Source organism: Deltaproteobacteria bacterium HGW-Deltaproteobacteria-2, assembly GCA_002840505.1.
Lineage (GTDB): Bacteria > Desulfobacterota > Syntrophia > Syntrophales > Smithellaceae > Smithella.
Genome location: PHBC01000001.1, coordinates 548,914 through 606,584 on the forward strand (window position 1 = coordinate 548,914; position 57,671 = coordinate 606,584).

44 protein-coding genes and 1 pseudogene (2 of these 45 only partly in view) are annotated in these 57,671 nt (G+C 42.4%); 18 read left to right on the forward strand and 27 right to left on the reverse strand.

What is annotated here, in order from left to right; translation table 11 throughout:
• Nucleotides 1-352: the 5' end (the start) of a hypothetical protein gene (locus tag CVU62_02540; protein PKN39096.1), read on the reverse strand. 1,346 nt of this gene lie to the left of the window's left edge; only the first 352 of its 1,698 coding nucleotides appear in the window; it begins with the start codon at nt 350-352; its stop codon lies off the left edge, out of view.
• Entirely contained in the window at nt 349-1,608 is a 1,260-nt protein-coding gene (locus tag CVU62_02545) for a hypothetical protein (protein PKN39097.1), read from the reverse strand. Before CVU62_02545 ends, CVU62_02540 begins: the two co-directional genes overlap by 4 nt.
• Before the next feature lie 262 nt (nt 1,609-1,870).
• Here CVU62_02545 and CVU62_02550 point away from each other — a divergent pair, with 262 nt between their 5' ends.
• From CVU62_02550 to CVU62_02565, 4 genes are all read left to right on the forward strand, one after another.
• Nucleotides 1,871-2,998 (forward strand): hypothetical protein, encoded by a 1,128-nt coding sequence (locus CVU62_02550; protein PKN39098.1) that lies wholly within the window; start codon nt 1,871-1,873, stop codon nt 2,996-2,998.
• A gap of 7 nt (nt 2,999-3,005) precedes the next feature.
• Complete coding sequence (locus CVU62_02555; protein ID PKN39099.1) at nt 3,006-4,055, forward strand: hypothetical protein; 1,050 nt, start codon at nt 3,006-3,008, stop codon at nt 4,053-4,055.
• Nucleotides 4,056-5,582: a B12-binding domain-containing radical SAM protein gene (locus CVU62_02560; protein PKN39100.1), complete on the forward strand. Its 1,527-nt coding sequence runs from the start codon at nt 4,056-4,058 to the stop codon at nt 5,580-5,582.
• Nucleotides 5,583-5,764: 182 nt separating this feature from the next.
• Nucleotides 5,765-6,556: an oxidoreductase gene (locus CVU62_02565; protein PKN39101.1), complete on the forward strand. Its 792-nt coding sequence runs from the start codon at nt 5,765-5,767 to the stop codon at nt 6,554-6,556.
• 100 nt (nt 6,557-6,656) lie between these two features.
• Here the strand turns inward: CVU62_02565 and CVU62_02570 are convergent, their stop codons facing one another.
• From CVU62_02570 to CVU62_02635, 14 genes are all read right to left on the reverse strand, one after another.
• A complete protein-coding gene (locus CVU62_02570; protein ID PKN39102.1) occupies nt 6,657-8,444 on the reverse strand; it encodes a phosphoenolpyruvate carboxykinase (GTP) in 1,788 nt (595 codons plus the stop codon).
• A 70-nt stretch (nt 8,445-8,514) separates the two neighbouring features.
• Nucleotides 8,515-11,331 carry a pyruvate, phosphate dikinase gene (locus CVU62_02575; GenBank protein ID PKN39103.1) on the reverse strand — a complete coding sequence of 939 codons (2,817 nt, stop codon included), beginning with the start codon at nt 11,329-11,331 and terminating at the stop codon, nt 8,515-8,517.
• Nucleotides 11,332-11,594: 263 nt separating this feature from the next.
• On the reverse strand, nt 11,595-12,515 hold the full coding sequence (locus CVU62_02580; protein PKN39104.1) for an epimerase: 921 nt from the start codon (nt 12,513-12,515) through the stop codon (nt 11,595-11,597).
• Nucleotides 12,502-13,407 (reverse strand): dTDP-Rha--alpha-D-GlcNAc-pyrophosphate polyprenol alpha-3-L-rhamnosyltransferase, encoded by a 906-nt coding sequence (locus tag CVU62_02585; protein PKN39105.1) that lies wholly within the window; start codon nt 13,405-13,407, stop codon nt 12,502-12,504. Before CVU62_02585 ends, CVU62_02580 begins: the two co-directional genes overlap by 14 nt.
• Nucleotides 13,408-14,397 (reverse strand): glycosyltransferase family 2 protein, encoded by a 990-nt coding sequence (locus CVU62_02590; protein PKN39106.1) that lies wholly within the window; start codon nt 14,395-14,397, stop codon nt 13,408-13,410.
• Nucleotides 14,398-14,686: 289 nt separating this feature from the next.
• On the reverse strand, nt 14,687-15,424 hold the full coding sequence (locus CVU62_02595; protein ID PKN39107.1) for a glycosyl transferase: 738 nt from the start codon (nt 15,422-15,424) through the stop codon (nt 14,687-14,689).
• A 50-nt stretch (nt 15,425-15,474) separates the two neighbouring features.
• Entirely contained in the window at nt 15,475-16,185 is a 711-nt protein-coding gene (locus CVU62_02600) for a sugar ABC transporter ATP-binding protein (GenBank protein ID PKN39108.1), read from the reverse strand.
• 8 nt (nt 16,186-16,193) lie between these two features.
• Nucleotides 16,194-16,988, reverse strand: coding sequence for an ABC transporter permease (locus CVU62_02605; protein PKN39109.1), 795 nt, complete (start codon nt 16,986-16,988; stop codon nt 16,194-16,196).
• Nucleotides 16,989-17,011: 23 nt separating this feature from the next.
• On the reverse strand, nt 17,012-18,088 hold the full coding sequence (locus CVU62_02610; GenBank protein ID PKN39110.1) for a hypothetical protein: 1,077 nt from the start codon (nt 18,086-18,088) through the stop codon (nt 17,012-17,014).
• Nucleotides 18,089-18,120: 32 nt separating this feature from the next.
• Entirely contained in the window at nt 18,121-20,019 is a 1,899-nt protein-coding gene (locus tag CVU62_02615; GenBank protein PKN39111.1) for a polysaccharide biosynthesis protein, read from the reverse strand.
• A 1-nt stretch (nt 20,020) separates the two neighbouring features.
• The gene (locus CVU62_02620) at nt 20,021-20,581 is read right to left on the reverse strand and encodes a lipid carrier--UDP-N-acetylgalactosaminyltransferase (protein ID PKN39112.1); all 561 of its coding nucleotides are present in this window, start codon (nt 20,579-20,581) and stop codon (nt 20,021-20,023) included.
• 186 nt (nt 20,582-20,767) lie between these two features.
• Nucleotides 20,768-21,520, reverse strand: coding sequence for a hypothetical protein (locus tag CVU62_02625; GenBank protein PKN39113.1), 753 nt, complete (start codon nt 21,518-21,520; stop codon nt 20,768-20,770).
• A gap of 265 nt (nt 21,521-21,785) precedes the next feature.
• Nucleotides 21,786-22,733 carry a glycosyltransferase family 2 protein gene (locus tag CVU62_02630; protein PKN39114.1) on the reverse strand — a complete coding sequence of 316 codons (948 nt, stop codon included), beginning with the start codon at nt 22,731-22,733 and terminating at the stop codon, nt 21,786-21,788.
• Nucleotides 22,734-22,736: 3 nt separating this feature from the next.
• Nucleotides 22,737-23,534: a hypothetical protein gene (locus tag CVU62_02635; protein PKN39115.1), complete on the reverse strand. Its 798-nt coding sequence runs from the start codon at nt 23,532-23,534 to the stop codon at nt 22,737-22,739.
• A gap of 235 nt (nt 23,535-23,769) precedes the next feature.
• On the opposite strand from CVU62_02635, the gene CVU62_02640 reads away from it, so the two are divergent.
• From CVU62_02640 to CVU62_02655, 4 genes are read left to right on the forward strand one after another with little or no spacing between them, the layout of a single operon-like run.
• A complete protein-coding gene (locus CVU62_02640; protein PKN39116.1) occupies nt 23,770-25,398 on the forward strand; it encodes a hypothetical protein in 1,629 nt (542 codons plus the stop codon).
• Nucleotides 25,399-25,452: 54 nt separating this feature from the next.
• Complete coding sequence (locus CVU62_02645; protein PKN39117.1) at nt 25,453-26,394, forward strand: hypothetical protein; 942 nt, start codon at nt 25,453-25,455, stop codon at nt 26,392-26,394.
• Nucleotides 26,395-26,437: 43 nt separating this feature from the next.
• Complete coding sequence (locus tag CVU62_02650) at nt 26,438-27,613, forward strand: hypothetical protein (GenBank protein PKN39118.1); 1,176 nt, start codon at nt 26,438-26,440, stop codon at nt 27,611-27,613.
• A gap of 53 nt (nt 27,614-27,666) precedes the next feature.
• Nucleotides 27,667-28,722 (forward strand): hypothetical protein, encoded by a 1,056-nt coding sequence (locus tag CVU62_02655; GenBank protein ID PKN39119.1) that lies wholly within the window; start codon nt 27,667-27,669, stop codon nt 28,720-28,722.
• A gap of 10 nt (nt 28,723-28,732) precedes the next feature.
• Here the strand turns inward: CVU62_02655 and CVU62_02660 are convergent, their stop codons facing one another.
• The 3 genes from CVU62_02660 to CVU62_02670 form a co-directional block, all read right to left on the reverse strand.
• Entirely contained in the window at nt 28,733-29,617 is an 885-nt protein-coding gene (locus CVU62_02660) for a hypothetical protein (GenBank protein PKN39120.1), read from the reverse strand.
• 151 nt (nt 29,618-29,768) lie between these two features.
• Nucleotides 29,769-30,689 carry a hypothetical protein gene (locus CVU62_02665; GenBank protein ID PKN39121.1) on the reverse strand — a complete coding sequence of 307 codons (921 nt, stop codon included), beginning with the start codon at nt 30,687-30,689 and terminating at the stop codon, nt 29,769-29,771.
• Nucleotides 30,690-30,827: 138 nt separating this feature from the next.
• A complete protein-coding gene (locus CVU62_02670; GenBank protein PKN39122.1) occupies nt 30,828-31,673 on the reverse strand; it encodes a bifunctional methylenetetrahydrofolate dehydrogenase/methenyltetrahydrofolate cyclohydrolase FolD in 846 nt (281 codons plus the stop codon).
• Between the two features lie 414 nt (nt 31,674-32,087).
• Between CVU62_02670 and CVU62_02675 the strand changes: the two genes are divergently transcribed.
• From CVU62_02675 to CVU62_02710, 8 genes and pseudogenes are all read left to right on the forward strand, one after another.
• Complete coding sequence (locus CVU62_02675) at nt 32,088-32,963, forward strand: hypothetical protein (GenBank protein ID PKN39123.1); 876 nt, start codon at nt 32,088-32,090, stop codon at nt 32,961-32,963.
• 74 nt (nt 32,964-33,037) lie between these two features.
• Complete coding sequence (locus CVU62_02680) at nt 33,038-34,216, forward strand: hypothetical protein (GenBank protein PKN39124.1); 1,179 nt, start codon at nt 33,038-33,040, stop codon at nt 34,214-34,216.
• A 68-nt stretch (nt 34,217-34,284) separates the two neighbouring features.
• Nucleotides 34,285-36,101, forward strand: a pseudogene (locus tag CVU62_02685) (hypothetical protein).
• A gap of 4 nt (nt 36,102-36,105) precedes the next feature.
• Nucleotides 36,106-36,525: a hypothetical protein gene (locus tag CVU62_02690; GenBank protein ID PKN39125.1), complete on the forward strand. Its 420-nt coding sequence runs from the start codon at nt 36,106-36,108 to the stop codon at nt 36,523-36,525.
• Between the two features lie 216 nt (nt 36,526-36,741).
• On the forward strand, nt 36,742-37,899 hold the full coding sequence (locus CVU62_02695) for a hypothetical protein (GenBank protein ID PKN39126.1): 1,158 nt from the start codon (nt 36,742-36,744) through the stop codon (nt 37,897-37,899).
• A gap of 30 nt (nt 37,900-37,929) precedes the next feature.
• Nucleotides 37,930-39,219 carry an acetyl-CoA C-acyltransferase gene (locus CVU62_02700; protein ID PKN39127.1) on the forward strand — a complete coding sequence of 430 codons (1,290 nt, stop codon included), beginning with the start codon at nt 37,930-37,932 and terminating at the stop codon, nt 39,217-39,219.
• Nucleotides 39,220-39,304: 85 nt separating this feature from the next.
• Nucleotides 39,305-40,777 (forward strand): membrane-bound O-acyltransferase family protein, encoded by a 1,473-nt coding sequence (locus CVU62_02705; GenBank protein PKN39449.1) that lies wholly within the window; start codon nt 39,305-39,307, stop codon nt 40,775-40,777.
• Between the two features lie 10 nt (nt 40,778-40,787).
• The gene (locus CVU62_02710) at nt 40,788-41,885 is read left to right on the forward strand and encodes a hypothetical protein (protein ID PKN39128.1); all 1,098 of its coding nucleotides are present in this window, start codon (nt 40,788-40,790) and stop codon (nt 41,883-41,885) included.
• Between the two features lie 73 nt (nt 41,886-41,958).
• Here CVU62_02710 and CVU62_02715 read toward each other — a convergent pair whose 3' ends face one another.
• Complete coding sequence (locus tag CVU62_02715; protein PKN39129.1) at nt 41,959-42,993, reverse strand: hypothetical protein; 1,035 nt, start codon at nt 42,991-42,993, stop codon at nt 41,959-41,961.
• A 753-nt stretch (nt 42,994-43,746) separates the two neighbouring features.
• Between CVU62_02715 and CVU62_02720 the strand changes: the two genes are divergently transcribed.
• Together CVU62_02720 and CVU62_02725 are read left to right on the forward strand one after the other, a co-directional pair.
• The gene (locus CVU62_02720; protein PKN39130.1) at nt 43,747-45,387 is read left to right on the forward strand and encodes a 2,3-bisphosphoglycerate-independent phosphoglycerate mutase; all 1,641 of its coding nucleotides are present in this window, start codon (nt 43,747-43,749) and stop codon (nt 45,385-45,387) included.
• Between the two features lie 411 nt (nt 45,388-45,798).
• Nucleotides 45,799-47,610 (forward strand): long-chain fatty acid--CoA ligase, encoded by a 1,812-nt coding sequence (locus CVU62_02725; GenBank protein PKN39131.1) that lies wholly within the window; start codon nt 45,799-45,801, stop codon nt 47,608-47,610.
• A gap of 198 nt (nt 47,611-47,808) precedes the next feature.
• Here CVU62_02725 and CVU62_02730 read toward each other — a convergent pair whose 3' ends face one another.
• From CVU62_02730 to acs, 7 genes are all read right to left on the reverse strand, one after another.
• A complete protein-coding gene (locus tag CVU62_02730) occupies nt 47,809-48,645 on the reverse strand; it encodes an MBL fold metallo-hydrolase (protein PKN39132.1) in 837 nt (278 codons plus the stop codon).
• A gap of 147 nt (nt 48,646-48,792) precedes the next feature.
• Nucleotides 48,793-49,575, reverse strand: a complete 783-nt coding sequence (locus CVU62_02735) for a crotonase (protein ID PKN39133.1) — start codon at nt 49,573-49,575, stop codon at nt 48,793-48,795.
• 74 nt (nt 49,576-49,649) lie between these two features.
• Nucleotides 49,650-51,338: a long-chain fatty acid--CoA ligase gene (locus CVU62_02740; GenBank protein ID PKN39134.1), complete on the reverse strand. Its 1,689-nt coding sequence runs from the start codon at nt 51,336-51,338 to the stop codon at nt 49,650-49,652.
• 152 nt (nt 51,339-51,490) lie between these two features.
• Entirely contained in the window at nt 51,491-53,650 is a 2,160-nt protein-coding gene (locus tag CVU62_02745) for an iron-sulfur-binding reductase (protein PKN39135.1), read from the reverse strand.
• A gap of 164 nt (nt 53,651-53,814) precedes the next feature.
• The gene (locus tag CVU62_02750; protein PKN39136.1) at nt 53,815-54,786 is read right to left on the reverse strand and encodes an electron transfer flavoprotein subunit alpha; all 972 of its coding nucleotides are present in this window, start codon (nt 54,784-54,786) and stop codon (nt 53,815-53,817) included.
• 23 nt (nt 54,787-54,809) lie between these two features.
• On the reverse strand, nt 54,810-55,580 hold the full coding sequence (locus CVU62_02755) for an electron transfer flavoprotein subunit beta (GenBank protein ID PKN39137.1): 771 nt from the start codon (nt 55,578-55,580) through the stop codon (nt 54,810-54,812).
• Nucleotides 55,581-55,703: 123 nt separating this feature from the next.
• On the reverse strand, nt 55,704-57,671 hold the 3' portion of the coding sequence (gene acs, locus CVU62_02760; protein PKN39138.1) for an acetate--CoA ligase. It continues 6 nt past the right edge of the window; 1,968 of the gene's 1,974 nt are visible here — the last part of the coding sequence; its start codon lies off the right edge, out of view; it ends in the stop codon at nt 55,704-55,706.

The window sequence follows — 57,671 nt, forward strand, 5'->3', positions numbered from 1 at the left end:
TCTCCAGTTGGGGAATATCGTGTATATAAAAACTTTGCCGGTTTTTTTTCGGATTAACTGTTATCACCAGCATGGCCGATGAATCAAGAAAAGCCTCCGCAATTCCTGTAAGCATATTGGTCAGACCGGGGCCGGGGATAGCAATACACACACCCGGCTTTCCCGATACCCGGTAATAACCATCGGCCATAAATGCCGCAGAAAGTTCATTTGTGACAAGAGTAGTATCGATGCCAACACAATGTATCTCATTATAAAGAGAAAGGGTTCTGGCTCCGGGAATACCCCATATATTATTTACACCTAATTTTTTTAAAATGAGAGCGACGGCCTTTGCTCCATCAATTTTCATTTTAAGCCTTCTTTTATTGCTGAGTATTTGATATTGGAAAGGCAAAATCTTTCCATTTCCCCATTTTTATAATACGCGCTCGGACATTTGCTCATCTCCGTCAAATCAACATTGTACAAATTCGGCCAACATTTCAGGACGATATTGAGCATTTTTTTCTGAACAACAAATCTGGGTAAATGCAAGAGATAAAGAGCAATCTCCGCTAATAAAAACGGTCCGTAAGCTTTAATCAGATAATAAAATAAATACAGGGATTTGAATGAACTATTGTTAATCCTGTCTAAATCAATACGTGAACCGGGTGAAGAATATTTATCCTCGCTTTCTTTTTTAATATTAAAAACAAAACTGCATAATTTGGATCCGAATTTATCCCGGAAACCTTTCGGCAAAAGCCATCTGAAATTTTCTAAAAATATCTGCATAAAGCAGAACTCCCGGAGGATATCCGCTTTGTTGATATGCAGCTCATCTGCAAACAATTTTATTAATTCAGACATGCAGATTTGCTCCGCATTAAGATGTTTCCCTATGGGAGCCAGAGTTCTGGTTCTAAGTTCGACGATAAAAGACCGGTGTTCAAAGCAAAATTTGACTAAAGGAAGAATTTGATCTTCATTAATATTTTTTGCCAATGTAGCGGAAAGCAAGGTGTCGATTTTTTCACGCCCGATATTTTCAAGAGCTTTCAACTTTGCCTCAAGATAATTTCCTCCGTTCATTTTTAGATATATTTCATCATTGAGACCATTAAAAGAAAAGAAAATGTTTTTTAACCCATGCGCCTTCAATTTCTTCACATATTCAAGAGACTCAAGTTTTATTCCATTTGTATTAAGGCTGGCTCTATTTCCCGCCATTTCCACCAATTCAAAAATGTCCTCTCTGCACGTTGGTTCCATTCCCATCATCACAACCTTGCAGTCGGGGTATTTCTCTAATAACTCGTTTACTTCTTCACGCTCAATCTCGGTGTGATTGCTATATTTCTCATAACAAACCTGACAGTTCAAATTGCATTTTGCAGATGCATACGTATGGATGGTCTGCATTTTTGCAGAAGGCTCACCGTTCGATCTTGTCAAAAGCAAATACAGGTTCTTATCCTTTTCAATTAACGCTTTATATTCCTTTCCGTGTTCATCTTTTTTCACCATATAAATGTTTTGGCCATCGGAAATAACTTTTGCATCGATAGCTTGCAAAGACAAAGGAGAAAGACTTTTGGTATATTTAAGGAGTTCTTCTGTCATCTTCAACTATTTAATCTTTGGCATTATTTTGATATTTTTTGATAAACTATTGTTCTTGATAGCGGAAAGTATAGGAAGAACTATCTTGTAAGTCAATTAAATATTGCCCTTTATTAATACCTGTTCGCCTTTTACAAGGTGCTATTGAAGAGATAAACATAAGAGGAAAGGTTTTTGCTTGACATAAACGGTTTTTTTTTCATACATCTACTGCACTTCGAAGAATCTAATTCAAACCGTTTTCCTGGTAAAAAGAGACATTATGAGCCATTTCAAAAAAGAGGGATTTTATGCATTTCTGAACAGGGCAATGCGTTTATCCAATCTCTCCTATCTTATTAAGAAACCTCGTCTCTTACTTAGGATTGCCAGGGTCGCTTTTTACTATACTGTTCTTAAGAAAGACGTTCCCTGGAATGCAAACCTTGCACTTATCAGTAATTGCAACCTTAATTGTCAACATTGTTTCGCGCACACATTTAATATTACGGCAGGGGGGGAAAACAAGAAAGAGCTATCCACGCCGGAGATCATCGCTGTTATCAAAGAAAGCCTTGATTTAGGAATATTTGATTTTGATCTTCAGGGTGGAGAACTTCTATTGCATCCTGATTTAGAAAAAATAATCAAGGCTATTGAGCCCCATCGCTCATTTATAAATATTGTTACCAACGGAACACTATTTAACGAAGACTGGGCAATCAGACTTAAGCGCTGGGGAGTTGACGTAATTGCGTTCAGTGTTGATAGTTACATTTCCGATGAGCATGATAGTTTTCGCAATCGGCAAGGCGTTTTCTCCAAATTGATGCAGGCCATTCAAATCGCCAGGGAATATAAATTTAAAATAACAATTTTAACAACGGTGACACACCAAAATTTGCATTCGGAGGGAGTAAAACGGCTGCACGATTTTTGTCTCAAAAATAATTTTATCCATTATCTTCTGATTGGAATCCCCGCCGGCAAGTGGTTGGGAAGAACCGATATCCTGATCAATAGTGATGATCATATTTATATGGAAGAGATGGCGAAAAAAACTAAAAATAAGATTCGCCGTGATCTTTCTCCTCGTTTTTTTCGTTCAGGCTGCCCGGCGGTGAAAGAGAGTTATTACATGACTCCTTATGGCGATATATTACCTTGTCCCTTTATTCACATCTCCCTGGGTAATATTAGAGACCATTTGCTGGAAGATATTCTTAAAAGGGCCTTAACGCTTAAAGAATTCAGAAATTATTGTCCTGTATGTCTTATCGGGCAGGATAAAGATTTTATCAAGAAATACGGCCAAAGGTTATTCACCTCTGTTGAGTCACCCATAGACAGTGATGAAATTCTGGAATTCAAAACACGTTTGCCTCGTCGTTCAAAGTCTTTAGCTCGTTGATGGTCTTATGGAAAGAAACAAGTTTATAGAATTAAATAGTCATCATAAAGAACTTGATAAATTTAGAGTTCATTATGATACCAGATGTATAATTTGTAACACCATGACCCCTTCTCAATTCATCGGCAGCGTTACCGAACATGAGTATTCTAACACCACATCTCTTGTTTTTCCTGTTTACCGTTGCCACATTTGTCAACTTACCTATCTTTATCCGCGTCCTGATGTTTCGGAATTGAAAACCATTTATCCTCCTGATTACTATTCATATAATTTCTCCATAAATAAATCCGAATCAAAATCAAATAAGTGGTCGCTTGTAAAATCAATCTGGTTTTGGATGAACTTGCGCACCTATCGTACCAGAATATTGCCGTTTGTTAGTCGTCCCACAGGAAGACCGCTAAGAATTCTAGATATCGGTTGCGGTGCGGGAGCTCAATTAGACAACATCAGAAAACTTTTTCCTGACAGTGAAACTCATGGTGTTGATATAAACAAAATCGCTATCGAAAAGGCTAAAGACAGCGGCCATAAAGTTTATTGCGGACGTTTTGAAGATATAGATTTTCCCAAAGGGTATTTTGATGTCGTGTACTCCATTCACGTAATAGAACACGTGGAACGCCCGGACATATTCATGCGGAAATGCCTGGATTTATTATCACCTCACGGTATAGTTCTGATTGAAACACCCAACACGGATTCACTGGATTATAGAATGCTCAAGAAGAGACATTGGGGTGGATATCACCCGCCCCGGCACTGGTACTTATTCAATATTGAAACATTCCGGCATTTATCCAAACAGCTTAATGCGGAAATAGTATCTTTTGTGCCTTACAACACCGCCGTATTTTGGAACTGGAGTTGCCATTCTCTTTGCAGAGCTGTCCTGGGTAAAAAAATGGCGGATAGATTATTTCCACCCATAACTATTTTTTACGGAGGAATTCATTCCTTCATCATCCTGAGTTTTTTTTCTGTTTTTGAAAAAATTCTATTGGGCTTGTTTAATAAAGCTAATTCGTTGAGAATTGTATTTAAAAGAAGATAATTGAATGTTACTAAAGGACCGGCCGTAATGAAAGCAAGCATTCTCCACCGCCCGATAAAGAAAGTGATCCTCATTTTCCCGCCGATGAACAATCCCCGCATTTACGCTAAACAGTGCTGCATGCCCATGGGCATCGCTTATCTGGGAGCGGTGCTGCGTGATCATTATGATGTTCGCCTACTTGACGCAGTGGTTGAAGGACACCATCTTGAGCGCGATATAACCCCCCAGATATTACAGTACGGCCTTGACACCGACATGATTATGGAACGAGTCCGCGAGTTCTCCCCTGATGTGGTCGGAATGAGTTGTCTATTTTCCCACCAGTTTTCCGTGGTGGCAGGGTTGGCGAAAAAAGTAAAGGACTGGAATCCTGAAGTTATTACCATCACCGGTGGCACACATCCGACTTTTTTACCCGAACGATGTTTGCGTGAAGAAGCGCTCGACTACATTGTGATGGGTGAAGCTGAGGAATCCCTTCCCGCGCTCCTCAAAGCAATTGAAACCGGTAGCGGTCATGGAGAAATCGATGGTCTTGCCTTTCGCACAAATGACGGCCAGGTAATCCACCCCAAGACCTCGTGGATCAAGGATCTTGACTCCCTGCCTTTTCCCGCGCGTGACCTTCTGCCGCTTCAAAAATATTTTGATATCAACATCCCCATTAATTTTTTCTCCAAGAGCCCGCTCAACATTTCATTCATCTCATCCCGCGGGTGCCCGTTCCGGTGCAATTTCTGCTCCAGTAGTATATATTGGGGCAGCCGCTATCGCGCCCGCTCACCGGAAAACGTACTGGCAGAACTAGAACACCTGAAGAACGTCTACGGTATCGAAGAGATAAAGTTCGAGGATGACAACCTCACCTTAGATACAAAAAGGGCAAAAGCCATCTTCCGTGGCATGATTGAGCGCAAGCTGAATCTTTCGTGGAACATGCCCAACGGGGTTATGGTGAAGACGCTGGCTGATCACGAGCTGGTCCGTCTGATGAAACAATCTGGTTGTTACGAGGTGATCCTCGCCTTCGAAAGCGGCGATCAATGGGTGTTGGACAACATCGTTAATAAACCGCTCGACCTCGAAGCCGCACGCGGAATCGTGCGCAACTTGAAGAGAGAAGGCATCGACACCCACTCCTGTTTCATCATCGGATTTCCAGGCGAAAAACTCGCGCAGATCAAGAATACTTTTGCTTATGCGCACTCACTTAACCTCGATAAAATGTTAGTCTTTTTCTTCAAACCCCTGCCGGGCACTCCGCTTTATAAGGAATGTCTGGAACGCGGACTGATCAATGCGGACCAGTGTGATGAGAACAGCTTCGTGTTTAGCGGCATTTCCGACCAGGATTGGACACCGGAAATATTGGAAAAGCTGTATCGTCACGAAGAATTGCGCTTTCTTTTCAGCCTCCTCTTCCGCAGGCCGGGGAAATTTTTCGGTAAGTACTTGCGACCGAGACTCCGGCCGAATCAGATTAGAACCATCTATTACTGGTTTGTGGACAGATTCGGCAAGTAGGCATCCTACGCAATGATGATGAATCGTTCAACGATCCTGTTTAGATTGACAATGCGACAATCGCACCCTGGCTTGCCTTGGGGCATAATATCCGTAGTTGACAGACATGGGCAATTTGCCTATGCTTCTTTCCCGAAAAAGAATTTTTTATCAAAATATTAAAAGCTTATCAGGAGAAAAATATGTCAAGACGTTTGGATGGTAAAAATGCAATTATAACCGGAGCGGGAAGCGGCATCGGCCGGGCGACTTCTCTGCTTTTTGCCCGTGCGGGCGCATGTCTGGTTATTGCCGATGTGAATGAAACCAACCTTAATCTGGTAAAAGATGAAATCGTCAAGATGGGTGGCAACGTTGTCGCACGTCAAACCGATGTTTCGTCGGAAGAAGAAATCAAAGCTCTGATCAATCTCGGACTGGACACCTTTACCAATATTGACATTCTGGTCAATAACGCCGGTATCGGCGGCGGACTGGATACTCTTGAGGATCAAAAATCAGAAGAATGGCATCAGGTGTTTGATATCAACGTTATGGGCCCTGTTTACGCCACCAAACATATCATAGCACACATGAAGCTACGCCGCCGCGGCTCTATTATCAATATCGCCTCGGTTGCCGGCCTTCTCTCCGGCGCGGGTGGCAATGCCTACAGCGCCAGCAAGGCAGCACTTATCAACTTCACCAGAACATCTGCCTGCGAAGTCGGTGCACACAATATTCGTATCAATGCAATCTGCCCGGGACTGATTGAGACCGGCATGACTCAGCCTTTTTTTGAATGGGCCCGTAGCACCGGTAAGGAAAATCAACTCGGCAAGTATTGCGAATTAAAGCGCGCCGCCCATCCTGAGGAAGTTGCCTGGGCCATACTTTTCCTGGCCAGCGATGAAGCAAGCTACATCACAGGCCAGGCTCTACCGGTGGATGGCGGCATTACTGCTTCAATGAGCGTTCCGGGCAGGAAGATTTAGAATGATAAAACAAACAAGAAGGGGGACGGCGAATTTCGCTGTCCCCCTTCTTTAATAACCAAATAACCGAAGAAACGGTGTCTGCGGTTCTCTAAAGAATCTACTTAAGTCTCTCCTGTAGATCTTCGAATTGTTTTTTGAGTCTTTCAGGCAGACGGTCGCCGAACTGAGCGAAGTGTTTCTCAATATCGGGAATTTCAGCTTTCCAGGCTTCCAGATCAACATGAAGCAGAGCTTTAATATCCTGCTCATCAATTTTAAGCCCCTTCAGATCCAGGCTGTCCAACGTCGGCAACAATCCAATTGGAGTTTTAACCGCTTCAGCTTTTCCTTCAATTCGTTCGCACATCCATTTCAACACGCGGCTGTTTTCTCCGAAACCGGGCCACAACCATCGGCCATCCGGACTCTTACGGAACCAGTTTACATAAAAAATTCTGGGCGCTTTATCTTTAAGCTTGTCACTCATATCGAACCAGTGCTGAAAATAATCGCCCATGTTATATCCGCAGAATGGCTGCATGGCAAAAGGATCACGTCTTAAGTTTCCCACCGCACCGATATTGGCCGCCGTGGTTTCCGATGAGGCAGTCGCACCTAAAAATACACCATGGTCGAAGCTATAGGCCTCATTAACCAAAGGAACAACACCGGCGCGACGTCCGCCGAAAACGAATATATCAATGGGCACGCCTTCCGGTTTTTCCCAATCAGGGCAGATAACAGGACACTGAGAAGCGGGCGCGGTAAAACGCGCATTGGCATGAGCCGCCACCTCTTTATTCTCCGAGGGCCAGTCACGCCCTTTCCAGTCAATGGCGTGCTTGGGAGGCTTGCCATCCATACCCTCCCACCAGATATCGCCCTTGTCGGTTAAAGCGCAATTGCTAAAGATAACATTTTTTTTGATTGATTCCATCGCCATGGGATTGGAATCATAAGACGTTCCAGGCGCCACACCGAAAAATCCTGCTTCAGGATTGATTGCATAGAGCCGGCCATCGGGACCGATTTTCATCCACGCGATGTCATCGCCGACGCATTCACATTTCCAGCCGTCAATGGTGGGCTGCAACATGGCCAGATTGGTTTTTCCGCATGCCGAAGGAAAGGCTCCGGTAATATGATACTGTTTACCTTCCGGGCTTGTCAGCCTCAGAATCAGCATATGTTCGGCCATCCAACCTTCGCGTTTGGCCATAGCCGAGGCAATACGCAAGGCCAGGCATTTCTTGCCCAGTAGAGCATTGCCGCCGTAACCGGAACCGTAGGACCAGATTAAATTCTCATCCGGAAAATGGCTGATATATTTTTTCTCTATGGGCGCGCATGGCCATGGAACATCTTTCTGTCCTTTTTCCAGAGGCGCGCCGATGGAATGCAGGCAGGGAATGAACTCACCTTTCTTTCCCAGCTTCTTAATAACTTTCTTCCCCACGCGGGTCATGATGTGCATGTTACAGACAACGTAGGGGCTGTCCGTAATTTCTATGCCGATTTTCGCAATCGGCGAGTCAATAGGCCCCATGGAAAAAGGAATCACGTACATCGTGCGTCCCTTCATGCACCCCTTGTAAAGAGACTTCATCGTCGCCTTTAATTCATCAGGCGCGACCCAGTTATTTGTGGGACCCGCCTCGCTCTGCAGAGGAGTACTGATATAGGTCCGGTTTTCTACTCTGGCCACATCGGAAGGATCGGAACGAAACAAAAAGCTGTTTTTTCTTTTCTTAAGTTTTATAGCCATGCCACTTGCAACCATCTGCGACATCAATTCATTATATTCCTTTTTAGATCCGTCACACCAATATACTTTATCGGGTGTGCACATTTGCTCAATTTCATTCACCCACTTTTTCAATTTTTCATTTTTTACAACCATTTCCATAAAATACCATTCCCTCTATTAATGAAATCCATTTTAGCTCTATATTGAATATCTTTCCAAAGCCGAACAATTATTTGCGAACCTTCGCTTTTGCCTTTGTTTTGGGCTTTGCTTTTGCCTTGGGTTTTGCTGCCACCTTTGCTTTTGCTTTTGGTTTCGCCACAGGAGGCTTGGGCGAACTCTTCTTCTCATTGACCACGGCCTGAGCAGCAGCCAGACGTGCAATCGGTATGCGATAGGGTGAACAACTAACGTAATTCATGCCTACGCTATGGCAAAACATAACGCTCGATGGCTCGCCGCCATGCTCGCCGCAAATGCCGACCTTTAAATCTTTACGTGTCTTGCGTCCCCTTTCAACACCAAGCTGTATCAACTGGCCAACGCCTATCTGATCAAGAATCTGGAAGGGATCAGCCGGAATAATTTTTTTCTCCAGATACTCGGGCACAAACGCACCGACATCGTCACGGCTGAAGCCGTAAGTCATTTGCGTAAGGTCGTTCGTTCCAAAGCTGAAGAATTCCGCCTCTTCAGCAATCCGGTCGGCCAGCAGCGCCGCCCGCGGAATTTCAATCATCGTGCCGACCATGTAAGGCATCTTTTTGAGTCCATATTTGGCGCATACTTCAGGATAAATCTTTTTGACCAGAGCCCCTTGATTCTTTAATTCGTTCACACCGCAGACAACCGGAATCATAATTTCGGGAAACGCTTTTTTGCCTTCTTTGATCAGCTCCGCCGCTGCTTCAAGAATGGCACGAATTTGCATTTCGCTCACTTCAGGATAGGTAATACCCAAGCGCACCCCGCGATGTCCCATCATCGGATTGGTCTCGTGCATTTTTTCTGCCCGGCTGTTGAGCTTGTCTATTGAAATATCCAGACTCTCAGCCAAACGCTGTCTTTCCTCCGGATTTTCCGGCACGAATTCATGCAGAGGCGGATCAAGAAGGCGAATGGTTACAGGTCTTCCGGCCATGACTTCCATTGTCTTTTTAATATCGCTTTTCACGAACGGGAATAAATCGTCCAGTGCCGCGCGACGCTGTTCTTCATTATCCGACAGAATCATCTTGCGCAGACAGAACAACGGTTTTTCGCTATTCTCACCGTAAAACATATGCTCGGTGCGGAACAGGCCGATTCCTTCAGCCCCGAACTGCATGGCTTTGGCCGCATCTTTAGGCGTTTCGGCGTTGGTGCGAATTTTCAGACGGCGTATAGAATCGCAAAGTTTCATAAAATCAGCAAAGTTCTGATCGTCTTCTGCGCCGCTGATCATCGGCAAAGCGCCAATGTAAGCGCGTCCTTTGGTTCCGTTGAGCGTAACAATTTCACCTTCGCGTACCGTTTTCCCGGCAACCGTCATTGTCCTTTGCTGCATATCAACATGTAAAGCGCCGGCACCGACGATACAACACTTGCCCCAACCGCGGGCAACCAGTGCCGCATGTGAGGTCATACCGCCACGTGCCGTAAGAATTCCCTGAGCCGCGCGCATGCCTTCCACATCTTCGGGATTGGTTTCTTCACGTACCAGGATTACCTTCTTACCTTCTTTCTTCAGATTGACCGCCTCTTCCGCTGTAAATACAACCTGTCCCACGGCTCCACCGGGACCGGCAGGTAGACCTTTTACCAGAAAATCTCCCGAAGCCTCGGCTTTCGGATCAACCATCGGATGAAGCATTTCATCAAGCTGAGCCGGTGTTACTCTGGATATTGCTTCCGCGGCACTGATCATCTTTTTTTTGTACATTTCCACAGCCATGCGTACGGCGGCGGGACCATTGCGCTTGCCAGTGCGGGTTTGCAGCATCCAGACGCGGCCGTCTTGAATTGTAAATTCCAAATCCTGCATGTCTCTGAAGTGAGCTTCCAGTTTATTGCGAATAGCCTTGATCTGAGCGTAGGCTTTGGGCATGGCCTTCTCCAAAGAGGGATGTCCTTCGGTATCGTCTACCTGGCGGGTTTCTTCATTTATCGGATTGGGAGTGCGGATTCCCGCAACAACGTCTTCACCTTGAGCATTGGGCAGCCATTCGCCGTAGAATTTATTCTCGCCGGTGGCCGGATTGCGGGTAAAGGCCACACCGGTAGCCGATGTATCGCCCATGTTGCCGAACACCATCGCCTGCACATTTACCGCAGTGCCCCACTCATCGGGTATTCCTTCAATACGGCGATAGGAAACCGCGCGCTTGCCATTCCAGCTTTTAAAGACCGCACCGATTGCACCCCATAACTGCTCCATAACGTCATCGGGGAAAGGTTTGCCAAGAACGGCTTGTACTTTGGCTTTGTAAATTTCAGCCAATTCGGCAAGATCTTTCTCTGTAAGATCAACGTCTGATTTAGCATTGCGGCGTGTTTTCATTGCCGCGAGTTCTCTCTCCAGCTGCTGACGAACACCCATGCCTTCTTCCGGTTCAATGCCTTCGGCTTTTTCCATAACAACATCCGAATACATCTGAATCAAACGGCGGTAGGAATCCCAGACAAAGCGGGGATTTTTTGTTTTTTCAATCATGCCGGTAATCGTTTTCGATGTAAGACCGATATTCAGCACCGTCTCCATCATGCCGGGCATGCTGCTGCGCGCTCCGGAGCGAGCTGAACAAAGCAGAGGATTTTTCGGGTCACCGAACTTCATTCCCGAATCCTTTTCCATCTTCTGCAGAGCTTTTGCAACCTGTTCTTTTAATTCCTGAGGATAACGGCCTTTATTCGCATAGAAGGCCGTGCATACTTCCGTTGTAATGGTAAAACCCGGAGGAATAGGAATGTTAAGATGCGCCATTTCCGCAAGTCCAACGCCCTTGCCTCCCAAAAGATTTTTGCTTTTTCCATATCCTTCCGAAAAAGAGTATACATATTTTGCCATAACTTCGCTTTTCAACCTCCTTGGTTATAATAGGTAATTTTATGCCGCTATATCGGCATAAGACCATGCTTATTGTCAAGATAAAATTGCATAAATGTCATCAAAGACAGAGCTCATTAAATAATTAATTATTTCAATATATTCCATCAGTTTTTCAGAACACAAACCGCGATTATTCCGATATAAAACTTGATGTTATTTTTTATAATTTCAGACAGGGAAACTGGCAGGATAATTATTTATAAAGGGATTCGATATGTTATTTATAATGTATTACTATATAAACGAGGTAAATCTTCCTTAGTTAAACGAAATGGTCGCGGCTTAAATCCCAAATCGCGACTCGCTTCTTCATGACTAAAAACGAGATCCTGATTCATTCTTTCAGCCATAGCGGCCGACCAATGGCGAAAAGGAGGAAACATTCGCAAGAACATTACTGCAACCCGGAAAAGCCAGAGAGGAAAAGTCACAAATCGCGGCTTTTTATTAAGGGCCACGAAAATACGACAGACCATTTCCCTGTAGCTAATTGTCTCTCCTCCGGATACGTTATAACTACTATTAATTGCAGCCTTTGAACTCAGAGCGGTAACACAGCACGCAGCGACATCCTTTGCGTGCACCGGCTGTCGCAGCCCGTATGCTGCTCCTAACACGGGGTAAAAAGAAAAACGCAGGATAAAGGAAGCAATCGCACTGACATTCTTATCTCGCCCCAGACCGTAAACCAGGGTTGGTCTCAATATTGTAAAAGTTAATTTTTCTTTTTTTGCCCAAGACTTCAAACGCTCCTCATTTTCAGCAAGAGTTTGCGCCAATATTTTTTCGTCCTGATCTGAGGATTCGCTCTTGGTAAACCTGCTTGTGGATGAAACAGCCACAATATGTTTGGCGCCATAGGTCAAAAGCATCGAAAAGTATTCCGACAAGACAGAAATAGGAGCAAGGCTAATCCACAAATTTATTTGTTCTTTTCTTTGATCAAAATAACCGACTTCGGTTGATTTGAAACTGGCAAGTAATCGCCAGACAACAGAATTATCTTCCACAGCTTTTATTTGACTTTCCCGATGCGAAAACGCCACAACATCCCAACCTTCCTCAACCAACAAGGACAGTAGATAGTCCCCGACGATACTTGTTGCGCCGATAACTCCAACACGTTCTTTATAACCAATCATGTGTCAGCCTTTGTCCGATAAGGCGAATGCTGTAGGAAACAGCCATTGCGCCGAATCTTAACCATACTCCCACTGCCACGATCCACATTAAGATACCGGGATACTGATGGCGGAAAAATTTACCATAGAAGCGCATCATACCTTTGTGTTTATGCCATTCCACAAAAATCGGGCGTGCTTTACTGCATGTTCCTTTGTGATGAACTACATGGGCATCGGGAACAAACATTATTTTCCAACCCCGCTGTCGAAAGCGCATGCACCAATCCAGATCTTCACAGTGTAAAAAATATCCCTCATCCAAAAGGCCGACATCTTTCAACACTGCACGATTCACCAGCATACAGGAACCGGAAATAGCTTCAACCTCAACAGGGTCACCCGGTAAAGGCTGCTGATGAAGCAGGAAATCCGAGAAAAGTCGGGGATAGCGTTTGCGAAAGCTAAAAAGGCCAAATGCGCGAATGAAAGACCTCCATGGTGTGGGCACAGCACGTCGCCCCCCTGGTTGTTCTGTACCATCAGGATTGAGGACCAGCGGCCCGGCCATTCCAGTTTGCTGTGATGATTTCATGCCGATCAGTAATTTCTCCAGAGCACCTTTATCAAGGAGACAATCCGGATTCAGAAAAAGCAAATAATCATTTTCCCCGGCAGCAACAACACCTATATTACAGGCCTTGGCAAAACCCATATTTTTATTATTACGAATACATATCAGGTCTGATCGTGAAAACGCCATTCTCTCAATGGCCTCCATACTGTGATCTGTGGAGCCATTATCAACGACGATCACCTGAGCAACAGGTGCTGAGCCCAAAAGCGAATTTACAGTTTCATTTAATATAGTACCTGCATTATAGTTAACAATAATAGCGGATACTTTCGGCATTTAGAAAGACCTCCGCCGGAATTGTGATAAGCGAGGCAAAAAGCTTTTATTTAAAATCTTCCAAATTTCAGCTATGGAAGCGGTTCGGTTTCTTTGAATATCACGTCTCTTTTGCCACATACGAGAAATACCACAGAGCGCATCCCATTTTGCCTTCAGGATTACTACAACTTGTCCACGTAAAGAAAACCAGATAATAGTCACAAGATTGATCAAAATATGCGCAGGAAGCAGAGACCAGAAAAGCGCATCAGGCATATTTTTCACATATGCCCATACCATATTTCTGTGACCATGATAAACAACAAAATCACTATGTCGGTTTCCTGTAGTTGCCGCCCCAACATGATAGGCAACGGCATCCGGCACCAGCAAACAACGATGACCAGCCAAACGCAACCGGAAACCCAGATCGACATCTTCAAAATAGCAAAAGAAATCTTCATCAAATCCGTCCATCAATTCAAAGACATCTCGCCGATAAAGCGCCGCCGCCGCACAGGCGGAAAATATTTCAAGAGGTTTATTTATATCATGCGGTATGGGCTGATAATTACCTTTTCGCCACGCCCATCCAGATACATGCATCGTGTCTCCATCTCCATCGAGAATTTCACGATTTACAGACTGGACAAGACGAGATGCAAAAAATGAATATTCAGGATGTGCAATTGCAGCGGAGAGCATTTTACTTAACCAATCTGGTTCCAGATACGCATCCGGGTTTATCAGTGCTATCCATTCATATCCTTTTGTTTTTTGAAAGAGCAGATTGTTCCCTGCTGCAAAACCAATATTTTTTTCGCTTTTGTAGAATTGTACGGCAGGAAATCTGCTGCAATAACTTTCCGCTATAGGATCATCATTGCCATTATTCAAAACAAATATTTCAGGTTTTATAGATTCTTGTTTAGCAATGCACTCCAGACAACGCAGGAGCATAGGTGATGATTTCCAATTCACTATCAGAATAGCAACATTTGTTTTCACGAAAGAAACCCGCTAATTAAAAAAATATTCCATGCTGTTGTCAAATGCTCAATAATTGTCACACGGTAATTAGCGTCATTGTTGCCGGTTAATTCTTTTACCGGTGCCAGTAGAATTTTTTGTGCGCCTTTCATCCGGCTCGATTGAGAAAGTCCAAGAATATTTGCTGGGCTATTGTACTTTATGAAATGCCGATTATAATATTTGTTTTCTCATTGAATTATACCAATCCATGTTTCAATCAAATATCCGCATTCCTGCTCGGTTATTTTATCGCATAAAACGTTAGCTAATCCATAAAACGGAAGCGGATAATCTGCACTATCGCCGATACCGCATCCTTCCAACCAATTTTTTTGCCTTCCTCGTATGTGCGCCCGGCATAAGAAATACCCGTCTCATAAACACGCACCCTCTTTCCATTGAGGCGCATGCGGGCAATCTTGGCAGTAATCTCCGGTTCAACTCCAAACCGTGGACTTTTGATTTTGATTTGATCGACAACTTCACGCACAAAAACTTTGTAGCATACTTCCATGTCTGTAAGATTCAAATTAGTCAGCATGTTGGAAAGAAGATTTAGCGCATTATTCGCAACCTGATGCCAGAAATACATCACACGATGCGGCTCGCCAATAAATCGGCTCCCGAACACAACATCTGCTTTCCCTACCAGGATAGGATGCAATAATTTAGGATAATCCGCCGGATCGTATTCGAAATCGGCATCCTGGATAATAACAATGTCTCCTGTTACTTTGGCAAATCCGTCCCTTAGAGCCGCGCCTTTGCCTTCGTTTACCGCTTTATTAATTAATTGAATTTTCGTTGACGGAAATTTACCCGGCAAGGATCGCATGATATCCCAGGTAGCATCTTGAGAGGCGTCGTTAATCAGAACCAATTCCCGTTCCAAACCGCAAGGAAGTGGTTGCGCAATAACTTTGTTGATAACGGACTCAAGATATCTTTCTTCGTTGTAAACCGGTATTACGATTGACAACATTTTGAATGTGCATTTTTCCATAGGGCTGATCACTTTTGTAACATTCGGCTTAAACTTATCATAACAGAAGATTAATTAAATTTATCTTCTGTTATACGACCGTGATCCATCGTCAAAACACGATTGCAAATTTTTTTTATTTGCTCGGCATCATGAGACGCCAAAACAAGTATCGAAGATTTTTTTATAAACTCCAGCAATCTTTTTTCCGCTTTCTTGCTGAAGTCGGCATCACCGACGGAAAGCCATTCATCCATAAGAACAATATCAGACGGAAATGTCGTACAGATGGAAAAAGCCAGACGCAGAGACATTCCGGTGGAGTATGTTCTCATTGGCATTCTTATATATTCACCCAGTTCGGAGAATTCGATGATATCGTCAATATGTTTCTTAACCTCGGATTTTCCTATACCCATAAGAACACAACGCATAAAAATATTTTCATAACCGGTAAACTCATTATCCATGCCCAAAGAAAGGTCCAGCAACGAAACGATCGACCCACTAACTTCCATAGTGCCGCTGGCGGGAGCGTAAACACCGGCGATTGCGCGCAGGAGCGTGGATTTTCCCGCTCCGTTATGCCCCACCAGACCTACCCGCTCACCCTCACTAAACGAAAAGGAAATGTTGTCAATGGCACAAACACTTATTCCATGAGCATCGTTGGCTATTTTTCCTCCTGTCGCCGCGCGAACAACAGCTTTCTTGAGAGAACGACTTGATGAGTCAAAGATGGGATAATATATGGTCAGACTTTTCGCTTTTATTGAAGTCATGATGTTACCTACAGCCAGTAAGCTACTCTGTTACGAAATCGTTTTATAAAAAAGAAAGTTATTGCTGCCGCTAAAACTATATATATTAAAAGACTAATCCAGTGATACAGATCCGGGGTCTTCCCCAATAAGGGAGAACGTACTAACTCAATTATGTGAAAAAAGGGATTGAAGTCGGTAATCCACGATTGTTTAGAGGCAAGAGATTTTTTCATCCAGAAAATAGGAGTAAAAAAATAAATGAGTTGCAGGAATACCGCCACAATCTGGGTTATATCACGGAATCTTGTGCAAATAATTCCGAGAATCATGGAGAGAAGAAAAAGCAAAATGAGAATAAGTATAATCGCCGGTATAATTAAAAGATATTCCCATGAAAATCCGTTTCCGGCAATAACTAGTACTATAATGATAATGAGAAAATTATGAAGAAATAATATTATATTATACCACAATTTTCTCAAAACATGAACCGACAGCGGAAGAGATACTTGTTTAATGATGGACTGAGACTGAACAAACATAGTGCAGGCATCAGTTAGTTGCGCGGCAAGCAGAAGCCATATTATCTGCCCGATGGCGAAATATGGCAGAAATTCACTGAAGGAAGACTTGAATATTGTCGAAAACATCAGCCCGATACTGCCAACCATAATCCCCGTGCTGATAGTTATCCAGAATGGTCCTATCAGTGACCGGCGATACCTTTGTTTGATATCATACCATCCCAGCAATGACCACATATGAAAATATCTGGCTATAGCGTTTAGTTCGTCAATCATTTCTTTGGGGAAGATTTTCATTTTATCTGCAGTATTCTTTCCATTTAATGTTTTTCAAACATAATTTCATTAAACATTTTTCCCAGGGCATCTTGTACTTTAGCAACAGCCAAATTGTCAAGGCACTTGCTTTGACCGCTTCCATCGCATCCTTTTTTACGACAGGGTGAACAATCCATGTCCGGCAGGACAACCTGATTTGTTTCTCCCGGTGGTGACCAATCGCGCCAATCGGACGGACCGTAGATAGTCAAGGTCGGCGTACCGACTGCCGCAGCAATATGAGGTGCAGCGCTATCCACTCCAATGTGCAGTTTGCTCTCTTGTAAAAGACCGGCCATTTCCTGCAACGTTGTTTGCCCCGCAAGATTATATGCTGAAGATAAATCAGCAACTGTTAATTCATCAGCCCTTTTCCTTTCTTCACCCGACCCCAGGATCAGGACCGGCATTTTATATTTTTGCCAAACAAAAGATATGATTTGCCGCCATTTATCAATTCCCCATTCCTTGTAAGACCAGCGTGAAAACGGATTGATTGTGACATAACCGTTTTCAGATTTAATATTTTCTGTCTTCAATAATGTTATCACTTTATTTTTGGTTTCCGTAGAAACAAAGATTTGAGGAATGGAAGTGGTTTCTTGTATCCCAAAACTTCTAATAATTTTTAGAGATTGCTCGGCGGCTCCGAAAATTCTTTCTTTCGCCTCAGGCGGGTTGGCAAGATGTGTAAACATTCTATTACGCCAGTTAATTCCCTTATAATAAAGAGCGGCTCGCATTTTTGCTCCGCTTAATAAAGAAATATAAGCTCCGCGATCATCAGCGCGCAGATCAAAGAGCAAATCAAATTTTTCCCGGCGTATTGATTTTAATAATTGCAATCCTTTGAATACACTTCGCTGGTCGACTTGAAATACCTTACCGATACGGGAATCGTCCAAAAGCAAATCCCCGTTGGGCCTTCTGGTTAAAACAGAAACTTCAGCCTGCGGAAAAGCATTTTTAACAGCCCCAAACGCGGGGATCGCCCACACGACATCTCCTATATCGCCTAATTGGATAATTAATATTTTTCTGATGGGAATATTTATTTTATGCTGAGCGGAAATAATCATTTTTATTTAAGCTATTTTTAAAAAAGAAGCGCTCAAAGAACAGTTTTGTTGTCCTGTGGAATATATTCGGGTACAATTTCCCTGAGTTTTTTCTTAATGGTCCCCGCATTGTGGTCCAGGGAATATTTTACCAATTCTTCAATATCTTCATCAAGTTTTTGTTTCATATTAAGTATTTGATTTAATCCATTAGCGTGATCATTGGAGCGTAGCACCATAATTTTTTCATGTCCGGTCGACAAAATATCCTCTCCTTCCGTAATGAGTTCTTCGTATAGTTTTTCTCCATCACGTAAACCGGTATAACTGATTTTAATATCAGTATCAGGCTCTTTTCCGGAAAGACGAATCAGATCTCTTGCCATATCTGCTATCTTAACAGGAGTCCCCATTTTTAAAATAAATATTTCTCCACCTCGCCCCATAGCTGCAGCCTGCAAGACCAGTTGTGTCGACTCTGGAATGGTCATAAAATAGCGGTTTACCTCCGGATGAGTGACTGTAACAGGTCCCCCCTTCTCTATTTGCCGCCGGAAAACCGGAATCACAGAACCGGAGGAGCCAATAACATTACCGAATCTTACCGCCATCAGCAGCGTGTTTTTACCCTGTAAAGACTGCATGATCAATTCGGTCACCCGTTTGCTTACCCCCATAACATTAATAGGACGGACAGCCTTGTCCGTTGATACCAATACGAATCGCTCCACATGATATTTAACCGACATTTCCATGACTATACGACTGCCGATGATATTATTGAATACCGCCTCCCAGGGATTTCTTTCCAGCATCGGGACATGCTTATAAGCTGCGGCATGGAAGACAATCTGCGGTTTGTATTTTTTAAAGATATCCTCCATGAGAAGTTCATTTTGCACATGCCCCAGAATTGCTTCGCATTTGTGAAAATTGTTTTCATTTTGCAGCTCCATCTGAATATTGAAGAGATTCATTTCGCTGGCATCAAGCAAGACCAGATAATTCGGTTGATATTTTATCACTTGCCGGCACAGTTCAGAGCCGATGGAACCGCCACAACCGGTAATTAAAACAGTTCTGCCGTTCAGATATCCGCTAATGCCCGTGTTATCCAATTTCACCGGCGGTCTTCCCAGCAGATCCTCATAACTTATATCGCGTAGAACTTTAATACTAACCCGGCCGTCGATAAGCTCACCCATTCCCGGCAGTATTTTATAAGAAACATCACAGTCCTTGCAGGTTTCCACTATATTTCTTATCTGGTCGCCTTTGGCCGATGGAATGGCAATAAGTATTTCTTTAACATCTTCTTTTTCCAGAATAGAGGTAATCTTTTCCAGATTTCCCAGCACAGGTACTCCATGAATCGATCTTCCTTTTTTTTGAGGATCCTCGTCAATAAAACCGACTACCTTATAATGCAATTGATTGTTCTCGAAAATTTCCCGTAATATTTTTTCACCGGCATCGCCCGCTCCAATTATCAATACGTTCTTATAAGTTACCTTCGGAAACAGTTCTTCTTTAATTCTCGGATTGGCAAATCCTGAATAGTAAGAACGAATAGCTATTAGTTTTCCGCCGACTAATAGAAAAGTGAAAACACCGTCCATAAAATAAATGGATCGGGAATATCCTTTAAAACCGCTTATATACAAAATTATCGCAAGAATTAATAAAGTGGATAACAGGCAAGCTCTCGCTAAAAGCCAGAAATCCCTGATGCTGGTATAACGCCACATTCCTCGATAAACACCGGAAAAAACAAAAACGATAATCTTCAGAGGAATAATCCAGAGAAGAACCATTTTTATCTGCTGCATGTAAAATGGACTAAGTAAAAATTCAAAGCGAAACAAGTATGAGATAACAATGGATAACGTAAATATTAATACATCGCTGAAAATCATTAAATACATTTTGGGGTTTTTTATCGGGAAATACATATTAATGCACCACACCTTCCTTTTTAATAACTTTAAAAAATGTATTCCACAAGATTTTCAAGTCAAAGAAGAAAGATTGATTTCTCAGATAATATTCATCATATTCCACCTTAACGGGAATTGGAAGATCGTCCCGGCCATTGACTTGCGCCCATCCTGTTATCCCGGGAATTAATTTGTGAACACCTTTTTTCGTCCGCAAGGCAATCAAATCCTCTTGGTTGAACAACGCCGGACGTGGACCGACAAAACTCATATCCCCTTTAAGCACACTCCAGAACTGAGGCAACTCATCAAGACTTGTTGTGCGCAGAAATGATCCGAATGATGTCAGATAATTTTCAACATTTTGCATAAGATGAGTTGCAACTACCGGAGAATCTTTACGCATTGTACGAAACTTCGGCATGATAAAATTTTTGTTGTCTTTACCGACTCGCTCTGACCAGTAAATAATCGGGCCGGGTGATGTGATTTTTACCAGAATGGCTATTAAAACAATGGGCACTGCCATTATAACTAATAAGATCAATGCTGAGGTGAAATCAAAAAAACGCTTCATCTATTGTGAAACTCCAATTTAATGAGTCCCAAGTTCCAGAAGCGAAGCGCGCTGAAACTTGCTGGACGAATTATCCCAGGAGCGAAGCGACGAGGGATTATCCCATGTGCAAATTAAAGTGATGCTATATAATGCCGCGAAATGTTTCCAAAGCTTGCTTTATGTTTTATACCCGTGGTTCCCATATTATTTCAACCGGTACCATAATTGACCGGTGATTTCTTTCAAGGCAAGAGAAGTTTTATAAAGTTCTTCTGATTGCGGCATGTATTTAATAACGACGTTTTTCCCGGGCGATGAATATAAATAATGAGCAGGTAGCGGCACTACATTAGTAAAATATTTTTTGAATTCGCTTTCGCTCCTCTTCATATGGAAAGCCGATGTAACAAGGCCGATATTAATTTTTCTATCGCCAAACATTTTATTTACTTCACTCGCATTTTCCGAGGTATTTTTTGAATTGGGTTCGATTCTTATTTTTTCGTTGGGAACACCCAAAGATTGCGCTAATTTCGCCATTGCTTGAGCTTCCGATACTTTTCCCTCTCCTTTGCCGACACAAACAAAAAACCGGGTACCGGTTTTATTATAAACCACGACAGCGTGAAGCACACGAAGAGATTCTATTCCTGAATTAAAAGTAGTTTTTAAGGCGTGAATATCTTTCGTGCCACCACCTAAAACGATAATGGCATCAATATTTTTACTGCCGACATTCTGATTATTAATATAATCTTTTTCTAAATAGTAACAAAGATAATTGGCCACAGGAGCGATGCTGGCGCCATAAATAAGAACAATAGACAGCAACAAAATCAATGCGCTGTTCTTCTTTTTGCAGTTAAGTAGAAAAAGAATGAAAGATATCAATATCAAAACAAACACAATAAAAAGAGGATCAAGAAATACTTTAAAAACAGCATAAACTTCTTCCATTAATTTATTCGCCTCCCAAGTTTAATGTATTTTAATTTAAGCTAATACCAATCCGCTTTCTTTGACTGACTTTGTTGGCATCGTCATTCTTTGAAATCGAAATGGTATAAATATTCTTCTATGGCTGTATATACAATTTTCACAGCTCCGCCCTCTCAGTTACATTAACTGAAGGGTTATAACCTATCGAAGAAACTACTGATTAGTACTAAAATCATGCCATACTGTCAATGGATTAGTGCGTTTGTTTTTGTTATGCTGGTAATTAATTTTTCTGAAAATGCCAAAAGATTAACTTGGAATACATGATCAATTTATATCGCAACTTTTTGTTCAGGCCTAAAGTCAAAACAACAAAAATAAAATTGGAAACTCCATTAGCCAATAACCGCAAAAAAATTATGCCGGTGGCTAAATAACAATAAAGAAGATTGTGCCATTTTCTTAAAAATTGATAACGTGAACGATAAAACTCGATGCGTGAGTTTATATTGTGTCCAATACTTTGCCCCTGTAAATGATAAATAAGGGCATCCGGCACCTGATAAATTTTCCAGCCTTTAAGGCGCATTGTGTAAGCCAAATCGGTTTCTTCAAAAAAGAAGAAGTACCGTTCGTCAAAAAAACCTGCCTCATCCAATGCTTTTTTCCTGATCATCATGCAGGCGCCAATTGCTGAATCAACTTCAATAGGGGATGTGTGTTTGTATCTTTTACTTGGAAACCAGCCGGGAAACAGGAATTCCAAAAGTGAAGTATTGGCGGCAAGCGTAAGCAAACTGGGGAATGAAGCAACGGAGTTTTGTTTGCTACCGTCGGCATTCAACAACTGACCGCAGACAATTGCAGCCTTTTCATTAACCTCACAAAAATTCCATATTTTTTTAACTGCCTCAGATGTTAATACAGTATCCGTATTCAACAAAAGTGCGTATTTACCTTTCATCTCCGCAAATGCCTGATTATTTGCCGCTCCAAATCCTTTATTTTCTTTATTGATTATTCTGATAACGGAAGTAAATTCTCTCTCCAACATCTCGATAGAACCATCGGCGGACGCGTTATCAACGACGATGACCTCAAAATTCAGATCATGTATAGTTTGATATATTGATTTAAGACAATTTTTCAGGAGATCTTTTGTGTTCCAGTTGACAATAATTATTGATATATCAATCTTATTATCCGAATGATTACCATAGCGTTTATTCATTTCCTACCTACCGCCACGGTTTATTTTTACAAGTTCGCTCAATTTTGCGTATTTAAAAAATTTATTAACTGCATCGGTCACTGCAAGAGTAAGCCCCTGTCTGCCATCCAAAATACCCAACCTTAAAAAATAATCCTGATTAAAGGTAAATAACGCGCGCATAAAAGCTGAAAATACTGACGAATGCTTCCCACCTTTGAAAGCTTCCTGGGCTCCCAGCGTCGAATATTTGTCAATCTTCTGAATTATCTTACTTAAACTGCTTTCCGTATAATGTTCAATGGGAACATTAAGTTCTCCTACAATACCAATTACTTCCACGGCCTCATGGACTTGAGCAGAAGTCATTCTACCTTTTTCTTTTCGAAAAAGCCGGATAATGCGATCAGGCCACCAACCGGCATGTTTAATCCATCGTCCTTGAAAATAGTTTTTCCGGGGGAAACTGAAACCTGCTTCCTCTACATCAGGATCAATGACAATTTGTTTTATTATATCCGCTGTTTCAGAAGGGATCCGTTCGTCGGCATCAAGAACTAAAATCCAGGGCAAACGGCACTTTTCGATTGCCAATTGTTTCTGCCGGCCGAAACCGTGCCACCCTTCAGGATAGATTTCACAACCGAATTCAGCAGCAAGTTCCAGTGTCCTATCGGTGCTTCCGGAGTCAACAACAACAATCTGGTCTGCAAAAGAAATGCTCTGCAGACAGGAACGAATATTCTCTTCTTCATTCTTCGTTATTATAGCTATGGAAAGAGGAATTTTTTCCAAATATTTCTCCTCGGAAAACAGTTTTATTTATCATTCCTTCAGGCAGTAATCTATAATTTATTTGACTATTTGACTGCTATAACATAAGCACAAATATGGAAATGGTGCAAATCATAAAAATGCTTGATGCGATCATTTTTTATATCAGGCAGTAAAAGCACTGCGCTCTGAACTGAAATTAACATACTATAAAAATAAATTTAAAACTGACTCATTAAAAAATGAATTTTATTTATTATTATAGTCTAACGGATTAGATTATATGATTTCTCAAAAGGACGGCAAACCAATCATCAGCCATCTTGTAATTCTCGTCTTTTCTGCCTTGGCAATCCGTGTTTTTTCTTTTACCCACACTATGATGATGAATCTGGATGGTCCTATTTACATCCATCAGGCCAGAGCCCTCTATTATGGTCTATGGGAGAACATCAATAACTGCTCCGGGGTGGACTGGCTTACACTATATTCCATCCTTATTGCCGCGGTTTATCCAATTGCCGGTGACTGGATGCATGGGGCAATGGCCGTCAACCTCATTTTCGGAACATTGATGATTATTCCGCTCTATCTTTTCCTGCGTCGTTTCCTCGATGAGAAAACGAGCTTCCTTACGACCTTTATTTTTGTAATGCTTCCTGTGTTCGTTGATCAGAGTGTCAATGTTATACGTGATCCATCTTCGTGGTTTTTTGCTGTTCTGGGATTATACCTTCTGGTCTATGATGATGAAAGAGACACTCCTTTCTTTCTTATCCTCAGCAGTCTTTCCTTTATAATGGCAACGGCAACACGTATCGAAAACATCGCTTTTATAATAGGCGGTTGTATTTATATTTTCATGGTTTTCAAAAATCGCAAATTAAAAGCCTTGTTTCTCTTTCTTTCACCGATTATTTTGGCGGTTTCATTATTTATAGTAATCCAACTAATCCGCCACCCGGGTAGTTTTTACTGGTATCGATTTCACGAGATTCCTTTGTCCATCATTAATTTATTTGATAATTATCGCCATCTGGAGATAAACCTAACGCCACTTGTTCTCAATCCTCCTCCAGGCATTCCCATTGAATTCATGAGATATTCAAGGACACTAATCTGGTTTATCGCTTTGGGTGTTGTCCTGCAAAGCGCCATGGAAGCCTTCTTTTATCCTTTTTTCCTTCTCCTGCTTCTGGGTCTTACAGGGTTAAAGAACAGAATGCGAACAGACCGGCGAATTTTATCACTGGTGATCATTGCAGCCATCAGTGCAGTTGTTTTGTATATTTACTGCCTGAATATATGGTCCATGGAAAACCGGAGATTGATAATGGTTATCCTTCCTTCCGCAGTCTTTATGGGTTTCGGTGTGGAAAAGCTGATTAACTGGCTGCATAAAAAATTCGGTTTATCTGATTCCATAGGAGTTATTGTGCTTTGCCTGCTTGTACTTATATTGACGCTGCCCAAAGATCTAAAAGTCCGGGAAGCAGATAAACTGGTTTATAAAGAAATTGGCGAGACAATTGCCCGTCTGGATGGTGGTTCCGGCGTCATCGAAATGATCACACTCGGAAATGCTTTGCGTTGGAACGATTACTATGCAAATCTCCATGTTCAGGGAGCGCCGTGTCCGGAAAAATACAGCGGCTGGCAAGATAAAAGCATTATCGGTAGCAGCTATGACGATTTTATTCACAATATGCGGATGCGAAATATCCGTTATATTGTATGGGAAGAGAAAAATTGGCCCAGGAAAAAGTTTGCTTTTTTACAATCTTTACGGCCAACGGATTTAATAAAATTGAAAGAATGGAGTCATCAGGACACGGGAAGGATAATACTTTACGAAGTCCTGTATCAGAAAAAAACCGATACAGATTCGCATTATCCTTTGGAAGTTGAATGATGTTACGCTATCTACAAGCAAACATTTGAAGAAAAAAAGGACGACAAAAGAAAAATGATTAACATCTTAATCGGAATCCCTGTTCTGAATAATATAGAAATCACCAGAGCATGCTTGCAGCATCTTTATCGAAACACTGAAACGAGCAAATTGGATCTGAACGTTTCTGTTTTGATTATCGATAACGGATCAGAAATTGACATTGAACGTATTCTGAGAAGTGAATTTAAAGAAAAAGCTTTCCCGATTTATTTTTTAAGAAATCCTCAAAATGCAGGTGTAGCTGTTGCGTGGAATCAGATATTAAAGTTTTCTCCGGAGCAAAGAAAAGAGAATTGTTTCTGCTACAATTATTATGTCATATCTAATAATGATGCCCTTTTCGGCGTGGATTGGTTACAGCCGCTTGTAGAAGCAATGGAAAACGACAAAGCTATCGGCTGGATTTCCGCCATGGAAAACGGTTCTCCTGTTCTAAGTGAATTAATTGAAGCTCATTCGTTATCAAAAAAATATCGGGTCGATCCCAAGAAACCATATACGACCCAAGTCATTAACAAAGGGCTGGATTTGATCTATGAGAAATGGGGTGGTTACGAAGCTTTTTGCCGGCTTGTAAAGGGCAAACCTCTGCCTCTTTTTGTTCCTTTTAAAAAAGAAGGACGATCTGCGGTTTGCTTTATGGTCAGACCGGCTATGGTAGAACAAATTGGGTTTTTTGATGAGGGCTTCGCCCCCATCGGAATCTCAGAAGATCTGGAATATTTTCTGAGAATAGAACGTATATTGATGCCGCTCTGGCTGACTGTTGACAGATATCCTGAAGAAGCAAAATGGAAAAACGGCTTCTGCAGCAAGAGCATTGTTCATCACAACTGGTGCAGTACCCATCAGGGACCAAAGTTTGACGGCCGGAAATGGGACAAGATGAGAGAAAAGAACTGGCAAGCTAAGTTCGGCAAGTCGAAAAAGTACTACACGGCATTATTACCGTAAACAGACTATGATAGTTTTGCTCTCTTCATGAAGGAATTCCATAATGAAAAAAATCGCGTTTGCCATGGAAAAATTCAGCCGGTATGCCGGAGGAGCGGAATCATACGCAGTTTCTCTGGCAATCACACTTATAAAAAACGACTGGGAAGTACATTTGTTCGGTGAAGGATGGGATGGCGAACCAAAAGAAGCTCATTTTCACGAAATATCCATACCGAAATTTCTTCCGGCCTGGATAAAACTGCTGTTATTTGCACAAAAGCACAAAAAGATGATTAAACAACAGAGTTTTGATGTTGTAATGGGCTTCGGTAATACAATCTACATGAATGTTTATCAGAGCCACGGCGGAGTTCACCAACTGTCGACCGCCAGAAAAGTTTATGCGGAAAAGAATCCCTTGTTCCGCATTATAAAACGAATTCTTATTTTGTTATCAATCAAACAATGGACCAGAGCGTGGATAGAAGCGGCTCCCTTTCGTCTCAACCCTAAACCCAGAATCATAGCTATCGCCGACATGATCAAAGAAGACATGCAATCGTTCTTTCACGCCAAGGCGTGTGAAATTGAAATTATATATAATGGTGTCGATACCCAACGCTACAACAGCTCATTACAGCAAAGGATGAGAGGAAATTTACGGAATCAATGGGGTGTCGGCGAGAATGATACTGTTTTTTTGTTTGTGTCCTATGACTTGAAAAAGAAAGGGATTGAGCCTCTTGTTGAAGCCGCCGCAGAGCTAAAAAAAACAGGGAATGACAACTTCAAAATTATCGTGGTTGGAGGATCGCCTTACCACTCGCTGACAAAACTTGTAGCACGCCTTCACCTTGAAAATAATGTTATCTTCGCAGGACGGATTAAATCCATTGATGAGTTTTACGCTAACAGTGATGCCTTTGTGCTTCCAACGTATTACGATGCATGTTCTCTTGTGGTTATAGAAGCCATGGCCAGCGGCCTCCCCTCTCTTACAACCATATTCAATGGCGCCTGCGGCATTATAACCGACGGGAAGAACGGATATGTACTTTCCCATCCGCCTTATTCTTCCGATCTTGCGGACAAGATGCGTTTGTTAATGGATAGTAAAAAGCGCCGGGAAATGTCTGAAGAAGCGGCTCTAACCGGGCAGGAATATTCTGCCGAAAGAAATCACCGAGAAATGATGAGAGTGTTTAATGAGGTGGCAACACTGAAAAAATCACTCTAGATTACGTATGTTACCGGATCGATTAACAAATGGCACAAAAGTAGAAAACGATTATGACGATCATTATTTTAATTGCCACTATTATTACAATTTTCATCATACTGGAAGCCGGAATGTATTGTTTAACTCATTTCCCTACAGTTTTAAGATTGCTTCCCCGTAAACTTCAAAATAGTATCGGCTATCTTTATATACAAGGTGATAGAAAAATAATACAGTATCAGGATGGTTGTGGCCAGCATAGCCCTGATCTCGGCTATACACTTAAACCGGGGGAATTTGTTTTTACCGAAATAGAATACAGCAATAAATACAGGATTAATACTCTGGGAGTACGAGATTCAGAAGAATCTCTAACTGCTCCGGAAATTGTGTTTCTCGGCGATTCGTATACTCTGGGTTGGGGGGTTGACCAGGCAGAAACTTTTGTTAAGCAATTGGAAAACAGGATTAAACGCAAAACCCTCAACACAGCCATACCGTCTTATGGGACAGTAAGGGAAATGCTTATGCTTCGAAAAGTGGATAGATCTCAATTAAAATGCCTGATCATCCAATACTGCAGTGATGATTATGATGAAAACAGGCTTTTTTTCGTTAACGGCAATAGACCGCAAATTATGAGAGCCGCAACATTTAATAATCTTGCCGTACAACACAGCAAGTCAAAATCATATTTCCCGGGGAAATATATCGGACTTAAAATAAAAAAAAGAAGGGATGAATGGAAGTTAAAGCAAGAAAAGAAAACAAACGACAACTATTTAAACGATGTTGATTTGTTCATTCATGTTCTAAAGCAAAACACAGATATACTGGCAAGCCTGCCTATTATCGTTTTCGAAATGAACGGCATAAATCAAACCAATAGGTTTACCAATGAACTGAGAGGAAAAGCAGCCAAACCTGACCAACCTTTGTTTATCCGTAATATGATCATTCTGGATATGTCACAATATCTTCAAGACCGGAACTTTTATGTCCTCGACAGCCACTTAACTGCGACAGGTCATGTCATAGTTGCCGATGTTCTTTACAAAACAATTTTGCAAATAAATATCTTTAAAAAATTTTCGGCCGATTATTCCGAAAATAAGTTAACAAATTGAATTGGCGAATTTATTCCTGATGAATTTTTTTCTTTTTAAAATTTAAAAATCTGTTTATATTCGACTCAAACTTATGTCTCAATTGTCCCAGGACTCGGGGACCGGCAAGATAGAAGTCTCTCTTGCGCCGACAGGCGGCGGCGAGATGTGCATTTTCAGGATAAGAAAGTGGGCTGATCACATTATCAACACCTTTTAACGCCGATTCAAAAACGTTGACTGCCGCTCTATAACTATCACGACGATCCAATTTTTTATAAAATGTCGAAGGCGTTTGCCGATAGACAATATATGGATCGGCCAAACTCCAGATTTCACCTAACGCACCTACACGCAAACATAGTTCATAGTCTTCGCCAATAGGTGGATCAAGTTTCTCATTATAAAGACCTGCTTGTTCAATAGCTTTTCTCCTGAGCATTAAAGAGGAGTGAATAATATAGTTCTGGCTGAGAAATTTATAATAACTTATCTTTCCCAGCCTTTCCTTTTTAAAATATAATGGTGATTTATCCCAACTTTCCATTCCATCCCAAAAATAAGCATTACAACCCAATACGACACATTTCGGATTATCATTAAAATACTCTACCTGACATTGCAATTTATCTGGCAGCCACAGATCATCATCATCAAGAATAGCTATAAATTCAGCACTACCCTGTCTAATAGCGCGATTTCGTGGGATAGTGGGAAATCCCGCGTGAATTCCAGGCAAGTATGTAAAACGATTGTCCTGTAGAAAAGATTTTACAGCATCATAAGTTTCTTTTGATTCGCCGTCTTCGGCAATCCAGCATTTCCAATGCGGATAACTTTGATTGGCCACACTTTGCAAGGTTTCCTGCAACAGATCGTATCGCTTGTATGTAGCTACAATAATATCAACATTCATTTAGATCTTATACTCTTTTTAAATAATGATTCTTGCAACAGATATTATTCTTCAAAATCTATTCCCGCCAATAAGAAAAACGATGTTTATTGCAATCCATAAATTTCTTTTAATTTGATACGAATATGTCATTCTCGATCATTATTTAAGTTTAGGTAACCGGCTTAGTGGCTTGGACCAATAGTTGGTGACCATAAGAAGTAAGAAAAAGAGTTTCATCAAGAAGCTTTCTGAAAGGGCGCAGTATGGTTGAACCAGGTGAAAGTTCTTTTTCGGGATGATAAAGTCTACGTTTGAGATGGAAATCTCTCGTACGGATTTGGATATGCTGAAAACCGGTTTGCATCAGTAGGCGATTCATTGTTTGCGGCTCAAAGAGAATAATATGATCTGTTCCGTTCAGGTACATCCATTGCGGACCATTGATCTTCATGGAAAGAGAAGCGAAGTTGGTGGTGGATAATTCCAAAAGGCCACCCGGACGCAAAGACCTGAAAATTCTTTCCACAACTCGGCGGGGAGAGGTTAAATGTTCAATGACATCCGAAAGGCGTACCACATCAAAATAATTTTCCGGCGATTCAAACTCTTCGGCTGGAACAGCCATTATCCTACTGGAAACCAATTTTTTTAGATAAGACAAGGCTCTGGTATTAACTTCTACCGCCCAAGTTTCCCAACCGGCCTCGGCCGCCGCATCCATATACCATCCCCAGCCAGGACCAATGTCCAGGAATCTGTTCAACTGTCGCCAAGGTTCGATTTTGGCTACCGCTTTCTTCAGACGTTTTGCTTGGGCGGGCGTTAATTTCTCTTCACCCATTGTCCCCGTACCGTAATGTCTCTGCAATTCTAAATGACGTTTTAGTCTTGGGCTGACATAGACAAGCCCACAGTTTGTGCAGCGGCAGTGCGGGAACCCTTCTTTGATGAAAAGAACTTGGCGGTTCGTTTCACCGCAGATATCACAATCAACTTTAACGGTTTCTTCCTCGACCTCCATAGGCAAAAAAACCTTAATACGCCCGTTCCTATTTATAAGATTATCCTCTATAAAACTTTGTTGTTTCATTTTTAAACTTTATGGAAGCCGGTCTTGTCTGTCAAGGTAATTTTGGTTATAAATATTGATTGGACCAAGATTACTGAAATGGGAATTTTTAAAAAGACTTTTTTCTGATCGCAATACTTAGATAATCGTAAAATCTCATTAATAACTCAAAACCGCGTTCAGCGTGTTTTTCAAAAGCATCGCCCGCGTCATGGGACCGACTCCTCCGGGAACGGGGGTAATATATGAAGCTTTCTCCGACACAGCGGCAAAATCAACATCGCCCACAAGCTTTCCGTTGTCCAGACGATTAGTGCCCACATCAATCACAACGACACCTTCCTTGACCATGTCGCCTTTAATCATTTGCGCCTTTCCTGCCGCAGCCACCAGAATATCGGCTCTACGGGTTACAGCAGCAAGATCTTTTGTTTTTGTATGGCAAACTGTAACCGTGGCATTGCGGGACAGCAGCATGAACGACATGGGTTTCCCCACAATATTGCTGCGTCCGACAACAACCGCGTCTTTTCCGGATAGTTCTATGCCACTGCGATCAAACAACTCCATTATTCCGTAGGGTGTACAGGAAGGGTGGCATGGTCTGCCGGCAACCAGCCTGCCGACATTATAAGGGTGAAAGCCGTCTACATCTTTGCGGGGATCAATAGCTTCAATAATATTATCCGGACGAATATGTTTGGGCACAGGAAGCTGCACCAGGATACCATGAATAAAATTATCAGCATTCAATTCCCGGATAATGCCAACCAGCTTATCCTCGCTAGTTTCGGCGGGAAGCTTATATTCTCGAGACAAAAAACCTACTTCGGCACAATCTTGTGCTTTTTTGCCAACATATATTTTGGATGCAGGATCATCCCCTACCAGAATAACAGCCAAACCTGGCACAACGCCCTTTTGCTCCTTGAGTTCAAGGACATTTTGGCGTACTTCGTTACGAATATTCTGTGCTATTTTATTCCCATCAATAATAATTGCCATTTACCTTTTCTCCAAGCCGACATCATATATATAAAATATAAACCTTATTAAAAGTGGAAAAAGTATAGGTTAAAAAAACAGCGCGGGCAAGTAAAAACAATCAAAGATAACTTATATATTTTCTTTCAAAAAGTTATCTGAAATTATAACTTGCATTGAGCAAAACATGCCTTTTTCATTAAAAATAAAATACACTATGATATATTAAAAAAGCTTGAAACCAATCACCAGTTATGTAAAAGTTCCCTTAGAATTATTGTCTTATTATTCTAGTGTAGTGTCTCAATGAAACCTTGTCATATCGACCAGCGGGAGATATCTTGTATCTTCTTACGATCATTAAGATTTCTCGCGGAGTATGATCCCGCGTATGCGGGACTTCGAAATGACATATGACATATTGTATAGATATTTATGAGACACTACAGTAGTACAAGACTTCAAGAGAAAAACATGGGAAAGCAAAAAATAATGGCTGAAGGTAACTATCGGTTGTGTCCTTTATGCGGCGTCGACAACGCAAGAGAGAAACCTTCTGTTTACTCCAAAGATCAGTGGATAATAAAGGCATGTTCTCGTTGTAAATTAGTTTATCTGGAGAATCCCCCCGCTTACGAAGATCTGGAAGAAATCTATGCCTGGGAAAAAACATCTCATCAGGTCTCTGAGGAAAAAGCGAAAAAAGAATCCGCTCTGCGGCGTGGCGTGCGTGTTATTGAACATTACAAAGATAACTTGATTCGAAGGGACAAACTGATTGATGTAGTGAAAAAGTATTTTCCGCCTGGTCATGTAATGGATGTGGGATGCGGTGGAGGAGAAGTAATGGCCCGTCTGGAGAAAAAATATATTCCTTCCGGCATTGAGGTATCAAAACAACTTTCCGATAGGGCACGAAAAATCGCCGAATCCAGAGGTGGCCGTGTTTTCTGCGGCAATGCTCTTCTTGGATTAGATACTTTTGAAAAAGATTTTTTTGTTGCGGCTATCATGTCCGCCTATTTCGAACATGAATCTGCACCCCGTGAGGTTCTAAAAAAAATTTCCCGCATATTGAAGCCGGGAGCTCCTCTTGTTATTAAAGTTCCTAATTATGGCTGTCTGAACCGCATGGTTACACAAAAAAAATGGTGTGGTTTTCGGTATCCCGATCATGTTAATTACTGGACGCCGAAAACTCTTAAACAAATAATTATCGGTACAGGTTTTGAAATTGTCCGGTTTAATATCTGGGATCGTTTTCCCACCAGCGACAATATGTGGGTTATAGTGCGCAAACCGGTTAAATAAATCAATTAAAACAGTTATTTACCTTCAACTTATTGCGAGTGTCTATAACAATCAAAAATTATTAGGCATTGCCAATGAAAATCAATAAAATATTCTGCAAATATCCAACGGTTTCGATGATTGTGTTACTGCTTCTTATTTTTCTGGCCACTGATATCATCGGCAAAAATATTTTTAAATCTTATTTCAAATCATTATATAAAAAAAATAATCACGAAAAAGAGTATCGAATCCAATCGAATTATTATCACCATGGTCTTAAGCCCAATGTAAATATCCCGAAAACGTCCTGGGGAAATATCATATATCCGATTGCTACAAATTCACTTGGTTTTAGGGATAAAAGACCTCGCGAAGTGTCTTTGACTTCTGATCGTTATCGTATTTTATTCATAGGTGACTCATTCACGGAAGGGGTTGGAATCGCCTATGAAAATACTTTTGTTGGAATTATTGACAGTGCGATGCAAAAAAAAGACACAGAAGTCCTAAATGCCGCCGTTTGTTCTTATTCTCCCGCGATATACTATGCAAAAATCAAACATCTGATTGATTCTATGGGGCTTAAGTTTGATGAGCTTGTAGTTTTTATTGATATTTCCGATATTCACGATGAAGTTGTATCTTATCGCCTCAGTGGCAACAAGGTTATTGATAGAGAAGAGGAGCTAAAGATAGATGCCATTCTTAATGAAAAATATCGAGCTTCTATAAAAAATAAACGTGGTGTCTATCAAAAACTTGAACAAATTCTAAAGCGAGATACTGTCATGACATACCTTATAGTTAAAAAAATTCATGACTTATTTTTCTCCAGAGATTACAGTTATGACTATGACGCAGTTAATCTTAGAGATGATTTATGGACAATTGATAATTCAATATACGAAGAATTTGGCAAGGCAGGGCTTGCTGAAAGTGCCAGGAACATGGAACTTTTAGCTAATCTTTGCCGGGATAAAAAAATCATTCTCACAATTGCCGTTTACCCATGGCCTGATCAGATTATTTATCATGATTTAGATTCACTTCAGTCTAAATTCTGGTCAAACTGGGCAAATAAGTTTGACGCTAAATTTATAAACTATTTCCCGTATTTTATTTCGCCAAGTCAGGATAGGGCCGCAATCCGAGGTATTCTGGATACTTATTTTATTCCTGGCGATATGCACTGGAATATGGAAGGGCATCGTAGGGTTGCCAATATATTTTTAAATCAGTTTAATACTTCAAAAAACAAAATGGCTGAATAATTATATTTGAATAGTTTCTTGAATATGTTATCGAAATAGCCATTTAAAGTGTGAGAAGAAAACTTAACATGAACATTTTAGGCATATCTGCATTTTATCATGACAGCGCTGCCTGCCTGGTGCGTGACGGTGAAATTATCGCTGCGGCACAGGAGGAGCGTTTTACCAGAAAGAAACATGACTTTTCTTTTCCTTCCAATGCAATAAATTATTGTTTGGAAGAAGGGAAAATAAACGGGGAATCTTTAGATTACGTTGCCTTCTACGATAAACCATTCATTAAATTCGAACGCATTTTGGAAACTTATCTGGCTTTTGCTCCATCCGGAATTCAATCATTTGTCATGGCCATTCCACTCTGGATAAAACAAAAATTGTGGATGAAGGAATTTATAAAAAAAGAGTTATGCTATGACGGCAAAATAATTTTCCCGGAACATCATGAATCTCACGCGGCTTCAGCTTTTTTTGCCTCACCTTTTCCCGAAGCGGCATTTCTTACAATAGACGGCGTCGGCGAATGGACAACCACTAGTTACGGTGTCGGGAAAAATAATCAAATCCAAATTCTTTCCGAGATTCATTTCCCACACTCACTGGGCCTTCTCTATTCGGCATTTACTTATTACACCGGATTCAAAGTCAATTCCGGTGAATATAAAGTTATGGGGCTCGCGCCATATGGAACACCTAAATATAAGGATTTGATACTCTCGGAGTTAATTGATTTAAAAGAGGACGGCTCATTTAAGTTAAACATGAAATACTTCGACTATTGCACCGGCCTCACCATGACCAACAGAAAATTCGAGAAGCTTTTCGGCGGACCGCCCCGCAAACCGGAATCTAACGTTACTCAGAGAGATATGGATCTGGCTCGTTCCGTTCAGGATGTGACAGAAGAGGTGATGCTTCGGATGGCCCGTCATATTCATAGCGAAACGAAGCAGAAAAATCTTTGTCTGGCGGGAGGAGTGGCTCTTAATTGTGTGGGAAACGGGAAAATTCTCCGGGAAGGACCGTTTGATAACATATGGATACAACCGGCTGCCGGTGACGCCGGTGGCGCTCTCGGCGCGGCTCTTTTGTCTGGTATCAATATCTCGATAATCAACGGATAGCTGACAATAAAAAAGACTTTATGAAAGCGTCCCTGCTCGGCCCTGAATACAACGATGATCAGATTCTTCAATATTTAAATGCCAACAATATTCCTTACAATAAGTTATCTTCCGGGGAAATGCCCGCCAGCATTGCCGATCTGATAGCTCAAGAAAAGACAATAGGCTGGTTTCAGGGAAGGATGGAGTTCGGGCCGCGCGCCCTGGGCGCCCGTTCCATTATCGGCGATGCCCGTTCTCCCAAAATGCAGGAGATTATGAATCTTAAAATAAAATTCCGGGAAAGCTTCCGCCCCTTTGCTCCCAGTGTACTGCAGGAAAAAGCCGCCGACTTCTTCGATATCGACAGTGAAAGTCCCTATATGTTAATAGTAGCGCCGGTTAAAGAGAATATCCGCAGAGCAATGACTAAGGAAGAGCAGGAATATTTCGGATTGGATAAGCTGCATGTAATGCGTTCCAGCATCCCGGCAGTAACACACGTGGACTACTCAGCCAGAGTGCAAACCGTGACCAGAGAAAGCAATTCCATATATTACGAAATGATCAATAAATTTGCAGAGAAACACAAATGTCCGGTAATTATTAACACATCCTTCAATGTTCGCGGAGAACCGATTGTCTGCACACCCCAGGATGCTTATCTGTGTTTTATGAGAACCAACATGGATTATCTAATTATGGGCAATTATCTGCTGAATAAAGAAAAGCAAAGGCCACTGAACAATGATATCAACTGGCTGAAAAAATACGAGAACGACTAACAAAATGGCAATTATTGAAGAAATAAAAAATATTAAAGGCAATAATTCCGACTGGAAAAAATTCGGATTTACGATGGGTATAATTCTGTCTATTATCGGATTTTTTCTTTTATGGAAAAAAAATAATAACTACAATTACATTTTTTTTCTGGCCGCAGCCTTCTTTATTACGGGGTTAATTCTGCCCTCCATACTCAGACCCATCTATAAGGCATGGATGGCTCTGGCCGTGGTCATGAATTTTATCATGACCAGAGTAATAATGGCCGTTATCTTCTATCTGATTGTAACTCCGACTGGATTAATCGCTTCCTTGACCGGGAAAAAGTTTCTGGATATGAAGATTGATAAAAGCGCAAAAAGCTACTGGATTGTCAGAGAAAAAACGAGTAAATTAAAATCCGATTATGAACGGCAATTTTAAGTAAAATAAATTTAAAGGAGTATCAGCCGGCATGAGCAAATTATCAATAATATCAGAACTATGGGATTTCTTAAAAGTCAGGAAGAAATGGTGGATTGTTCCTATTATCTTTTTCCTGCTGATAATCGGCATAATGTTGTTTTTGGCTGAAGGATCGGCAGTTGCTCCTTTTATATATACATTATTTTAAATTACTCAAAATGAAAAATTGTGACTATGCCCAGTCCGGAAAAAAAATCAGTTCGAAAAAAGATATTAAACTTTTTAATCAACATACTATTGTTGATCATTTCTCTTGGCGTTGCCATTATTATTGTGGAAATAACTCTGCCGCTGCTGAAAATCCGCAATATTGAAGAAGCTGTTTACCAGATAAGAAGGCCTACCGTTCAAGGCATCTATGGCGCTTATCATCCCCAACTCAGATATACGCTACAAAAGAATTTGCGTAATGTCCGTTTATTCTATCCGAAACAGCTTGATTACACATTGAACACAAACTCTCATGGATTCCGCGGACCGGATTGGGATTTGTCTATAAACCGAAAGAATATTGTGATACTCGGAGATTCATTTGCTTTTGGCTGGGGAGTCCAATGGGAACAAACTGTAGGGGAAATTATAGAAAAACAACTACAAAAAAAAGACCCCGCTTATCAGGTCATCAATCTGGCCATGCCGGGATGGGATATGGATACAATTATCCGGTCTTTTGAATTATATAAAAACATATTGAAGCCTGTCGCGGTTATTTATTTTTTTTGCCCCAATGATTTATTATGCGGCATAAAAAAAACATCTGCCGTTGAATATGATATAGAATATCATCCGCATCCTGATGATGAAAAGAATTTCCAGGCAATGGTCGAACGTCAACAATCAACTTACTGGTCGTGGGATAAATTATTTCGTCGCTCCTACGTCAAGGCTTATCACGCACGCGTTCTTCGGCGTTTATTCGATAAAAGGATCAGCTCCTCTCTAAGCACGGACAAAGCACCTGCTGGTTTCGATTTTTCTCCGCCCATTGATGCACCAGGCAAGAGTGCTTTGGATGAAGAACACAAACAGTTTGGCTTATATTGCCTTAACCGTCTTCGCAAGGATGCCAATGGAGCCCATTTTTATATAATAGATACTTCAGACAAATCAATTTTATATCTTAAAGATAAACCGGACAACCGGAGATGGGTTTTGCGTGAGTTTAGTGAAAACAATAAAAAATCTGTTTCATTCATTGACTTTGAAAGTTTTGTCCGCAAGACACCGGACGGACGGAAGTTTTATCTGGATTACGACGATCATTGGTCTGTCGCAGGACACGCAGCAGCAGCCGATTTACTTTTGAAAGAAATAACCATAAACAGGTTTTAAAAATATTATGACACAGGAAAGGAGTTTAAAATGAAAGAGGTAGTAATTATAAGCGGCGCCCGAACGGCTGTAGGCGAATTCGGCGGCTCGTTAAAAGACGTAAAAACAGTTGATATCGGGGCATTGGTTATCAAAGAAGCGCTTAAACGCGCGGGATTGAGGCCGGCAATTGATGATTTTTCCAGAAGCTGCCGCGCTGACGCTTTAGGCAGTTTTGAAATGACAGAAATAAACAAAAAATATTATGACTATGATAAATCCCTGAAGCCTGTTTACGTTGATGAAGTAATCATGGGTAATGTTTTGCAGGGAGGACTGGGACAAAACTCAGCCCGCCAGGCCTGTATTTATGCCGGAATGCCTGAAGAAACCAATGCCTATACAGTAAACAAAGTATGCGCTTCCGGAATGAAAGCCATCGCGCTGGCGACCCAGGCCATCCAATCCGGTAATGCCGATATTATCGTCGCTGGCGGAATGGAAGTGATGAGTAATGCCCCCTTTGCCGTTCCCCAGGCACGCTGGGGATACCGCATGAGCATGCCCTTCTCCCAAATTACCGACTTGATGGTTTATGACGGCCTCTATGAAATTTTCAACGGTTATCACATGGGATTGACCGCGGAGAATATAGCGGCTCTCTACAAAATTTCCCGCCAGCAGCAGGACGAATTTTCTTTTCAAAGTCATCAGAGAGCCAGGGCAGCCAACGCCTCCGGCGCAGTAGCCGATGAAATCGTTCCTGTTGTCATTCCGCAGAAAAAAGGCGATCCTAAAATATTTAAAGTTGATGAACGTCCCATGGATACATCAATGGAAAAAATGGGCAAGCTGGCCACCGTGTTCAAAAAAGACGGATCGGTAACAGCGGGCAATGCTTCCGGCATCAACGACGGGGCCGCTGCGGTTTTAATTATGAGCGCCGAGAAAGCCAAAGAATTAAAACTTCAACCTTTAGCTAGAATCGGCGGTTTTGCCAGCGGCGGAGTTGATCCGGCTTATATGGGACTGGGACCGATTCCCGCAACGCGCAAACTCTTCAAAAAGCTGAATCTGACCGTAAAGGACATTGATCTTTTTGAACTCAACGAAGCATTTGCCGTGCAGGCGCTGGCCTGTATGAAAGAACTGGCAGTTGATGGAGAAAAATGCAATCTCAACGGCGGCGCGGTTTCCATCGGTCATCCCATCGGATGCTCCGGCGCCCGCATTACCTTCACGCTGGCCATGCAGATGAAAAAGAAGAATCTGAAGCGCGGTCTCGCTTCTCTTTGCATCGGCGGTGGACAGGGCATGTCCATGATACTGGAACGCGCATAGCGACAAAAGCAGATTTGGAAATCATCAATATTTTACGCAGGGAGTGTTTGACAGACACTCCCTGCATTATTTAAATTATCGATTAATGACTTTCAATTCCTATTCCTTTATTTTTATTTTCTTACCGTTGGTTGCCATAATTTATTTTGGCATTAATAAATATTTTGCGGCAACGTGGGCACGTTTGTTTTTACTCATTTCTTCTCTGACATTCATGTCTTTATGGAATATCTATTTTGCTTGCGTGTTGATTTTTTCCGCGCTGTTCAACTATGCTACCGGTCTAGTCCTGTCCAATGCGACTGAAAGCTCAGACAGTAAACGTAAAAAGATTGTTTTCCTTATTGCCATTACCGGAAATGTTTTGTTTCTGGTTTTCTTTAAATATACCAATTTTTTTCTAGGCAGCATCAATTCTTTTTTCTCAACGCATTTTAGTATGCTTAATATAATTGTCCCTCTGGGCATCAGTTTTTATACTTTTATGCAAATTGCCTGGATTGCCGACATTTACCGTCACGGAGGATTTCGTTATAATTTTGTCAGCTACTGCCTTTACGTAACCTTCTTCCCGTACGTAATTTCCGGACCTATCACTTACCATAAAGAAATAATTCCGCAGCTGGAATCAAAATATGCATCAAATTTTAATATAGACAATTTGTGTCGTGGAATTTTTATTTTTTCAATAGGCCTTTTTAAGAAAACAGCCATTGCCGATACATTGGCAATAGTAGCCAATGGCGGATTTGACGCTTCTTCCGCACTTAGTTTTACTGAGGCCTGGCTTACCAGCCTTTCATTTACCATGCAGCTTTATTTTGATTTCAGCGGGTACACGGACATGGCTATAGGCATTGCCCTCCTTTTTAATATCGCCATTCCGGCAAATTTTAATTCTCCCTATAAATCACTGGATATAAGGGAATTCTGGCACCGCTGGCACATTACGCTTTCCCGTTTCCTGCGCGAATATATCTATATTCCTCTTGGCGGCAACCGCAGCGGAGAGAGGCAGACGCTGATCAATCTCATGCTGACTTTTTTAATCGGCGGCTTTTGGCATGGCGCGGCGTGGACATTCATCTTTTGGGGCTTTCTGCACGGTACGGCGCTGGTTGTGCACCGATTGTGGATGAAAACCGGCTATCATTTAAATAAAGTTTTAGCCTGGATTTTGACCTTTAATTTTGTAAACATTGCCTGGATTTTTTTCCGCGCAAAAAACTGGGATGACGCTCTGAATATAATCAGGGGCATGACCGGATTAAACGGCATACTTATCTCCCCTCATCAGGCATCAAATCCTTTCTGGCAGAAACTCACCATCATCGGCATTAAATTCGGCGAATGGCGTGAACACCTTCCTGATGCGGAAAATACTACTTATTTTTTATGCGTAGCCTTGATCCCCTTTGTTCTGTTTACAAAAAATTCAAACCAGCTTCTCGGAAAATTTTCGCCGAACTGTCAAAATGCCATTGCTATTGCGTTCTTAATGGCCTGTGGTCTGCTTCTTTTGAACCAGGCCACCGTATTCTTGTACTTTAAATTCTGATGAGTGCATTATGAAAAAATTAAATTGGCTCATAACAATTATAACGCTCTCAAGTCTATTTCTTTTAATTGTCATTTTCATTAATGTTTATATTGATACCTATGCAATTCGTTCAAGTCTTTTTAGTGCGGATAAAGAGGTTAACCAAGTAAAATTTATGGAGGGAATTAACCAGCACATATTTAATCCCGAATATATTTTCCGTTATCCTAACCGATTTGACTCCTTCCTCTTTGGTTCATCTCGTAGCGGCGTTATTAATGTCGGCAAGATAAAAAAAGGTGATTTTTATAACATGTCCTATAATCAAGGAATTCCCTCTGAACATTTAATGATTATTAAGGCTTTTTTAAGAAAAAAAGTAAAAATAAAGTTGGTTGTTATAGGATTGGATGAATTTTCTTTCAGCAGAACTCAGATTGAACACGAAAATTCATTGTTAAGGCAAATGCATCCTTATATAACGGGGAAGAGCTTAACCAGCATCTTTTACCTGTATTATTTTCGAATGCCGCAGCTTTTTGAATTAGCGAATGGCAAGAATAAATTATTGTCGAGTAGACAAGAATACAAGTTTACATTAGATGAAAGCGGTACTAACTTATGCTGGATGAATGCCGAGAAGAAAATTGTCACTTCCGGAAAGCCGATCTATTTTGACAAGGACATTGTATATAATCCTTTTCACTACGATAAAGCAATAACTGCTGACGTATTCAGGCAAATTGAAGAATTGATCACATTATCTAAAAAATATAATTTCCGTCTGATCTTCTTTTTTAATCCAATACGCATCCAGGGATATTTAAACTATGCGTTAGATCTTATTCCCATAAAAGAAAGACTTTCTGCAATCACCGACTTTTATGATTTCAGCGGTTTTAATTACATAACAACTAATAATATGCACTATTACGATAATGATCATTATCGATATTTAGTCGGCGATATGATTGCAGAAAGAATATTAGGCCACGGCAAGATTAATGTGTTTGATGATTTCGGCATACTTGTGACCTCCAAAAACGTTGGTGATCACAATAAAAAACAGAAAATTGAACTGGAAAAATATTTAAAAACTGCAAAAAATAAACAAGAAAAAATTTAAGCGTTGCTTCGCTTAAATTTACCTGAACAGGCAAAGACTTTTTCGTGCCGTCGCAAAAATGATTGGCAAATAATCAAATACTTGCCAGGCCGTTTGTGCGCTTATATACATAATATTCAAGATACCATTTTACAAACTTTGCGACACCCTCCTTAAGCGGCGTCGAAGGTGCAAATCCTACCGCATCCATTAAATCACTTACATCTGCAAAGGTTGCCGGAACCTCACACAATTGTTTGGGCAACATATTTTTTATTGCTTTTTTACCTAGAGCTTTCTCAATAATTTTTATATATGTCAGAAGTTCCACAGGTTGATGATTTCCAATATTGTAAATTCGATATGGCGCGCTGCTGCGGGAAGGATCGGGCCGTTTGGAGTTGTATGCAAGATCTGGAGTAGCCGGTTTATCCGTTATTCTTATTATACCTTCGACAACATCGTCAATATAAGTAAAATCTCTTCGCATTTTCCCATTATTAAACAAATCAATAGGCTGGCCTTCCAAAATAGCTTTTGTGAATAAATGAGGAGACATATCCGGGCGCCCCCATGGACCATAAACAGTAAAAAAACGCAACCCTGTGGCAGGAAGATTATAGAGATGACTATACGCGTGAGCCATCAATTCATTGGCCTTTTTGGTTGCTCCATAAAGACTAACCGGATGATCAGCTTTTTGCTTCTCCGAGAAAGGCAAGACGGAATTGATGCCGTAAACACTGGAACTGCTCGCATAGACCAGATGATCAATGTTGTGATGACGGCATCCCTCCAGAATATTAAGAAAGCCGTCCACGTTATTCCGGATATAAGAGTAGGGATCCTTAATAGAGTAACGCACACCCGTCTGCGCTGCCAGATGAATAACTCGTTGAATGTCAAATTGATCGAATAGACCTTCAACTTTTTTATGATTGACGATGTCCAATTTTATGAAAGTAAATTTTTTAAACGTTTTAATCTGTTTCAGTCTTGCTCGTTTTAAATTTACGTCGCAATACGCATCAAGACTATCCACCCCTATCAATTCATGTCTATTTTTCAGCAAATGTAAACAGGTATGCATGCCAATAAAACCGGCACATCCCGTCACTAAAACCTTCATAAAAATCCTTTCAATAGAAATCGGAAATTCGCTAACATCTAATAAATTAGATAAAATTATTGCATAACTAATCACATATTTTATTTAACACATTATTCGGAAGACCATTCCGCAAACTTATGTAAGCGGCAACACCGGAGCTTGAATACTTTGTTATTAAAATATTTCTTTTTTATGCGCTGTATTTTTCCAGTTTACCAGCGTGTACCGACAGGCAAACCCGCAAAACAAAAGATAAGTTATGGTATCATATGTTAAGTTTGAATTCAGCCGTTTTTACTTCTCAATTAAGGCATGTCTCTGGCGTTGGAGGATTGATATATTTTCCAATGATTTTATATGAGGCAGCGGGATTGTTTAAAAATCCACTGTTATAGGGCTGTTCAAAAATGTTCAGATGCAAGGCGCGCAGTGAAACTAGAATTACAGTTATGCAGTAAGCTGGAATTCGTTAGTTGAGCTGTCCCGTTTATCGGGGCAAAAAGCCGAACCGCGAGGCGTATATGAAAATACGTTGAGCGGTGCGGTTTGCAGCGCGATCCCGATTTTATCGGGACAGATGGGCGCATTGTAAAGCCTTTGGCTTTTTCCGGCAAGGAAGATGATTATTTATAATTACGCCTCCCTACGGGAATGCGCTCCCGGTCAACAGCCCCTGCGTTTACATCTCTTTTCTTGACCTAGTATCAACTTTTAACTATAAAGAAATCTATGAAATATTCCAGTCTGGATTAGTAACAAAGGAGTATATCAATGTCTTTATGTCTTAATAAATTAGAATCCTTTCATGGAAGAAAAGGCCCCCTGTTGTTGATTATCATGGACGGGATAGGCATGGGAAAAGAAGATGAAACGAATGCCGTCTTTAGAGCGGATACACCTAACCTTGATAAATTATTAAAATCAGAACTATGCACGCAGCTGAAGGCTCACGGTACGGCAGTCGGATTGCCGTCAGATGACGATATGGGAAACAGCGAGGTAGGACACAATGCCATAGGCGCCGGCAGGGTCTTTGATCAGGGAGCCCGTCTTGTAAATACGGCACTCAAAACGGGAATGATTTTTCAATCCAGCGTTTGGGATAATATAGTAAAGCGTTCCCAAAATGGAGGGACGGTCCATTTCATCGGGCTGTTATCGAACGGGAATGTCCATTCCCATATTGAACAATTGTTCACCATGATCGACAAATGCGCTAAACTGAATTTAAAAAGAGTCAGGGTTCATGCCCTTCTTGACGGAAGGGATGTGGGAGAGAGGACGGCGCTTGATTATATTATTCCTACAGAGGAAAAACTAAAAAAGATCTCGGGGGAAAAGGGTCTCGATTACGCCATAGCTTCAGGCGGCGGGCGCATGAAGGTAACCATGGACAGGTACAATTCCGACTGGAATATCGTTAAGAGAGGATGGGATGCCCATGTCCTGGGAATAGGCAGAACGTTTTCATCAGCATCCGAAGCGGTAAAAACTTTTTACGCAGAAAATCCCAAGGCAACGGATCAGTATCTGCCCGCTTTCGTCATAACCGATGGTTCGGGGATGCCCAACGGGACAATCAATGACGGAGATGCCGTGATCTTTTTCAATTTCCGTGGTGACCGCGCCATTGAGATATCCAGGGCATTCTCCGAGAAGGAATTCTCTGAATTCGACAGGGGACCTCTTCCGGATATATTTTACGCAGGCATGATGGAGTATGACGGCGATGCCCATATACCTCCTCATTTTCTTGTGCAGCCTCCGGCTATCGATCGTACTATCAGCGAATACCTCTGCGCGGAGAAGGTAAAAACCTTTGCTGTATCTGAGATCCAGAAATTCGGTCATGTTACTTACTTCTGGAACGGCAATCGTTCCGGGTATATCGATGCATCCCTGGAAAAGTATGTGGAGATACCTTCCGACAGGATTGAGTTTGACCGCGCCCCGCAGATGAAGGCCAAAGAGATAACGGATACGGTTATAGACCTGCTCAAGAGCGGCGATTACAAATTCGGCAGGACAAATTTCCCCAACGGCGACATGGTCGGCCACACTGGCAAAATGGAGGCAGCCATTATTGCGGTGGAGACCGTGGATAAATGCGTGGGAGAACTGCTGGCAGTCATCAAGAAGATGGAAGGCATTGCCGTTATCACGGCGGACCATGGCAACGCGGATGAGATGTTCACCATAGACAAAAAGGGTATAAAATCAGTAAAGACCGCGCACACACTGAATCCTGTTCCCTTTGTAATTTACGATCCTCTGTATCAGAGAGAATATCGCATAGCGGATATCAAAGAAAAAGGCCTGTCCAATATTGCGGCAACCCTCCTGAATCTTCTGGGATATGAGAAACCGAAAGACTACGATCCGTCACTGATAGAAATAGTGTCCAAGTCATAAATTTAGTTCAACGTTCTAGGTTAAAAAATAACTTTGAACGTAGAACATTGAACGTTTACTTTCCTGCAATGTTGTCTGTCTAATTTTACTAATTCATACAATATTTCAATCCGTAATAAACACCCCTGGCGCCCTAGGGTAATCAACCTCAAATTTTATAACCAATATGTTTTTAACTTGACATTCTATGTTCGCGGCTTTATAAAAAAGCCATTACGATTCATGATACTCTTGAATTAGTGAAACACTACTTCATCCCTTTCAACTGCTTCTTCGTGAAGTATAATATGTAAAGTCTGTAATCAGTATTTAAACCGTTTCTTTGTACTATTTATCAATGGCAATTACGAAATAGTCTGTACTCATTTGTAATTTAAGAAAAATTTATTATGACAAAAGGAGGCGGGTATCATGGCGCAATTTCAAGAAACGTCGATGGGTGCAATTTTTCAAAACAGGGCTCAGCAGTATGGTGACAAGACGCTCGTCATTTACAAAAACAAGTCTGGTAAATGGGAGGAAATCTCCTGGAACAAACTCAACGAAATGGTCAGGGATCTGGGCATGTTCCTCATCAAAAGAGGCGTCCAACCCGGCGACAAGGTGGCTCTTTTCTCGCCCAACCGCTATGAGTGGTGGATGGCAGATTTGGCTATCATCTCGGTGGGCGCGGTGAATGTCCCCATCTACGCAACCAATTCCCCGGAGGAATCCCGCTACATTATCGACAACTCTGATGCCAAGAAGTGCTTTGTCGGCGCCAAAGAACACATGGATAAGATTCTTAAGGTCAAGGAAAAACTTCCGAACTTAGAGGAAATTATCATATTTGACGACCTCGATAAGCCCGTCGCCGGCGTCATAACCCTGACCGAGGCATTGAAGGAAGGCAAGGCAACCACAAATAAAGACGAATTTGAAAAGAGGCTGAAACCCATCAATATAGAAGATGTGGCAACCATCATCTACACCTCTGGTACCACGGGCAATCCTAAGGGTGTCATGCTCACGCACAAGAATTTCGTGTCCAACGTAAACCAGCTCAATGCAGTCGATCCGGAATTCCTCTCAGGCGATCATACCTTCCTGTCCTTCCTTCCCCTTGCTCATTCCCTGGAGAGAACTGTTGGATACTATACCGCAATCTTTCTCGGCCATAAGGTGGCCTTTGCCGAGAGCACGGAGAAACTCCTGGAAAATTTCCAGGATATACGGCCCACCTTCCTCGTCAGCGTGCCGCGCATCTATGAGAAGGTTCATGCGGGTATCACTGCCAAAGTTGCAGTTGCCTCACCAATAAAGAAGGCCCTGTTCAACTGGGCTATGGGGCTAGCCAGGGAAAACCTGCCGTATATCTGCAACGACAAAGAGAGGACCGGCTGGTTTGCGTTCAAATATAACCTGGCCGACAAAATTATCTTCAGCAAACTCAAGGTAGCTCTTGGGATGGATAAACTGCAGGGCGCCATGTCAGGCGGCGGACCGCTGTCCGTGTCAGATGCCGAGTTCTTCCTTGGTATGGGCATCAGAGTACTCGAAGGCTTCGGACTCACAGAGACCACGCCTGTAACCAACGGCAACAAGCCTAAAAAAATCAAGCCCGGGACCGTTGGCCCGGCACTAAAGGACACCCTCATCAAAATCGGCGAAGACGGTGAGATACTAATCAAAGGGCCGCAAGTCATGAAGGGATACTATAAAAACGAAGCGGCAACCAAGGAAGCCTTCACTCCGGATGGTTTCTTCCGCACCGGAGATATCGGCGAAATCGACAATGACGGGTACATGAAGATCACAGGCCGCATCAAGGACATTATCGTGACCTCCGGCGGTAAAAATATCTCTCCCCAGAACATCGAAAATACTCTAGTAACCTCCTCCTTCATCGAACAGGTGGCAATAATAGGCGATAACCGGAAGTATCTCTCCGCCCTCATTGTGCCCTCCTTTGCAACATTGGAGAACTGGGCCAAGGATAAAAACATTTCCTTCTCCAACCGCCAGGAACTCATCAAAAATCCCGAAGTAATTAAGCTATTCGAACATGAGATTGAAGAGCAGATGAAAGACTATGCTCGCGTAGAACAGATCAGGAAGTTCCTCCTCATGGAGAAAGAATGGTCACAGGATAGTGGCGAAATGACCCCCACTATGAAACTCAAGCGGTCAATTATTCGCAAGAAATTCGAGAAAGAGATCGAATCCATGTATCCGCCGGAATAGAGGATCTCAACCCCAAAAAGGAATATACCAAATTTTGCATTTTGCTTTAAAAGAAATGATTGCCACGTTCTCAACATGAATGACTCAACCCTAGGGCTCAGCCCTAGGGACATCCATGATAAGAAATGTCAAGAAGGGAAACGGATATTTCACTCAACGCTAGGGACATCATACTAGTTTTTCAAGCTTTATTTACCTTTAATTCATACAGGACGTACTGGATGTAGAATTAACATACTGTATGGCTTTACGAACCATTTGTTCTAAACTGACATTGCCGAAGGTCAACATTTTTACAAAATGCACCTCGTTTTTCGACATTTTTTTAATTATTTCTTTCTCTGATATTCCACTTTTAAGTAAACGCGCGATTTCGCCAGAAAAATTTTCCAGATACTCCAATTTTTTTTGAAGAGCTAAACGACCATCATGTTCTCTTGGATTGTGAGCGCAGAAAAGAGATTCGAAATCAAGCTTTAATACTTCCCTGATGGAATTGAAAGTATCTGTTAAATTCTCATCGGCACGAAAATACTTTATCTTTGAACCAAGATATAGATCGCCGCAGAATAACCAGCCGCGATTCTTCTCGAAAAAAATCGTGTGATCCTTGCTGTGACCCGGCGCATGAATAGGTATTAATGAAAATTCTTCCGTTTCAATAACAGGAGGCAAAGGAAGAATATTCGCTATTTCCGCCTTGCCCCATATCAGATGCTGATACATGAGAATATTGAAACCATCGCGCATTTTTTCGATAGTTTTTGGATGACCGAATGCTGGAATCTGTTTTTCTTTCATGATGGCCGCTACGTTTCCGCTATGATCTTCATGATGATGAGTTAAAAGTACACAATCGATTTTTTTATTTCGAACTATCTCCAAGACTTCTTTCCTCATATGAGACAATCCCGTATCGACAAGTATATTTCCAACGGAATAAAATATAGTTGTCATATACGGCTTACCTATGTATCCATAACCAAGCTCATATCCCGTAACGTCGCCAAAATGATGTGTCTTGCATAGTTTCATGGTATTATCGATTTAGTTAAACAATATTAACCCTTGGCTCAATACCGTTTTAATTAAAGATAATATTGAGTGGGCTGGACGGAAGCTTCGAGGCGTATTGTAAAAGCGAGACCTTCAGGACCCCCTTATAATAATAAGCCTTAACTTTTATTTCCCGATAAAATTCGGCTTTCTTTTTTCCAGAAATGCCTTCATGCCCTCTTTCTGATCCTGAGTGCCGAAACACTGAGCGATACAGCTTATTTCCAGTTTATTGGCATTATCCAATGGCAAATCAAATCCGTAATTCATTGCGTTCTTGGCCATCTTTAAAGCGAAGGGAGGAAGTTTGGCCAACTTTAAAGCGAATTTTCTGGATTCTTCCACGAGATTTTCCGGCAGACAAACTTTATTGACTAACCCTATTTCATAAGCACGCTGGGCATTAATTTGGCCACCACCTAAAATCATTTCTTTGGCTATGCCCATTCCTACCAACCGAGGCAGACGTTGAGTGCCTCCCCAGCCGGGCACAATTCCGATCAAAATTTCCGGTTGACCGAAAACCGCTTTTTCCGATGCGAACCGGATATCGCAGGCCAGAGCTATTTCAGTACCTCCTCCGAGAGCAAAACCATTAACGGCGGCAATAGACGGTTTGGGCATGGTTTCAATCAGCCGTAAAGTACGATGGCCCAGTTCCATTAATGTGAGAATTTCCACTGATGTGGAATCTTGCATCTGCGAAATGTCTGCTCCGGCCACGAAAGCCTTCTCTCCAGCACCGGTTAAAATCAGTACTTTTATTTTTTCATCTTTTTCGCAGGTTATCACCGCATCCAGAATTTCCGTCATTACTTCGAAATTCATGGCGTTTAGAACCTTAGGTCTGTTAAAAGTTATTGTCGCAATTTCCTCTTCAACGTTAAAAATTATATTTTTGTATTCCATAGTCCGCTACTTTTTTCCTTTCTTCAAAAAAAATGCGGAGGCGTCCATCATCACGCCTCCGCATTTCTGGTTAGTTAACCTTTTCTTTTCTTTAATTCTTCCGCCCGCAATTCTTTACGTAGCACCTTTCCTACAGTACTCTTGGGTAATTCCTTTCGGAATTCAACTTCCGTCGGCAGCTTATATGCCGCCAGATGAGCCTTGCCAAATTCGATCATTTCCTCGGCTGTAGCTGTTTCACCTTCTTTAAGAACTACAAAGAGTTTCACGTTCTCTCCGCGTTTCGAATCAGGGATACCGATGGAGCAAGCTTCCTGAACTTTGGGGTTACCGTAATAGACTTCATCGATATCGCGTGGATAAACATTATAACCTCCAGAAATAATCATGTCTTTTTTACGGTCAACTATATAAAAATAGCCTTCTTCATCCATTGTAGCGATGTCTCCTGTATACATCCAGCCGTCTTTCAGTACATTGGCTGTTTCTTCAGGCTTTCCTTTGTATCCCCTCATTACCTGAGGTCCCTTGACAATCAGTTCACCCGGTTTGCCGACAGGCATATCAGTTACACCGTCATCGAGGTCGACAATGCGAGCCAGCGTATCAGAGCAGGGAAGGCCTACACTACCAACTTTTTGTTTTCCGTTAAAAGGATTCATGTGAGTTACGGGACAGGTTTCCGTCATACCGAAACCCTCCGAAATGTAGGCTCCCGTGAGTTTCTGGAATTCCTGAATTACTTCGACAGGCAGAGGTGCGCTTCCGGAAAAAGCTCCTTTAATACAACTCATGTCCGTTTTCTTCAAATCGGGATGGTTCAGCATACCGATATACATGGTCGGAACCAGGGGCGTAAAGGTCGGCTTGTATTCCCTAATTGCCTGCAGTAAAGGTTCAGGCTGCGGCCGGGGAATGAGAATCTGATTCCATCCCATATAAACGCTCAGATTCATGGTTGTAGAAAGTCCAAACACATGGAAATAAGGCAATGCGCCCAACATTACTTCTTTTCCTTTTTTAAATGTTGGGAACCAAGCATCTATCTGCTGTACCTGCTTGCTGAGATTTCCATGAGTCAGGATAACCCCCTTGGACACACCGGTTGTGCCGCCTGTATACTGGTACATGGCAACATCGTCGAAAGTGAGTTTTACTTTCGGCGGATTGGGCTGATACTTGGCAATGCAATCCATCCAGCGATAGACGTCAGGGGTGGCCGGAACATCAGCGAAGGGAAACTTCTTTAATTTTTTCCCGAGAAATCTTTTTATCGGATTAAGAAAATCGCCGATGCCCATGTAGACGATCTGTTTGATCTTCGTCTTGGGCCGAAGAGCGATCATGCGCTTACCGAGAGCATCAATGGTAATGAGGACTTTAGATTCGGAATCTTTGAATTGGTGTTCCAGTTCGGGATCCGAGTAGAGAGGATTATTCATGACAACGATGGCGCCGATCTTCAAGATAGAATAGTAGGCGACAACGCAGGGAATACTATTGGGCAGGAGAATCGAGACGGCATCCCCTTTCTTGATTCCGAATTCCGTCAGGCAGGTGGCGAAACGATCCACCTGATCCTTGAACTGACGATATGTCAGCTTATATCCTACAAACACCATGGCTGTATCATCAGGAAAATCTTTTGCCGATTTTTCCAGATAGTCCGGCATGGTCAGTTCTCCATACTTGATATTTTCCGGAACACCTTTTTCGTATGATTTCAACCAGGGTTTGCTCTCATAAGTTATATTTTCTGCCATAGTATATACTACCCTCCCTATTTCAATTTTTTTGTTGCGGCATTATACTCCGCCGGCGTTTAAATTCAAACACATTTTTGTATTTTGATAAAAAAAGGCCCGGTCTGAAATCAGTCCGGGCCTTTAATAAACAAATGACTTTGAATATTTACTTAACTTGCGCAAACATCAACGGGAGCCTTAGTTTCTTCCAATCCCATAGCCTTGACAACGATTTCGGCTATATCCAAAGCAACCATTGTTTCCGTCTTCTGTCTGTCTTTGATTCCGTCAGAAATCATGGTCAGACAGAATGGACAGCCGACAGCCACCGTGCTAGCGTTTACAGCGATAGCCTGATCGGTACGCGCATTATTAATTCGGTCACCATGTTCCTCCATCCACATTCTGGCTCCACCGGCACCGCAGCAGAAGCTCTTGGAGAGATTGCGTTCCATTTCAACAAGATTCGTTCCGGGGATAGCACTCAAAATACTCCTGGGCTGATCGTAAACTTTATTATAGCGACCTAGGAAACAGGAATCATGATAAGTGAATGTCCCATCCAGTTTCTGCGTAAATTTAATCTTACCCTTCGCAATCAGGTCGGCGATAATTTCGGTGTGATGGTAAACCTCATAGTTGCCGCCAAAGTTCGGGTAATCTTTCTTGATACAGTTATAACCATGAGGACAAATGGCGATAATCTTTTTTACGCCATAGCCGTTCATGATCTCGATATTGGCCTGAGCCTGAGACTGGAAAAGATAATCGTTACCACCGCGCATCGCCGAATCGCCGCAGCAGCCTTCTTCTGTTCCCAAAATACCAAAGCTGACACCGGCCGCCTGCAGAATCTTGGCAAACGCAACAGATATCTTTTTGCCGCGGTCATCGAAAGAACCGGAACAGCCGACGTAGAAGAGATATTCCACGTTGGGATCTTCAGACAGAGTTTTAACACCCAGTTCTTTAGCCCAGTCACCGCGCATATGAGCTCCGATACCCCAGGGATTCGAGTTGTTTTCCATATTGCGGTAAGTCAATTGCAACTCCGGAGCGAAATCCGCTTCCGTCAGAACTTTGTAGCGGCGCATATCGATAATCTTCTGCACATGTTCAATCGAAGATGAACAGTTTTCCATGCAATACATACAGTTGGTGCAATCCCATAGTGTATTGAGATCAATAACATCGCCCACCAGAGCTTTTTCCGGAGTCTCGCCTTCCGCAGCTTCAGCGGGAGCAGATGATTCCGCTCCTTCCGCTGCCGGAACAACAGACTTGGCCGCCGCCAGAGGAGCTTTTTCCAGCCAGTAAGTTTTAAGATCCTGAACCAGCTTTTTCGGAGACAAATGTTTACCGGTCAAATAAGCGGGACAACCATCCTGACAGCGTCCGCACTTCGTGCAGGCGTCGGAATCAAAAATCTGTTTCCAGGTGAATTCTTCCAATTTCGATACGCCGAAGGACTCCTGATTTTCAATATCGCGAATCGGCTCTACATATCCGGTAGGTTTCAATGTTGCAAAGAAATGATTGGCCGGTGTTGTAATGATATGCAGCAGTCTGGAATAAGGAATGTAAGCAATAAAACCCAGAGCGATAAATGTATGTGTCCACCAGGATATCTTGTGCGCCGTTTTCGCACTTTCAATATCCATTCCCGAAATAATATTGGCCAGAGTCCAGCCGACAAATGAAGCTGTTTCCCATGTTGCATAACCTGTGGAGGGATCTTTTGTGGCGTGAATACGCAAAGCTTCAATGATGAATCCGGTGATAATGATACCGGCAATCAGCAAAAGAGCAACGGCGTCATCGGTAGTATTATCCGATGTGCCTTTGTAACCGAGACGATCCGGTTTTTGAACGTACCGGCGAAAAGCTGCCATCAACACTCCGATGAGAACCAACAGACCGAACAGATCCATCAGGAAGGAAAATCCCAGATAAAAGCTGCCGCGCAAAAACGCCCAGCTAAACAAAGGTTCCGTGATATGGAATTCTCCGGCATCAAAAGCTGCTCCGAAAATTAAAACAAAAAAGCCAAAAAAGATGCAGCCATGCATAATTCCCGGGTAAGCGTCTTTCCATGTCTTGACCTGTAAAAGTCCGTTCATAATGAGAGCTTTTATTCTTGCCGGAAGTTCGTCCACGCGGATTTCATCCTTACCCATCGCTTTCCACAGCTTCCAGCGTTTGTAAACACCATAAGCAAATATAGCCATGGCTATGGCAGTAAAAAGAAAAAGGAACGGCTCAAAGCTATGAGCGTTCCAGAAAACCTGACGACCTTCATTACCTATTCCAATAGGGCTAATATTTTCCATTGATCCTCCGAAATATTGAGGGTATTTGATACTTTTAACTTAATTTTCCCTCAAGTCCTTATTGACTTGAATACAAAATTATAAAATGTATAGTTTTTATATTTTTATAATCTGCTTTCGGCAACAGCTATAACCGTTGCCGAAAGCAGTTATTACTGAAATTTTTAAGCCATCAATTTCTTGCAGGCAGCGGTCAACTCGGGAACAACCTTGAAAAGATCATCCACAACACCATAATCGGCCTTGGTAAAGATGGGGGCTTCCGCATCCTTATTAATAGCCACGATGCACTTGGATGAGCTCATGCCGGCCAAATGCTGAATAGCTCCGGAAATTCCGCAAGCGATGTACAGATTCGGAGAAACAACTTTTCCGGTCTGTCCTACCTGATCTTTTTGCGGACGCCATCCGGCATCAACTGCTGCGCGGGAAGCACCGACTGTGCCTTTGAGTACGTCAGCCAGTTCTTCAAGAATCTTGTATTCATCCGGACCCTTCATACCGCGTCCGCCGGATACAATGATATTAGCTTCGGTCAAGTCAACCTTGCCGCTGGTGTCTTTCTGCACTTCCAGAACCTTGCTCTTGGGAGCATCAACAGCCACATCAACCTTGGTCACCGCGGCGGCTTTGGCGTTTTCCACAGCCGCGAACACGTTGGGGCGAAGCGATGCCATCGCCGGGGTGGTATTGAAGACTACATCGGCGAAGCACTTGCCGGCGTACATGGGACGAATTGCTACAAATTTTCCGCCATCTACTTTGATATCAGTACAATCAGTGGCGAGACCACCGGCCAATTTAGCAGCTACGCGGGCGGAAAGATCCTTGCCCTGAACGGACGCGCCAAACAGTGCGATTGCCGCATCGTTATCTTTTAATATTTTGGCAACCACCTGAGCGTGTGCTTCGGTAACATAAGGTTCCAAAGCCGCGTTGTCGCCTACAAAAACTTTATCCACACCGAATTTACCCAATTCGGCAGCCAGACTTTCTATACCTGAACCAAGCAGAATGGCGCTGACTTCATCTCCTGTCTGATCAGCCAGTTTTCTGGCTGCGGAAGCAAGCTCAAAACTTACTTTACGCAGGGCGCCGTCTCTTTGTTCTGCAATTACAAATATTCCTTTTGCCATTTTTCAATTCCTCCGCTTTTAAATTAAATAACTTTAGCTTCTTCCCTGAGACACCGGGCCACTTCCGCCGCCTTCTGCGCTGCATCATCACCGCAAATTATCTTGCCGGCAGCTCGGGCTGGGGGCGGAACAACTTTGGCTACTTTGGCTTTCACATCTGTGGCAATTCCCAAAGCCGCCGCGTTTTTCACATCCACTGGTTTCTTCTTGGCTTTCATAATGCCGGGAAGCGAGGCGTAGCGGGGTTCGTTGAGACCTTTCTGAGCCGTTACCACGCAGGGTAAGCTGGTTTCTATTGAGAGCTGTGCTCCTTCTATCGGCCGAATAACTTTCACGGAAGATCCGGCAAAATCCAATTTGGTGACCAGAGTCAACTGGGGAATTCCCAGCAGTTCGGCCAGCATTGCTCCGACCTGACCGGAGTCATCGTCAATGGCGCGCTGTCCGCAGAAGATAATGTCATGGGGCAGTCCTTTAATAGCAGCGGCCAGGGCAGACGCCGTGACAAAAGCGTCGGCGTTATCCAGAGCGGGATCACTGATATGAATGCCTTTATCCGCACCCATAGCCAGAGCGGTTCTGATTGTTTCCATTGCTCTTGCCGGTCCCACGGAGACAATCGTTACATCCCCGCCATTTTTTTCTTTAAGTTTCAGAGCTTCTTCGACGCCGAATTCATCATAAGGATTCATGACCCATTTAATCTGGCCATCTTCTATTCCTGATCCGTCAGCTTTGACCTTGATCTGGGCTTCAGTATCCGGTACCTGTTTTACACATGCGATAATATTCACTTTGTCCAACCTCCTTCTTCTGCACATCTTTCTTTTGAGGGAAAAACACGCATTTTTATTTTTTCTTTGTAGGTTTTATAAAAAAGTCCGATTCCCCTTTTCCAGGGAACCGGACTTAATGTTTTACAGTCTATTTTTGACGATATCGTCAACAACTGATGGATCGGCCAGCGTGCTGGTGTCACCCAAGTTGCCCAGATCGTTGGCGGCAACTTTCTTCAAAATTCTTCTCATGATCTTGCCGCTGCGTGTTTTAGGAAGACCATCGGCCCACTGAATCTTGTCGGGTGTCGCGATGGGTCCGATAACCGTGCGGACATGAGCAATCAATTCTTTCTTCAGAGCATCGGATTTCTCCACACCGGTCTTCAGGGTTACGTAAGCATAAATGCCCTGACCCTTGATTTCATGAGGCATGCCGACAACGGCGGCTTCTGCAACAGACTTATGAGCAACCAGTGCGCTTTCGACTTCGGCTGTTCCCATGCGGTGACCGGAAACATTGATAACGTCGTCGATACGGCCGGTAATCTGATAGTAGCCGTCTTTATCGCGGCGGCAGCCGTCACCGGTTACATAGTAGCCGGGGAACTGTTCAAAGTAGGTTTCCTGGAATCTCTTGGGATCGCCGTAAACGCCTCTCATGATGCCGGGCCATGGTACTTTGATGCACAGAGCGCCGCTAGCTACTGTATCGGTAAATTCTTTTCCTTCATCGTCAACCAACACCGGCTGTACGCCGAAGAAAGGCAGTGTAGCCATACCGGGTTTGATTTCAATCGCGCCAGGGAGCGGTGTAATCAAAATTCCACCGGTTTCAGTCTGCCACCAAGTGTCCACAATGGGGCATTCGCCGCGGCCGATCAGGTTGAAATACCAGTTCCATGCTTCGGGGTTGATCGGCTCGCCGACTGTACCCAGCGTGCGCAGACTGGAGATGTCGCAACTCTTTACGAACGTATCGCCTTCTTTAGCAATAGCGCGGATAGCGGTCGGAGCTGTGTAGAAAATGTTGACCTTGTATTTCTCGACTACCTGCCAGAAGCGGCTGTAGGTCGGATAATTGGGAACGCCTTCAAACATAACGGATGTTGCGCCATTGCAGAGAGGACCGTAAAGAATATAGGTATGACCCGTAACCCAGCCCAGGTCGGCGGTGCACCAGTACATGTCGCCGTCATGATAATCGAAAACAATCTTGTGAGTGTAGGAGCCGTAAACCAGATAACCGCCCGTAGTGTGCATAACACCCTTGGGTTGTCCGGTGGAACCTGACGTATAAAGGATGAACAATGGATCTTCGGCATCCATCTCTTCCGGTTTGCAATTGGCGTCAACTTTCTTCATTTCTTCATGATACCATTTGTCGCGGCCGGCGGTCATTTCACACTTAATCTTGTCGCCGACTCTCTGGACAACGATAACTGACTTGACGGATGGACATGATTTTAATGCATCGTCGGCAGTCGCTTTCTGGGGAACAGCCTTATTGCCGCGGAAAGTTCCATCGCAAACAACCAGAACCTTGCCTTCGCAGTTGACAATTCTGTCACGAAGAGCGTCAGCACTGAATCCGCCGAATACGATACCATGAATGGCGCCGATACGTGAGCAGGCCAAAGCGGCAATGCCCAACTCGGGAACCATCGGCATGTAAAGAATAACACGGTCGCCCTTCTGAACGCCTTGGGCCTTCAGAACATTGGCGAACTTGCAAACTTCTTCATGCAGCTCTTTATAGGTTATTGCTCTTGCTTCGCCCGGTTCGTTGCCTTCCCACTGAATAGCAACCTGATTGCCGCGTTTTTCGAGATGTCTGTCCAGACAGTTGTAAGAAATGTTGAGTTTTCCACCTTCAAAGAATTTAACGTAGATGGGACCTTTTTTAATGTCAAAGTTGTAATCCATAACCTTGTCCCATTTTTTGAACCAGGTTACCTGCTGTTCGGCTATTTCCGCCCAGAATTTCTCGGGCTCTTCCACTGAACGCTTCCAGAGTTTGTCGTAAGCTTCTCTGCCGCTTACCCAGGCTTTTTTCTTCGCCGCTTCCGGAATCGGATATATTTCCTTTAATTGAACTTTTGGTGCATC

Excerpts from the sequence above, each read along its gene's own strand:
- CVU62_02625 (PKN39113.1), bottom strand. The coding sequence starts at position 21,520 with ATGGAAGAAGTTTATGCTGTTTTTAAAGTATTTCTTGATCCTCTTTTT.
- CVU62_02615 (PKN39111.1), bottom strand. The coding sequence starts at position 20,019 with ATGTATTTCCCGATAAAAAACCCCAAAATGTATTTAATGATTTTCAGC.
- CVU62_02565 (PKN39101.1), top strand. The coding sequence starts at position 5,765 with ATGTCAAGACGTTTGGATGGTAAAAATGCAATTATAACCGGAGCGGGA.
- CVU62_02695 (PKN39126.1), top strand. The coding sequence starts at position 36,742 with ATGCCCAGTCCGGAAAAAAAATCAGTTCGAAAAAAGATATTAAACTTT.
- CVU62_02690 (PKN39125.1), top strand. The coding sequence starts at position 36,106 with ATGGCAATTATTGAAGAAATAAAAAATATTAAAGGCAATAATTCCGAC.
- CVU62_02595 (PKN39107.1), bottom strand. The coding sequence starts at position 15,424 with ATGGAAAAATGCACATTCAAAATGTTGTCAATCGTAATACCGGTTTAC.
- CVU62_02720 (PKN39130.1), top strand. The coding sequence starts at position 43,747 with ATGTCTTTATGTCTTAATAAATTAGAATCCTTTCATGGAAGAAAAGGC.
- CVU62_02680 (PKN39124.1), top strand. The coding sequence starts at position 33,038 with ATGAAAATCAATAAAATATTCTGCAAATATCCAACGGTTTCGATGATT.
- CVU62_02605 (PKN39109.1), bottom strand. The coding sequence starts at position 16,988 with ATGAAAATCTTCCCCAAAGAAATGATTGACGAACTAAACGCTATAGCC.
- CVU62_02705 (PKN39449.1), top strand. The coding sequence starts at position 39,305 with ATGACTTTCAATTCCTATTCCTTTATTTTTATTTTCTTACCGTTGGTT.
- CVU62_02740 (PKN39134.1), bottom strand. The coding sequence starts at position 51,338 with ATGGCAGAAAATATAACTTATGAGAGCAAACCCTGGTTGAAATCATAC.
- CVU62_02630 (PKN39114.1), bottom strand. The coding sequence starts at position 22,733 with ATGAATAAACGCTATGGTAATCATTCGGATAATAAGATTGATATATCA.
- CVU62_02640 (PKN39116.1), top strand. The coding sequence starts at position 23,770 with ATGATTTCTCAAAAGGACGGCAAACCAATCATCAGCCATCTTGTAATT.
- CVU62_02650 (PKN39118.1), top strand. The coding sequence starts at position 26,438 with ATGAAAAAAATCGCGTTTGCCATGGAAAAATTCAGCCGGTATGCCGGA.
- CVU62_02735 (PKN39133.1), bottom strand. The coding sequence starts at position 49,575 with ATGGAATACAAAAATATAATTTTTAACGTTGAAGAGGAAATTGCGACA.
- CVU62_02670 (PKN39122.1), bottom strand. The coding sequence starts at position 31,673 with ATGGCAATTATTATTGATGGGAATAAAATAGCACAGAATATTCGTAAC.
- CVU62_02550 (PKN39098.1), top strand. The coding sequence starts at position 1,871 with ATGAGCCATTTCAAAAAAGAGGGATTTTATGCATTTCTGAACAGGGCA.
- CVU62_02710 (PKN39128.1), top strand. The coding sequence starts at position 40,788 with ATGAAAAAATTAAATTGGCTCATAACAATTATAACGCTCTCAAGTCTA.
- CVU62_02750 (PKN39136.1), bottom strand. The coding sequence starts at position 54,786 with ATGGCAAAAGGAATATTTGTAATTGCAGAACAAAGAGACGGCGCCCTG.
- CVU62_02645 (PKN39117.1), top strand. The coding sequence starts at position 25,453 with ATGATTAACATCTTAATCGGAATCCCTGTTCTGAATAATATAGAAATC.
- CVU62_02715 (PKN39129.1), bottom strand. The coding sequence starts at position 42,993 with ATGAAGGTTTTAGTGACGGGATGTGCCGGTTTTATTGGCATGCATACC.
- CVU62_02570 (PKN39102.1), bottom strand. The coding sequence starts at position 8,444 with ATGGAAATGGTTGTAAAAAATGAAAAATTGAAAAAGTGGGTGAATGAA.
- CVU62_02675 (PKN39123.1), top strand. The coding sequence starts at position 32,088 with ATGAGACACTACAGTAGTACAAGACTTCAAGAGAAAAACATGGGAAAG.
- CVU62_02555 (PKN39099.1), top strand. The coding sequence starts at position 3,006 with ATGGAAAGAAACAAGTTTATAGAATTAAATAGTCATCATAAAGAACTT.
- CVU62_02585 (PKN39105.1), bottom strand. The coding sequence starts at position 13,407 with ATGCCGAAAGTATCCGCTATTATTGTTAACTATAATGCAGGTACTATA.
- CVU62_02610 (PKN39110.1), bottom strand. The coding sequence starts at position 18,088 with ATGATTATTTCCGCTCAGCATAAAATAAATATTCCCATCAGAAAAATA.
- CVU62_02660 (PKN39120.1), bottom strand. The coding sequence starts at position 29,617 with ATGAATGTTGATATTATTGTAGCTACATACAAGCGATACGATCTGTTG.
- CVU62_02575 (PKN39103.1), bottom strand. The coding sequence starts at position 11,331 with ATGGCAAAATATGTATACTCTTTTTCGGAAGGATATGGAAAAAGCAAA.
- CVU62_02700 (PKN39127.1), top strand. The coding sequence starts at position 37,930 with ATGAAAGAGGTAGTAATTATAAGCGGCGCCCGAACGGCTGTAGGCGAA.
- CVU62_02600 (PKN39108.1), bottom strand. The coding sequence starts at position 16,185 with ATGACTTCAATAAAAGCGAAAAGTCTGACCATATATTATCCCATCTTT.
- CVU62_02745 (PKN39135.1), bottom strand. The coding sequence starts at position 53,650 with ATGGAAAATATTAGCCCTATTGGAATAGGTAATGAAGGTCGTCAGGTT.
- CVU62_02665 (PKN39121.1), bottom strand. The coding sequence starts at position 30,689 with ATGAAACAACAAAGTTTTATAGAGGATAATCTTATAAATAGGAACGGG.
- CVU62_02730 (PKN39132.1), bottom strand. The coding sequence starts at position 48,645 with ATGAAACTATGCAAGACACATCATTTTGGCGACGTTACGGGATATGAG.
- CVU62_02545 (PKN39097.1), bottom strand. The coding sequence starts at position 1,608 with ATGACAGAAGAACTCCTTAAATATACCAAAAGTCTTTCTCCTTTGTCT.
- CVU62_02655 (PKN39119.1), top strand. The coding sequence starts at position 27,667 with ATGACGATCATTATTTTAATTGCCACTATTATTACAATTTTCATCATA.
- CVU62_02725 (PKN39131.1), top strand. The coding sequence starts at position 45,799 with ATGGCGCAATTTCAAGAAACGTCGATGGGTGCAATTTTTCAAAACAGG.
- CVU62_02580 (PKN39104.1), bottom strand. The coding sequence starts at position 12,515 with ATGATTGGTTATAAAGAACGTGTTGGAGTTATCGGCGCAACAAGTATC.
- CVU62_02620 (PKN39112.1), bottom strand. The coding sequence starts at position 20,581 with ATGAAGCGTTTTTTTGATTTCACCTCAGCATTGATCTTATTAGTTATA.